This window comes from Amycolatopsis regifaucium, from assembly GCF_001613935.1.
Taxonomy (GTDB): domain Bacteria; phylum Actinomycetota; class Actinomycetes; order Mycobacteriales; family Pseudonocardiaceae; genus Amycolatopsis; species Amycolatopsis regifaucium.
Map to the genome: position 1 here is coordinate 56841 of NZ_LQCI01000001.1, position 56196 is coordinate 113036.

The window sequence follows — 56196 nt, forward strand, 5'->3', positions numbered from 1 at the left end:
CGCGGCGGGAACGGTTGTTCGCCGAGCGGGTCCGGCCGGCGCTCGTCACCTATCGCGAGACGCTGGCCCGCGACATCGCCGGAGGCGGCCGCCCTGACGAGCGGCCGGGCCTTCGACATCCGGGACTTCCACGACGTCGTGCTCGGCGGTAGCCGGATCGTCTTCCGTGCCGAGCACGCGACGCCGGGGAGCCGCCCGGCGCCGCGTGCGCTGCCTCAGTCGCGCTTGGCCAGCGTCGCGACCTCCGCGTCCGACAGCGGCCGGTCGTAGAGCCGGACGTCGTCGACCGCGCCGCGCAGGAAGTCCACCTGCTGACCGCCGTACTGGCCACGGCCGATCACCGTGTGGCCGGTGCTCCGTGCGGCGGAGCAGGCGTTCTGCGAGGCGACCTTCTTGCCGTCGACGTAGAGCGACAACGTGCCCGCTTTGGCGTCGCGGACCCCGGTCAGGTGGTACCAGCGGCCGACTTCCGGCTTCTCCGGCGAAAGGGCGCGGAGACCGACGAAGCTCATCGCCCACCGCTGGTCCTGCCCGGAGTACTGCAGGAAGAACGCGCTGTCACGGCCGGTGTCCTGGCTGACGACGGTCTGGAACGCGCCGCTGGCTTCGTCCAGCTTCGCCCACGCCGAGACCGAGTAGCTGCCTGCCGTGTCGACGAGGTTGGTCCCGGTGTCGGCCTGCCCGTTGCCCGCGAAGGCCAGTGCGCCACCCTCGACACCGCCGGCCCACTGCGCGTTGGTCAGCGTGGCGTGCGCGGTGCCGACCGAGTCCGCGGCACGGGAGCCGGTGCCTTCGTCGAACTTGTAGGCGTGCACACCGGTGAGTCCCGGGGTGCCGGGGCCCGGGTCCGGAGCGCCGGAACCACTGCCGTCGGCATTGCGGATGATCGCCTGGTTGACCGCGCGCACCTGCGCGAAGTCCATCTTCTTCACCTGCCTGTCGTAAGTGAAGAAGCCGTTGACCTCGTGTTCCACGTCGGTGATCTGCGTGTAGATCGAGCCGCTGATGCCACAGCTCTGCGCCGACGCGAGTACGTCACGCTGGTTCTGGACGTAGCGGCTGTTCAAGGTCGCCTGGTCCTTCACCATCTCGTAGGCGTGGCCTTCGCCGAACCACATGTGGTCCCTGACCTCGAGACCGTAGCCGCCGTGTTCACCGTCGATCGAGATCCGCTTGCCATCGGGCATCGGCTTCGCGGGTCCCGGGTAGGCGTGCCAGTCGATGACGTCACCCTTGCCGGAGTCGCCGAGGGAGTCGCAGCAGTTGACCCCGCTGTGCGCGTTGACCAGCCGCGTCGGGTCCTGTGCCTTGACGTCGTCGGCGATCCGCCCGGTGGTGTCGCGCGACCACTCGCCCCAGCCCTCGTTGAACGGCACGTATCCGACGATCGAGGTCCAGTTCTTCTTCTGCTCCACCAGTTCCTTCAGCTCGACCTCGAACTGCTTCTGCGCGTCGGCGGGCGGACGGCCGCCGGTGCGCATCGACGGCATGTCCTGCCAGACGAGCAGGCCGAGCTTGTCGGCGTGGTGGTACCAGCGGTCGGGTTCGGTCTTGATGTGCTTGCGGACGGTGTTGAACCCGAGCACCTTGTGCTGTTCGAGGTCGAAGCGCAGCGCCTGGTCGGTCGGTGCGGTGTAGATGCCGTCCGGCCAGTAGCCCTGGTCCAATGTGGACTGCAGGAAGAGGATCTTGCCGTTGAGGGTGAAGCGGAGTTTGCCGTCGGCGCCCTTCGTGGTGCCGAATTCGCGCATGCCGAAGTAGGACGACACCTTGTCGACGGTGCGGCGCCCGTCCTTCAGTTCGACGTCGAGGTCGTAGAGGAAGGGCGAGTCCGGCGTCCAGAGCTTCGCGTTGGGCACCGGCACCGAGATCGTCGCCGAACTGGAAGCCTTGCTGCGGCTGACCACCCGATGGCCGTCGCGGACCACGGTTTCGACGGTCAGGCCGGGGCTCCCGCCGGTGTCGACGGTGAGCTTGAGCGTGGCGGATCCGAGGTCGGGAACCATATCGAGCGTGCCGATGTGCTGGGCCGCGACCGGCTCCATCCACACCGTCTGCCAGATGCCGGAGGCACCCTCGTAGAAGATGCCACGGTCGGGGACCAGACGCTGCTTGCCGACGGGCTGCCAGGTGGCGTCGGCGCGGTCCTCGACACCGACGATGATCTCTTGCTCTCCCTTGGGTTTCAGCGCCGAGGTGACGTCCGCGGAGAACGCGCCGTAGCCGCCCTGGTGCGAGGCCACCTCCTTGCCGTTGACGTAGACCTTCGCCTTGTAGTCGACGGCGCCGAAGTTGATCCGGAGGGTGTTGTCCTTGCCCACGTTCCAGTTCCTCGGCACCGTGAACGTGCGGCGGTACCACATGTAGTCCTCATGCCGCTGGATACCGGAGAGCGCCGATTCGGTGGGGTAGGGGACCAGGATCTTCTCGGCGAGCCGTTCGCCGAACGGCGGGATCTCGCCGGGAGCTGCACCGGCGAACTCCCAGAGCCCGTTGAGGTTCTGCCAGTGCTCACGCACCAGTTGCGGCCGGGGGTATTCGGGCAGCGCGTTGGAAGGCGACACCTGGTTGGTCCACGGCGTGGTCAGGCGTGGCTTGCCCATCTTCCAGCCGCTCTCCGCGGCCGTCGCGGAGCCAGGCGCCAGCGACAGGGCCGTGATGGCGGCGACCGCGACGGTCAGGGTCTTGCGGAAACGGGCGGAACTTCGGGACTTACCTCGGGGGCGATGAGGTGACAACGTTGACAACATCTGCTCGACACCCTTCTCCGGGGACGGCCACCTCGGCGGAGGTGCGCCTCCCGCTGGACCTGTGCAGGCGTGGAATCACGGCGCCGTGGCCGAGGGGAACCGGCGTGAGGCAGGCCACGGTAAGTCGCCAGGAACTTTTTACATCGTTGATACAACGTTGTAAAGCGTCGAATGGCTCGAATCGGCCGCGGGTACCGGCCATGGCGTTGTTCCGCGCTCGGGCGGCGGGGAAAGCGGTCTAAGGCTTGACCAGGCGACTCACCCGGAAGACCGCAGCAGGTACCGCTGCAGTTTCCCGCTCGCGTTACGCGGCAACGCTTCGATGAACCGGACGCGCCGCGGGTACTTGTACGGCGCCGCGTTCGCCTTCGCGTACTCCTGCAAAGCACGGGCGACGCCGGGACCTGACGTGACCCCGGACCGGAGCACGACGAACGCGGTCACCACCGAACCCCGGTCCGGGTCCGGCGTCCCGACCACCGCGCACTCCTCAACGTCGGGATGTGTGAGGAGGACTTCCTCGACCTCGGGGGCGGCGATGTTGTATCCCGACGAGATGATCATGTCGTCACTTCGGGCGACGAACCTGAAGTAGCCGTCGGCGTCGCGGACGTAGGTGTCGCCCGTGATGTTCCAGCCGTCGCGCACGTAGTCGCGCTGGCGCGGGTCTTCCAGGTAGCGGCAGCCGGTGGGGCCGCGCACCGCGAGGAAGCCGGGCGTGCCGTCCGGAACGGGCACGCCGTCGATGTCCAGGACGGCGGCCTGGTAGCCGGGCACCACCTTCCCGGTCGCGCCGGGCAGGGCGGCCTCGTCCGCGGCGGAGATGAAGACGTGCAGCATCTCGGTGCTGCCGAGCCCGTCGATGAGCGGCCGTCCGACGATCTCCCGGAACTGCTCGGCCACCGGAGCGGGCAGCGATTCGCCCGCCGAGACCGCCCGGCGCACTCCGGCCAGCAGCCGTCCGTCGCCGGAGTTGAGGATCGCCCGGTACGCGGTCGGGGCGGTGAACAGGACCGTGACGCCTTTGTCGGCGACGATGGCGGCGAGTTCCGCCGGCGTCGCGCGTTCGACCAGAAGCGCCGCCGCTCCCGCGCGCAACGGGAAGACCAGCAGCCCGCCCAGGCCGAAAGTGAAGGCCAGCGGCGGTGTGCCGCCGAAGAGGTCGTCGGCCCTCGGGCGTACGACGTGCCGCGAGAACGTGTCGGCGACCGCGAGCAGGTCGCGATGGAAGTGCATCGTCGCCTTCGGCGATCCCGTCGTACCGGAGGTGAAGGCGAGCAACGCGACGTCGTCCGCCGCGGTCTGGACGTCGGTGAACGTCGACGGATGCCGTTCCGCCCGGGCGGCGAGGTCCGTTCCGTAGGACACGACCGGTAGTTCGGGCGGGAGTTCGCCGAGCAGGCGTTCGTCGCAGATGGCGAGCGTGGGTTCCGCGCGGCCGGCGATCTTGTCGAGCTCGTTCCGCCGGAGCATCGGCATCGTCGTGACGGCCACCGCGCCCGCCTTGAGCACGGCCAGCCAGCACGCCGCGAGCCACGGTGTGTTGGTGCCGCGCAACAGGACCCGGTTCCCCGGCACCACGCCGAAGTCGGTGACCAGGACGTGGGCGATGCCGTTGGCGCGGGCGAGAACCTCGCCGTAGGTCCAGGTATCGGTCGGCGACAGCAGGCAGGCCCTGCCCGGGCCGAAGCGTGCCACGGTGTCGTCGAGCAAGGCGGTCGCGGCGTTCAGCCGGTCGGGATAGCGCAGTTCGGGGAGGTCGAACACCAGCCGGGGCCACTGGTCGGCGGGCGGCAGCCGATCACGGCAGAACGGGTCGGCATGCGCGCTGGGAGAAAGCCTCATCGTCGCCACTCCTCGGTCCGGCCTGCCCCCTTCCGCGAAGGTAGCATTTGTTACGACCGTCGAGAAGGCGCAATGAAAGTGTCTCCCCGCGCCGGAGGTCTGAGCGGAGGCCGTCAGGCGACGACGTCGGTCACGGCGCGGCGCAGGGTGGCGCGGACGGTCTCGGCGTCGTCGAGGTTCCCGCCGTGCAGCGCCCCGTCACGAAGGAGGACGAGGGTGCGGGCGGCGTGCTCGGGGTCGGCATGGCCCGCGTCCCGCGCCAGGTCACGAAGCGCGCCGAAGAACCACTCCCGGTGGTCGTCGATGACCCGGCGGACCTGGTGTTCGGGGTCGGGGTATTCGGCGGCGGCGTTGAGGAACGGGCAGCCGCGGAAGTCGTCGTCGAGGGTCCGGTCGCCGATGATGCCCAGTGCGGCGAGCAGCGCTTCACGCGCGGGCTTCCCACGGGTCGCCGCGCCGACGCCCTCGCGGATCCGCTCGCTCGTGGTGCTCAGGTAGGCGGCGACGAGATCGTCCTTGGTGGGGTAGTGGCGGTAGAACGTCGCCCTGGTGACGGCCGCCTCGGAGACCAGGCGTTCCACTCCGACGGCGTGGATTCCTTCGGCGTAGAACAGCCGTGACGCGGTCTCGAGCAGCCGGATCTTCGGGTGTGTTCCCCGGTCGGCGGTCGGCATCCCCCGATCTTAGAGAAAGAACGGTCATTCCGCCACGTTGGCTACGTCACCTTGCGGAAGGCGGCCGGGGCGAGCATTGTTCAGGGAGAAAGACCGATCGTTCTCCCTAGCTCTGAAGGAGCACTCATGAGCACCCAGAAGCCCACCATCGTCCTGGTCCACGGTGCTTTCGCCGACTCGTCCAGCTGGAACGGCGTGGTTTCGAAGCTGCGGGAGGAGGGCTATCCGGTGCTGGCGGCGCCGAACCCGCTGCGCGGAATCGAGTCCGACGCGGACTACGTCTCCGATTTCGTCAACGGCGTGTCCGGTCCGGTGGTACTGGCCGGGCATTCCTACGGCGGCGTGGTGATCAGCCGCGCGGCGGCCACCGCGCCGAACGTGAAGGCGCTCGTCTACATCGCCGCCTTCCAGCCGGAGGCGGGGGAGAGCGTGTTCGAGCTGTCCGGCCGGTTCGAGGGAAGCAAGCTCGGCCCGGACACCACGAACGTCCTCGCGGCCCAGGGTGAGCTGTCGATCAAGCCCGAGAACTTCTCGGACGTGTTCGCGGCCGACGTCCCCGAGGAGACCGCCGACGTCATGGCGGTCACCCAGCGTCCGGTCACCGAGCGCGCGCTGGCCACGCCGTTCGACGGCGAGCCCGCGTGGAAGACCCTGCCGTCCTGGGCGCTGATCGCCGAGCGGGACCACGCGATCCCCGCCGCCGCGCAGGCGTTCATGAGCGAGCGCGCCGGTTCGGAGGTCAGCCGGGTCGACGCCTCGCACGCGGTTTCGGTTTCGCGGCCGGACGTCGTCGCCGAGGTCATCCTCGCCGCGGCCGCCAAGGTCGCCTGACCTCGGTCGCTTGACAGGTGAATCCTCCCCGGAGAGACTGCAAAAACGTTTTTGCATGCTCTCCGGGGGGGGGAACACGTGAAGGTCTTGGTGCTCGATTCGAGCCCGCGTCGTGAAGGCAATTCCTGGGCTCTCGCCCAAGCGCTCGCCAAAGGCGCGGAGGAGGCGGGTCACGCGATCGACTTCGTCCGCCTCGACGAGTTCGTCGAAGCGCCGCTGGGGGATTGCCGCGGTTGCCGGCTGAGCGACCGTTCCTGCGGTATCGCGGACGGCTACGAGCGGCTTTTGTTCGACCACGTGCTCCCGGCGGACGCGATCGTGTACGCGACCCCGCTGCACTGGTACGGGATGACGGGACGGCTCAAGTCCTTCTTCGACCGGCTTTTCTGTTACACGTCAGGCAGTTCGCCGCACACCGCGCGAGTCGTCCCAGGGCTGATGAACAAACGCGCCGCGGTGCTGATCTCCTGCGAGGAGAGCTATCGCGGCGCGACGCTCGGCCTCGAAGCCCAGTTCCAGGAACTCACCCGGTACCTGCGCCAGGACCTGGCCGGGATCGTGGTCGGCGTCGGCAACAGCCGGGGCGAGGTGGAACGCGATCCCGCCCGGCCGCTGGAGGCGGCGGCGGATCTCGGCCGTAGGCTGGGCGACGCCCATGTCACCGACTATCGGCTGGACACCGACCGGCCGAACCGCGTCTGGGGACCGCCCGTGGAGGCCTGAGTGTCGCCGACCATCCGTGACGTCGCCGCCGCCGCGGGGGTCTCGATCACGACCGTGTCGCATGTGCTCAGCGGGCAGGGACGGATCTCCGAGGACACGCGGCGGCGGGTCGAGCGGGCGGCGGCCGACCTCGGCTACCAGGCCAGCGTCCACGCGCGGCAGCTGGTCACCCGGCGCAGCCGCACCCTGGCGATCCAGCTCGCGAACTCGGTCGACGCGAGCAACGCCTGCGCGCTCGTGCCCAACTCCGACTACTTCCTCGAAGTGCTCAACGGGGCGGCCGAAGCCGCGTCGAAACGGTCGTATGGTCTGTTGCTCACTCCGTTGGACGCCGACCTCGACCGGCTGAACGCCTTCGCCGTCGACGGCGCGATCCTCGTCGACCCGCGCGGGGACGAACCGTTCTTCGCCGGCGGCTGGTGCCGTGACCGGCCACTGGTGACCATCGGACGCCCGCTGGCCGCGCCCTGCCCCGTGCCGGTCGTCGTCGACAACGACCTTGTCGTGGCGGCCCGGCTGATGCTGGACCACTTGGCGCACAACGGATACGAGCGCCCGGCGATGATCACCACCGACACGAGCCGCTCCTACGCGGCGGATCTCGTCGCGGGCTACACCGGCTGGACGGAGGGCCGGGGAGCGGAACCGGTGGTCGTCGAAATCGACGAACCGCCGACCACCGAAGGCACCGCGGAAGCCCTGGGCAGGCTGCTCGACCGGCCGGTGTGCCCGGACGCCGTCTTCACGACGTCGGAGAACCTCGCCCTCGGTGTCCTCCACGAGGCACGCCGCCGACAGCTCGCGGTGCCCGGCGAACTCGGCATCTGCAGCGCGGTCGACAGCGGGTCGCTTCGCCTGACTTCGCCGCAGGTGACCGGCATGTTCGTCCACCCCCGCGAGGCGGGCGGCCGCGCGGCCACGGCGTTGATGGACCTGGTCGAGGGCGCCGCCCCGGACGGCGAGCCGCGCCGGATCGAGGTGCCGGTGCGGTTGAACGCACGGGAATCCACCGGACGGCTCGCCTCACCGGTTCACCAGGTGACGGGCAGTTCCCGCACCGTATAGAAGACCGCGTTCTCGTCGAACGGCAGTTCCTCCCAGGGGGTGGCCGCCTTCAAGGTCGGGATACGCCGGAAGAGCGTGCCGTAGACGACCTGGAGTTCCACTCTGGCCAGTGGGGCGCCCAGGCATAAGTGCCTGCCGTGGCCGAAGGCGACATGGTGGCGGGCCTCGCGCCGGACGTCGACGGTGTCCGGATCCGGGAAAGCGGCCGGATCCCGGTTGGCCGTGTTCTTCGCCGCGATGATGCCCTCGCCCGCCCGGATGAGCCTGCCGCCGATCTCCAGGTCCTCCCGCGCCACGCGGCGCGCTTCGGTGTGGGTGATGGACAAGTAGCGCAAAAGCTCCTCCACCGCGCCGGCCGCCCGCGCGGGATCGCCGTCACGGACCAGGTCGAGCTGATCCGGATTCGCCAGAAGCGCCGCCGTGCCCAGCGCGATCATGCCCGCCGTGGTGTCGTGCCCGGCGACCAGCAGGAGCTGGCCCAGCGTGGCGATCTCACGCGGGCTCATCGCACCGGTCCGGAACTGCTCGATGGCCAGCGTGCTGAGCAGATCCTCGGCGGGCTCCGCGTTCTTTCGGAGGACCAGCTCTTCCAGATACGCGTTCAGCTCCTCGCTGGCGGCCAGTGCCCGTTCGGGATCGGGCTCGTCCATGACCAAGGTGCGGGCCACCTCCTGGAAGAAGCCGCGGTCGGTGTAGGGCACGCCGAGCAGTTCACAGATCACCAGCGAAGGGACCGGCAACGCGAACGCCGCCACCAGATCCACCGGCTTGGGACCGTCGAGCATTCCGTCGAGGAGGTCGTCGACGATTCGCTGGATCCGGGGCCGTAGAGCCGCCATCTTCCGGACCGTGAATTCCGGGGTCAGCAGCCGCCGCTGGACGGTGTGTTCCGGCGCGTCCATCTGCATCAACGTCTTCATCCCGGTGTCGCGTGCCTTGCTCACCGCGTTGGTGTGCGGGAAGCCCGGGTGTGTGGCGTCGACGCTGACCCGTGGATCGGCCAGGATCGTGCGCACGTCTTCGTACCGGGTGATCAGCCATGGCGTGCCGCCATCCCACAGCTTCACCCGGGACACCGGATCCTCCGCGGCCCGTCGCAGCAGTTCCGGTGCCGGGTCGAAAGGGCGGCCCGCGGCGCGCGCCATCGGGAACCGCCGCTTGCTCGCCTGGTCGTCGTCCACACGTTTCTCCTTGCTGTCGAATGCTTCGCGCTCGCAGCATGCCGGTGCGGAAGACCCCGGTAATCGGACAAATCGGACGTGAGTTGCGTCACATATTCCGGCTGGTGCCGGCGTCTGGAACTCCGGCACGTCGCGGTGCAGAATCCCGTCCGCATTGGGCGGCGGCCGACGCCGAGGGCCCGGCAGCAGCTGCTTGACCGCGACCGTCCGGCCGAGCCGTTCGTCCCATCGTTTCCCCGCCGCTAGGGCCGGTGAACCTCCTCGATCGGCGCACCGGCCGTCGCCAGCCAAGCCTCGGCGAGCAGCCGGTGACCGAGCGGGCTGGGGTGGACGCCGTCCGGCGCGAGCGTCGCCGCCCCGTGCTCTTCCGCCGCCTTTGGCATGAACAGGTCCGCGCGCACCGGCCGCGCGCCGAACTCGGCGGCGACCTCCAGTGCCACCTCGATGCGAGGCGCCAGATCGCCGAGCCATTCGTGCTGCTCCGGTTCGACCGGCAACAGGAACGGCGTGATGACGTACAACTCCGCCGGGAGATGTTGCCGGGCGCTGCCCAGCAGACGGCGGTAGGCGGCGCGGAACTTTCCGATCGGGCTCGGCAGGCCGCGGTCGAAGGTCCGCCACGTGTCGTTGATGCCGATCTTCACGGTCAGCACCGTGGGCCGCTCCGCGAGGACGTCGGTGGTCCAGCGGGCTTCCAGATCGTAGATGCGGTTTCCGTTGAGGCCCTTGTTGAGCACCACCGGCCCGCCTGGCAAGCGGTCCGCGATCTGCCGGACGTAACCCTTGCCGAGCGACGCCGGATCGGTGCGGTCGCGGCCGGAGTCGGTGATCGAGTCACCGGCGAACAGCAGCCGGTCGGTTCCGGTGAACCTCACGCGCCCGCCTCGATCAGCTTGCGGAGGGAGTCGGCCTCACCGGGGATCAGGGCCGGATCGTTGTCCGGGACGAACTCCAGCAACGCGTCGAGCGGCCGTCCGCTCTTCGCGAGCAAGCCGAAGGCGCGCGTCCACAATTCCGCCCGGAAGTTCAGCGGATGCCGCTCGTTGCTGGGCCACCACGAGAAGACGTGCACCGCGCGAACCCGGTCGATGACCAGCTCCAGCCCCGCCAGCGCCTGGTCGTCCGGCAGATCCTGCGGCGGTTGCCAGTAGGTGCCGAAATTGTCGCGGCCGACCTCTTCGAGCAGCTGGACGGTCGATTCGGCGGTGTCGGTCAGTGTCCCGCCGTGGAACTCCAGCGCGACCTCCAGGCCGTGTTCGTTCGCGACGTCGGCGGCCTCGCGGAGCCCGGCGACGACCTGCTGCCGCTCGTCGGGGTCGACGTCCGCCGAGCCCGCTTTGCCGGCCCACACCCGGATCCGGGTGGCACCGAGCCGGAGCGCGGTCGCGGCGATGTCGCCGAATTTCCCGGATTCCACCGGGGTGGCGCGGAAGTAGGAACCGTAGGAGTCGCAGGTCAGTTCGTGCCGCGACATGGCTTCGAGCGCGCGATCGGCGGCCCAGTCGTCGCCTGGGCGCACGTGGACGTCGGCGCCCCATTCGATCACCTGCAGCCCCGCTTCCGCGGCGCGGCGGGCGACCTCGTCGGCGTCCAGCCGCCGCAGCGTCACCGAACACAGTCCCGGGCGGATCATCGTTCCTCCAACAGTTGAGTACTTTCCCGCAGCACGACCTCGCCGGTGACCGGCCGGACGCGAGGGCTGTCCGCGCGGTCGGCGAGGACGAAGTCGAGGGCCTGTTCGCCCATGGTTTCGATCGGGACGCGCACGGTGGACAGCGAAGGCCTGATGTCGCGCAAGGTGATGATGTCGTCGAATCCGGCGACCGCGATGGGCGAAGGTACCTCCAGCCCGCGGTCGCGGCAGGCGGCCATCGCGCCGACGGCCATCACGTCGTTGACCGCGAAGACACACCCGTGCCGGAAACCGCCTTCCAGCGCTCGCACCATCGCCGCGTACCCGCCGTCGCGGGTGAACTCCGCGTGCAGGACGTGGTGCGCGGGCAGCGAGGCGCCGTGGCGGACGAGCCCGTCGCGGAAACCCTGCACGCGATCGCGGGAGGTCAGCAGTCCCGGCGGTCCGGCGAGGACGCGGAAGTCGCGGTGCCCGACTCCGGCGAGCCGCTCGCCGAGCGCCGCCGCACCCGGCCGGTTCTCCAGCATGACGGTGTCGAACGGCAGTTTCCGCTGCCCGATCACCACGACCCGGCCGTCGGCGGCCTCGAAGGCCTTGAGTTCCTTGGTCAGAGTCCGTTGCAGGGCACTGTCCTCGTTCCGCGAACCGGCCAGGATGACCGCGCGTGCCCGTTGCCCGCGCAACGTCGTGACGTATTCGAGTTCCTTCTCCGGCCGGTTTTCCGTGCTGGCGATGGTGACCGTCAGCCCGTGCCGGGCGGCCACGCGCATCACCCCGGACGCGATCGAGGAGAAATACGGGTCGACGATGTCGTGTACCAGCAGTCCCACGACGTTGCCGCGGCCGCGGGCCATCGCCTGCGCGGGCACGTTCGTGGTGTACCGCAGCCGTTCCGCGGCCCGCAGCACCGATTCCCGCAGGCCACCGCTGACCTGCCTGGTGCCACCGTTGAGCGCCCTCGACGCCGTCGCGAGCGACACACCCGCCTCACGGGCGACATCGGCCAAGGTGACCGAACCCGCGGCGCGCTGCGGCATGGTTCCTCCTCGGTGTCCGGTGGGCTCACGCCGGCGAGGACGGACGCCGGCGTGAGCCCGGTTTCGCTACGGAGCGCCGGGGCCGACGTCCGCGGGGGTGAGCGGGCGGTTGGCGATCGCGGCCGTCGAGTACTCGTCGGCACCGACGTCACGCAGGCTGCCACGGGCCTGACCGTCGATGTCCACCGTGACCGGCGCGCCTCCCAGGGTCGCCGCGTCGATCGCGGGGCTGCCCGCGGCGAGCCGCGAGATGCCGTCGCTGCCCTGCACGAGCTTCGGGTCGACCCGGCGGAAGGTGCCCGCCGGAATGTTCCCGTCCCCGCCCGCACCCCACAGGATGTTGCCGGACCAGGTGAAGTCGCCCGTGGTGCTCATCGCGACCAGGTCGCCGTTGCCGCCGACGAAGATGTTGTCGGAGATCGTGCAGTCGCGCGGTTCGATCGTCCGTTTGGTCTCGCCGGAGAGCGTGCTGTTGTTGTTCAGCAGCGTGTTGTGTGCGATGAGCACGCGGTCCGCCGCGTCGTTGCCACGCCGCGATTCCTTTGATTCACCCGGGAAGTGGTCCCGGACCGAGCCGCTGCCGACGACCAGCGCGCTGCCGGACACCCCGGCGACGTAGTTGTTGAGGATCTTGTGGTCGTTGCCGTAGATCCGGATGCCTTCCTTGCCGCCGAGGATGAAGTTCGATTCGACGACGGTCTTGTTGCCGTGGCGCAGCACGATGCCGCCCAGGCTGTTCCGGATGGTGTTGTTGCGGATGAAGTTGCCCGACGACTTGATCGAAATCGCTTCCGGGTCGCCGTTCGCGCGTTCGAACAGGTTGAACTCGACCTTGGCGCCGGCGGTGCTCAGCGCACGCGGGCTGACGCCGAGACGGATCGGCTCGCCGCCGTTGTCGCCGGGGAAGGTGTGGTCGGAGAAGTAGTTCCGGAAGACTTCGACGCCCGCCGCCATCTTGTCTTCGTCCGCGCCTTCGATGCAGAGCATGACGCCGAGCGTCGTCTTGTGGTGGAAGTGGTTGCGGTCGATCTTGCTCTTGTCGGCGCGCACCATCACCCAGTGCAGGCCTTCGATGTCGGCCAGCTGGAAGTCGTTGCGGGTCAGGCGGATCACCGAGCAGTTCGGCGGGATCTCGATCGTGGTGCTCTGCCGGAACTTGAACCCGCTGATCGTGACACCGGTGGAGTCGTCGAAGACGAAGCTCTGCTCGCCGTTGAGGGTCACCCCGCCCCGGGACTGCGCGACGATCGTGATCGGCTGGTCCTTGGTGCCGCGCCTGCCGGTGATGCTGATCGGCTTGCCCGTCGGCACGGTGTACGTCCCGTTGTTCACGGTGATGACCGCGCCGGGACCGGCCTGGTTGATCGCGTTCTGCAGTTCGGTCAGCGAACTGACGTTGAGGGCGCACCACCCCTTCGGTTTGGCCGACGCCGTGCCCGCGGTGACCCAGGGGACGGTGATCAGCGCGGCGCCGAGGGTGGCGCCGCTGAGGAACCTTCTGCGATCCATGATGCCTCCGTGCTCAATCGGTGGGGAGGGTTTCGGCGGCGGGGCTCTCTGTGCTCAGGAACAGTTCGATCACCGGAACCGGGGTGTCCGGCTTCCGGATGGGGAGCTTGAGGGTGAGCGTGCCTTCCGGCTGCCCGCCCATCTGGGTGTTCTGCGCGGTCTGCCCGGGATCGGTGTGCACCTGCCGGATTTCCGACGCGTCGTCGAGCAACTGGGCGTAGCGCACCCGCCCGGCCATCCCGGGCAGGTGGACGTGATTCATCGGCCAGCTGAAGAGATGCAGGTAGAGCCGGTCTCCGCGCTGGGTGTAGCGGCAGTCCGCGGGCGCGGTGAACTCCGACGGGCCACAGCCGCGGATGGCGCGTTCGTGCCGGTCCATCCAGCGGCCGATTTCGGCGAGCACTCCGAGCGCTCGCGGGTCGATCTCGCCCCGGCCGTTCGGCCCGACGTTGAGCAGCAGGTTGCCGTCCTTGGACACGCCGTCGACCAGCATCCGGATGAGCAGTTCCGGGCTCTTGTAGTCGAGGTTGTCGCGGTCGTAACCCCAGCTGCCGTTCAGCGTCTGGCAGGCTTCCCACACCACCGGGACGCCGTCGCGCGTCATCGGACCGGACGGCTGGTACTGCTCCGGGGTGATGAAGTCGCCGGGGATGCCGGTGCGGTCGTTGACCAGGATGCCGGGCTGCAGTTCGCGGACCAGGTCGAGGAGGGCGGGGGAGTCCCAGTCGTCCGGTCCCTTGCCGCCCCACCATTCCTTGCGGCCCCGGTACGAGAAATCGAAGAACAGGTAGTCGATCGTGCCGAAGCGGGTGAGCAGTTCGCGGACCTGGCCGTGCAGATAGAGCTGGTACTCGGCGATGTCGGCGTACTGGTGCGCGGCGATGTATTCGGCGTCGTCACGGCGGGGATGGGTGCCGTCGACGGGGAAAGCGGGGTGATGCCAGTCGATCAGCGAGTGGTAGAAGCCGACCTTGAGGCCCTCTTCGCGGCAGGCGTCGACGAACGGGCCGAGCAGATCCTTGCCGTACGGGGTGTTCGTGACCTTGAAGTCGGTGAGATCGCTGTCCCACAGGCAGAAACCGTCGTGGTGCTTGGTGGTGAGCACGACGTAGGTCATTCCCGCGGCCTTCGCGGCGCGGGCCCAGGACCGCGGATCGTACTTGTCCGGTTCGAAGTGGTCGAAGTAGACGCGATACTGCTCGTCGGTCAGTTTTTCGCGGTTCTGCACCCATTCGTGCCGGGCGGCCAGCGAGTACAGTCCCCAGTGGACGAACATCCCGAACCGGTCGTGGGTGAACCAGGCGGTGGAACTCACTTCAGGATCGCTCCTTGAGATGGTGGGTCAGCCCTTGAGCGCGCCCGAGGCGAGCCCGCGGACGAACGAACGCTGGAAGAAGAGGAACGCGGCGACCGAGGGGAGCAGCGCCAGCAGTGACGCGGCCATGATCACGCCCGGCGTGACGTTCGTGTCGATCCGCAGTGTCCGCAGGGCCAGCGGCAGGGTGTAGGTCGACGAGTCGGTGGACACCAGCAACGGCAGCAGGTACTGATCCCAGATCATCGTGAAGCCGAAGACGCCGATCACGCCGAGCGCGGGCTTGCACATCGGGAGGATGATCTGCGCGAAGATCCGCAGATCCCCGGCTCCGTCGATCCGCGCGGCCTCTTCGAGTTCGCGGGGGACGTCCTTCATGAACTCGGTCATCACCAGGATCGAGAAGGCCCACGCGCCCAGCGGCACGATCATCCCGGCGAGGCTGCCGATCAGGTTGAAGTGCACCACCGGCAGATCCGACAGGATCAGCGACAGCGGGATCGCGAGGATCTCCTCCGGCAGCATCAGCGTGGCCAGGATCGCGACCAGCACTAAGGTCATGAACCGGAACTTCTTGCGTGCCAACGCGTAGCCGGCCAGCACCGAGACGATGACCTGCAGCAGCAGGCCGAAGCCGACCACCAGGAACGAGTTGAGCAGGTACATCCCGACGCCGAGGTCGAACGCGATGCCGAAGTTGTCCAGGGTGGGGCTCGACGGCACGACGCTCAGCGCCGTCGGATCGGAGACGTGGTTGAACGCGCTGACCAGCAGGGCCAGCAGCGGCCCGGCGAAGACCAGGAGCAGCAGGGTGTACAGGACGAACTTCAGGATCCGTCCGCCCGGTGACTTGACGGCGTCGAGGCCGAGTGCCGAATCGTTGGCCGCGGTCATGCGTCTCGCCTCCGTCGGAGCACCTGGACGAACAGCGTCAGCACGAGCGTCGCGAGGAACAGCAGGACCGCTCCCGCCGCGCCGACGCCCAGCCGGTTCTGTTCCAGTCCGAGTTTGTAGATCAGGGTCATCGCCACTTCCGTCGAGCCGTTCGGCCCGCCGTTGGTCAGCAGGAACACCTCGGTGAACACCCGCAGGCCTCGGATCGCCGCGAGGACGAACAGGATCGAGAACACCGACCGCAGGCCGGGCAGTGTCACGTGAAGGATCTTGCGCCAGCGGGAGGCACCGTCCACAGTGGCCGCTTCGTAGAGCCCCCGGTCGATTCCCGCCAAGCCCGCCAGGAAGATCATCATGTCGTAGGGCGCGCCGCGCCAGATGCCGGTGACGATGACCGAGACCATCGACGTGTCGGGATCGTTGATGAAGCCCGACGGTCCCAGCCCGACCAGGCCGAGGATCGAGTTCAGCATCCCGTCCTCGGTCGGGTGGTACATGATCCGCCACAGTTCGGCGACCACCGCGATCGGCACGACCACCGGCAGGAACGCCGCCGACCGCAGGAACTTCAGCCGTTTGCTCTGGCCCTCCATCAGCAGCGCGAGCGCGAGGCCGATGACCATCGACCCGACCGTCTGCCCGACCGCGATCACCACGGTGTGCCAGATGGCGGAGTGGAACGCCTCGTCACCGAGGACGGTGCCGTAGTTCTGCCCGCCGACCCACTGGTTGCCCAAGTACGGCTGGACGTCCTGGAAGGACATCGTCACCGCGGTGATCATCGGGATGAACTTGAAGTACACGAACAGGATCAGGGCGGGGGCCAGGAACAGCCACGGCGTCCACCACTTCCCGTCGCGGTCGCTGCGCCTGCGGGCCTTCGGCGCGGGCGCCCGCCGGGTGGCGGGACGCTCCGCGCCGGCGGTCGCCGGCTTGGCGTGATCTACGGTCATGACGCGCTGATCCCCTGTTGCTGCAAGGTCGCGGTGAGCTTGGTGTCGAGTTTGGCCAGTTCCGCCTTGGTGTCGAGCTTGCAGTCGGCGATGAGCGCGCTGACGGTGTCGGCGGTGTCCTGGCGGACGGGCGTCCAGTTCGGGATGGACGGCGCGTAGTGGCCGGACTTGGCGTAGATCTCGGCGTAGGTCTTCCAGCGCGGGTCCGGGCGGACCTGGGTGATGTCGACGTTCTTGTTCACCGGGAGCTGGACGATGAAGGCGGTGTCTCCCTCCATGCCGATCTTCTGGCCGTCGACCGAGATCGCGAAGTCACCGAAGGCGTCCTGCCCGGCCTGGTTCGGCGAACCGGCCATCATGTAGATCGACAGTCCCTCGGCGAGCACGTCCGCGTTCTTGGCGCCCTTCGGCATCGGCACGACTTCGTACTTGTCCTTGCCGAGCGCCTTGTCGAACCGCGGCAGCAGGTACGGGCCGACGACGTACATTCCGGCCTTGCCCGCTTCGAACGTCTCGTTGGTCGCCGGGGTCGGCATGGTGACCGAGCCGGGCTGGATCACGTTGTCCTTGCAACCGAGGTCGCGGAACCACTGCACCGCGGCCACCGATTCGGGAGTGCTCATCGACGGCTTGTACTTGCCACCGCCCGCCTCGGTGATGAAGTCACCGCCGCCGGCCCACAGGAAGTTGGAGAAGTACCAGGAGGCGTAGCCACGCTTCGTCGACAGCGTCGCGTTCAGCCCGGCGGTGTCGTTCTTGCCGTTGCCGTCGGGGTCGCCGGTGGTGAAGGCCTTGGCGAGGTCGACCAGCTCGGGCCAGCTCTGCGGGACGCTCTTGCCGAGCTTCTCCCGCCAGTCCTTGCGGATCAGCAGCGCCGAAGCCTGCGCGCTGTAGGGCAGGCCGTACAGCTTGCCGTCCGGGGTCTGGTTGGACTTCAACGCCTGCTCGGTCAGCTCGGCGGCGTGCTTGATCTTGCCCTGTTCGATCTCCCGCACGAGACCCTGGCTCTTCAGGGTGCCGACCTGCGTGACGTCGTTCATCACGATGTCCGGCAGGTCGCGCTGGGCGGCGCGCTGGGCCAGTTTCGTTTCGAAATCGTCGAAGATCGCGGTGACCTGCACCTTGAACCCGGTGGCCTTCTCGAAGGCTTCCGCGAGCCGCTTCGTGGCCTGCTCACCGGCGCCGCCGGGGGTCGTCCGGGTCCACAGCTCCAGTGGGGCCTTGGTGTCCTGTGCGACGTTCGTGCCTGCGGGGCCTGCCGAGCAGCCCGAAAGAACCAGCGCTGAGACAGTGAGTCCCACGCCGATCCACCGCGATTTCCGCATCGCTTCTCCTGTTCACTGTGGACCACGCCGTCTACTCCGCAGGGACGGTAAGCGCTTTCCTGACCCGGGGTCAATGGTCCGATGATTACGAATTTCAATCGGCCGACTTTGCCTCGGGGTGGCACTCACCGTCCTTGGACCGGGTTAAGCATCCGATGTATGGTGCCGTCGGAGGTAGGGATGACAGAGCTGCGACACCGGCCGAAGGCGATCCTCGTGATGGAGGAACGTCGTCGTGACGATGTTTACCCCGAGGCTGTACGCGACGAGATCAGGGCGCTGGTGGACCTGCGTGAGCTGCTCACCAGAGAGCGGCTGGCGGAGTGTCCGCGGGCGCTGGACGGCGTCGAGATCCTGCTCTCGGGCTGGGGAGCGCCGGTTCTCGACGCCGCCTTGCTGGAAGCGGCGCCGGACCTGCGCGCGGTGCTCGTCGCCGCCGGTTCGGTCCGCCCGCTGACCACCCCCGAATTCTGGGCGCGCGAGATCCCGATCGTGTCCGCGGCGGCCGCGAACGCCGTCCCGGTCGCCGAGTTCACCCTGGCCCAGATCCTCTTGGGACTCAAACAGGTGCACCGGATCTCCCGCGAGATCCGGGAGCGCCGGGCCTACCCGGCCGACCCGAGGGTCGCCGGGGCGTATCGCTCCAAGGTCGGCCTGCTCGGCCTTGGCGAGATCGGTGCTCTCGTCGCGTCTCACCTGCGGAGCTTCGACGTAGAGGTGCTGGCGAGTGACCCCGTCGTCGACGCCGCGGCCGCCGCGGAACTCGGCGTGCGGCTGGTGGACCTCGACGAACTGTTCGGCACCTGTGCCGTGGTCAGCCTGCACGCGCCGCTGCTGCCGGAGACCGAGGGACTGGTGGACGGGAAGCTCGTGGCCACGATGGGCATCGGCGCGACCCTGATCAACACCGCCCGCGGTGCCGTGGTCGACGAGCCGTCGGTCGTCCCGGTGCTGAGCGAGCGCCCGGACCTCACGGCGATCCTCGACGTCACCTGGCCCGAACCGCCCGAGCCGGACTCGCCGCTGTACACGCTGCCGAATGTGGTGCTCACCCCGCATCTGGCCGGGGCGCTGGGCGCCGAACGCGCGCGGATGGGGGAACTCGTCGCGCGGGAACTCCGGCGGTTCGTCCTCGGGCAGCCGCTTCAGCACGCCGTCGCGCCGGAACGGGCACACTTGCGGGCGTGAGGCTCGCCGTCCGAGAGACCGGCCCGTGGTCCTCCTGCCTGCTCTGGGCAGTAGAGCGGGCACAGGGGACCAGCGTCAGCGGCCCCGATGGCCGACGACGTGGCGGATCTCCTCGGGGACCGGGCGGATCTGGTGGGGCACTGGACGGCCGGGTCGCGTGCTGCTCGCCCAGCGCCTGCCGGGACGAGCCCGGCGGTTGGTCGTCGAGGACACCCCGCCGCCTCCTCCCGAATTTCCGGGGCCGTTGGCTCCCGCGCAGGAGCCTTCCGAGCCGTTGGCGTTCGATTGGCGGCTGATCGATCCGATCATGTCCGAACTCCGGACACCCGACCCCGCCTGGTGGGAGCGGCTCGGCGCGATCACCGCGTCCACCTTGCTGGTCAGCGGCGGCCCTTCCAGCCACGTCACGCTCGAGTCGCTGGAGCGGATGCGCGGCCTGATCCCGGATTGCCGCCTGGTGACCATCGCGGACGCGGGGCATCGGGTGCACGGCACCAGACCGGACGAGTTCGCGGCGGTGGCGGGGGAATTCCTCGGCTCGGGGTGATCTTGAGGGTTCGGGCGGTGGCGGTGGGTTCGGGGCCTGGCCTGTTGGGCCGCTGCCGGTTGAGCTGGTGCCGGGATACGGCGGGGCGATGCCGGGCTGGCCACGTGACCGCCCGAGGCGTTGCCGAAGAACGGCAACAGATCAGCGCGGCGGGGTTGCTGTGGATCGGTGAAGGATCAGGACGGCGGTGTGTGCGGCCGATCCACGACAGCCCGGTCCATTGCCGCGAAACGGCGACGCCCCGCGACCAGTCGGCGGCGGCCGCTGCCGGAGGAGCGGCCGAGGGCGACGCGGCGCTGCAGGCGGTTGCGACGAGGGCGGCGAGGGCGAGCTTCGCCTCCGCGGACCCCGTACCCGGCACCCTCGGGCTGGACTGCATCCAGCGCTGATCAGCGGTCGTCCTCGCCGACGATCTTGCGGAGTTTGCGCAGGGCGCGGTGCTGGGCGACCCGGACCTGCCCGGCGCTCACCCGCAGGACGGCGCCCGTTTCGGGGGCCGACATGCCGACGGTGACCCGCAGCCGGATGATCTCCCGCTGCAGACCGGGCAAGGTGCCCATCAGGTGGGTCAACCGGTCGTGCCCGTCGGCGGCGAGGGCCTGCCGTTCGGGCTCGTTGGGTTCGGGCGTCGGGCGATCGGGCAAATCGGCCGTGGGTTCGGATCTGTCCCCGGCCCGCCACCGGAAGGCAGCGGCGACCTTCCGGGAGGCGATCCCGAGAACGGTGGTGAGAAACGACCGGCCGGTGGCTCTGGCGGTGGGAAGCGCGGTGAGTACGGCGAGACAGGTCTCCTGTGCGACGTCCTCCGCGCCGATCACCCGGGTATCGATCCCGTCCATCCGGCTCCGGCAATAGCTCACCACGACCGGCTGGACGATGCCCATCAGTTCTTCGGTCGCGAGGGGATCACCGCCGCGGGCGCGGGGGACGAGATATTCGAGATCGGCCGTCAGCGCACCGCCGTCCGGAAAAGGAGCCGCTCCCGGCGAGGCGCGTTCGCCGGGAGCGGTCCAGGTCAGGCGAGTTCCCAAAGCGCGGGCACGTTCGGCGGTTCCCAGCCGGGCATGGAGGTGTGCGGCTGGATCACGCGGTAGGTGCTGCCGTCGTAGGTGGCGGTCGCGCCGGAGCCGTAGTAGGTGTACGGCGCCCAGGTGCCGCCCGGCGGGTTCGACGTCGTCGGGCTGGTCGGGGTGGTGGTCGGCGTCGTGGTGGTGCTGGACGGCGGGTTGCCGGTGACCATCAGGCGCAGGTTGTAGACGCTCAGGATCTCCGTGATCGGCTGGAAGTAGATGGTGCCGCCGGAGGTGCAGTTGCCGGAGCCACCGGAGGTGACGCCCTGTGCCTGGTCACCGGTGATCCACGAACCACCGGAGTCACCGGGCTCGGCGCAGACGTTGGTCCTGGTCAGGCCGGTGATGGTGCCTTCGGGATAGGTGACCGACGTGTTCTTCTGCAGGATCGTGCCGCAGTGCCAGCCCGTGGTGGAGCCGGACCGGCAGACCGAGGAATTGACCGCGGCTTCGGTCGAACCGGCGACCGGCACGGTGCCCGGGTAGCGGTTGACCAGCGCTCGCGGGGTGTTGCCCGCGTCGGCACGGACCCAGGCGTAGTCGTTGCCGGGGAAGCTGGAGCCCGCGACGGTCCCGCTCGGGTTCGAGGTGCGGGTGCCCGTGGTGCCGCAGTGCCCGGCGGTCACGAAGCCGCCCTCGACCGGGAAGCCGATGGAGCAGCGGCCCGAACCGAAGGTGTAGGCGTTGCCGCCGATGATGTCGATCAGCGCTCGCGGCTTCTCGGTGCTGGCCTCGACGCGGACCAGGTCGGCCTGCACACCGGACTCGGCCGCCCACGACTTCGCGGCGGCCTCACCACCGGCGTTGGCCAGTACGACGATCGAGTTGGTGACGACGTCGGTGTACCAGCCGGGCACGGTCTTCGGCGCCTTGGCGGACTTGGCGTCCAGCGCCAGCTTCGCGGCGTCGAGCTGGGCGGCGCTACGGGCGACGGTCTTCGGGGTCGCACCGGCGGCCCGCACGAGGTCGGCCTGCGCCGCGTCGGTGACGGCCACGGTCAGCGCAGTGCCGGTGGTGTCCAGCCACGATCCGGCGTACGACGTGCCGAGCTGCTTCTTCAGCGTGTTGTCGGTGATCGCGGCGCGCTGCTCGCTCGCGAGCCGGAGCTTGGCCTGTTCGGGGCTGATCTTGAGGTCCCGCGACATGGCCGCGAGCATTTCCGACTGGGCCTGGTCGGCGGCCGTGGCCGGTTGCCCGGCACTCGCGCTCGGGGTGAGGGCGATGGCCGTGACCAAGCCCGCGCCGGTGATGGCCGCGGCTGTGGCGGCGAGGATCTTTCTGTTCATGTCGACGCTTTCCTCGAAACGGGCGGGGGGAGGAGAGAGAACGTTCCCGACCGTACGAGGCGCATCACGCAACTGGTACATACCATTTGGGTCATATCGACGGGCTTGAGCGCCGGGTGATATGACACTCGGGCGAGTCGTTATGCCCGGTGAATCCGTTGTCGTGCAAGGGGTTCCGGGACCTGGAGACCAGAGTGGACGCCAGTGCCACTGTCGGCTGGTCGTGCCGTTCCAGTCGTCAATACCGTACTTTTGAGGGGTAAGGCAAAGGGAACGCCGGAACTTCTCACGGAGTGAGGATCGCAAGTGCAGCTTTTCGGGCGCGAAGCCGAGCTGAAGGGGCTGGGCGAGCTTGTCGACGGTCCGGCCGCGGGCTGCGCGGGTGTCCTCATCCAGGGCGAACCGGGCGTCGGCAAATCCGCCGTCGTGGCGGAAGCGGTCGCCGCGGCGACGGTCGGCGGTCTGCGGGTACTGCGCACGACCGGCGTCGAAGCCGAACGGAACTTCGCCTACGCCGGCCTGCACCAGCTGATCTTCCCGGTTCGGGCGGGCGCGGACACCCTGCCCGCGCCGCAGCGGTCCGCGCTTTGGGCGGCGCTGGGCCTCGCCGACGCGGCGGAGCCCAACGCCTACCTCGTCGGGCTCGCCGCGCTGACGCTGCTCGCGGAGGAGGCGGCGGCCAAGCCGCTGCTGATCGTCGCCGAGGACGTCCACTGGCTGGACCGGGAGAGCGCCGACGTCCTCGCGTTCGTGGCCAGGCGGATCGAGTCGGAGCCGATCGGTGCCTACTCGTGGCCTGCGGCCTTGCCGGCGTGAAGTACATGATGGCCCCCTTCCTTGCGCCAGGCGCAAGGAAGGGGGCCATCATGTACTGGGAAGGGGCCGCTACCGGACTTACCCGCCGTAGGCTGTGCTCAGGTGCGTAACCACACCGCCGTGTCCGTCGGGAGTCCACCATCGACCGGGCCACTGGTCAGGAGCACTTCGTGATGCGGCGGGAGCGGGACCGCCGTGTCCGAGAAGTTCAGGACGAAGGTGAAGCCCGGCTCGCGCGTGAACGCGAGCACCCCGTCGCCGAGCGACAGCCACTCCAGGCCACCATCGCCGAGCGCGGGAAGCTCCTCCCGCAGCCGGAGTCCCGCCCGGTACAGCCGGAGCATCGACGCCGGATCGACCGCCTGCGCTTCCGCCGTACTGGAGCGCCATTCCGCAGGCTGGGGCAGCCAGGTTCCGCCGGTGCCGAAGCCGAACGGCGGCGTGTCGCCAGACCAGGGGAGCGGGACGCGGCAGCCGTCGCGGCCGGGGTCGGCGCCGTTCGTGCGGGTCCACACCGGATCTTGCCGGAGCTCGTCCGGGAGGTCTTCGATCTCCCACAAACCGAGTTCCTCCCCTTGGTAGACGTACAGACCACCGGGCAGCGCCAGGGTCAGCAGCGCCGCCGCGCGCGCCCGCCGGGTCCCGAGTTCGAGGTCGACCGGAGTGCCGTGCAGCCGGTCGGCGAACGCGAAACCGGTGTCACCCTCGCGTCCATACCGGGTCACGTGCCGGGTGACGTCGTGATTCGACAGCACCCAGGCGGCGGGCGCGTCGACCTCTTCGTGCGCCAGCAGCGTCCGCTCGATGACGTCCCGGAACCTGGTGGAATCCCAAGGGCACACCAAAAAGTCGAAGTTGAACGCGGCGTGCAGTTCGTCGCGCCGGAGGTACCGCGCGGCACGCGACATGTCGGGCAGCCACATCTCGCCGACCAGGACCCGGTCACCCGGATAGCTGTCGGCGATCTTGCGCCACGACCGGTAGATCTCGTGCAGGCCCTCCTGATCGGAAAACGGCGTCTCGTCACCAGGGTCGGCGTCGGGCAGCCGCGGGTCCTTGACCAGCCCGTCGGCGACGTCGATGCGGAAGCCGTCGACACCTCGGTCGAACCAGAACCGCAGCACGTCTTCGAAGTCCGCGCGGATGTCCTGGTTGTCCCAGTTGAAATCCGGCTGGCGCGAGCTGTAGAGGTGCAGGTACCACTCGCCGTCGGGCACCCGCGTCCACGCGGGCCCGCCGAAGCGCGACTTCCAGTTGTTCGGCGGTTCGGAGCCGTCCGGCCCGCGCCCCGGACGGAACCAGAACCGTTGCCGCTCAGGTGATCCGGGTGCCGCCGCGAGGGCGTCCTGGAACCAGCGGTGCTCGTCGGAGCAATGGTTCGGCACGATGTCGATGATCACGCGGATACCCTTGGCGTGTGCCGTGGCGATCAGGTCCTGCGCCTCGGCCAGGGTGCCGAAGAGCGGGTCGATCTCCCGGAAGTCGGCGACGTCGTAGCCGCCGTCGTCCATCGGCGACGGGTACCACGGAGTGAACCAGATCGCGTCGATCCCCAGTTCGGCCAGGTAGTCCAGCCGCGCGCGGATCCCGGCGAGGTCGCCGACGCCGTCGCCGTTCCCGTCGGCGAAGCTGCGGATGTAGACCTGGTAGATCGCCGCGCTCCGCCACCATCCGGCGGCGGACTGCCCCAATGCGGTCACGGAAGTGTCCTCCTCAGTAGTTGTGGATACCCCGAATGCGGCGAAAGTCAACCTTTGACGCTGCCGGCGGTGAGCCCGGCGAGAATGTGGCGCTGGAACGCCAGGAACAGCGCCACCATCGGCACACTGGCCAGCACCATGCCCGCCACCAGGACGTTGAGCGGCATGTCGATGGCCACCCGCTGCAACATCACCGACAGCGTCTGCTTTTCGGTGTCCGGGAACACCAGCAGCGGCCAGATGAAGTCCTTCCACGCGGCCACCACCGCGAGGATCGAGACGACGGCGAGAATCGGCCGCGAGATCGGCAGGATGATGCGCCACAGCGTGCGCACCGGCCCGGCGCCGTCGAGCCGCGCGGCTTCGAGCAGCTCGTCCGGGATCTGGTCGAAGAACCGTTTCAGCAGATAGATGTTGAACGCGTTGGCGGCCGCGGGCAGCCAGACCGCCGCGGGCGAGTTGATCAGGTTGAGCTGGAGCAGCGGGAGGTCGGTGATCGTCACATACGTCGGCACCAGCAGCGCCGTCGCGGGCAACATCAGCGTCGCGAGCATGAGGCCCAGCACGACATTGCCGAACTTCGGGCGCAGCTTCGACAACGCGAAGGCCGCCGGGACGTCGATCGCCAGCTGGGCCAGCCAGGCGCCTCCGGCGACGATGATCGTGTTGAGAAAGTACTTGCCGAGGCTGAGCTGGTTCCAGGCGTCGGCGAAGGTCTCCGGATGCCATTCGTCCGGGATGAACGTCGCCGGGGTCTGCGCCAGTTCCTGCGGTGATTTCAGCGCACCGGTGACAGCCCAGTACAGCGGGAACAGAAACGCGAGGACGAACAGCAGCAGTGTGCAGGTGAAGACGACGGCGTAGCCGATCTTGCCTCCGGGGCCGCGAAGCGTGCTGGGGGAGACGAGCGTTCTCATGACTGATCCGCCTTCCGGGTCAGGCGCACGTACAGCGCGGAGAACACCCCGAGCGCGACGAACAGCAACAGGCTCAGCGCGCTGGCCGAGCCGAAGTCGTTGTAGACGAAGGCGTAGCGGTACAGCAGCAGGAGTACGGTCACCGTCGAATCGTCCGGTCCACCGCCGGTCATCACGTACGGCTCGGTGAATACCTGCATGGTCGCGACGATCTGCAGCAGCAGAAGCACCAGCAGGACGAACCGGGTCTGCGGCAGGGTGACGTGGATCAGGCGCTTCCACAGCCCGGCGCCGTCGAGTTCCGCCGCTTCGTACAGCTCACCGGGGATCGTGCCGAGCGCGGCGAGGTAGATCAGCGTGGTGCTGCCCATGTTCGCCCACGTGGACACGAACACCAGCGACAGCATCGAGGTGTCGCTGGAGTCGAGCCACTGCCCGCCGGGCAGGCCGACGGCGCCGAGCGCGGAGTTGAACAGCCCGGCGCCCGGGTCGTAGAACCATTTCCACATCAGCGCGGTGACCACCGGCGGGAGCATCACCGGCAGGTAGACGGCCAGCCGGAAGAACGCCTTGGCGTGCCGAAGTTCGTTGAGCAGCACCGCGGTCAGGAACGGCACGAGGAACCCGAACACCAGGGCGAGCCCGGTGAACAGCAGGGTGTTGCGCCAGGCCACGCCGAACAGCGGGTCTTCGAACAGGCGGGTGAAGTTGTCGAAGCCGACCCACGTGGCCGGATTGACGAAGTCGACCTGCTGGAAGCTCAGCAGAACCCCGCGCACGATCGGATACCACGAGAACAGCGCGAACACCACCAGCGCGGCGGAGAGCAGGCCGTACGCGGTGAGGTTATTTGACCTGTGCGAGGACACTGTTGACCTTCGACTCGGCCGACGACAGCTGCTGATCGACGTTGGCGTTCCGATCGGTGAGCACCGCCTGCATCACACTGTCGAGAATGGCGTAGACCTGCTGCGCGTTCGGCGGTTCGATGCTACCCTTGATCCGCGCACCGGCGTCCACATAGGACTGGTAGTTCTCGGCGGGAACGTTGGCGTGCTTGGTCTTGATCGCGAGCTGCTGATCACGCACGGCGCCTTGCCAGACGTCCGGGGTCGGCTCGGCCGGCAGCCCGACCGGCTGCTTGCCGTCGACGTACTGCTGGACGTGCTTCTCGAACCGCTCCGGGTTGAGGTACTTCCAGCGGACCCATTCCAGCCCGGCCTCGACCTTCTCCGGTGAGGCCTTGGGGTTGATCATGTACCCCTCGCCGCCGAGCAACGTGCCCTGCCCGCCCGGCATCCCGGCGACGCCGTAGTCCTCGTACTTGCCGTTGAACTGCTTCACCAGTACCGGGACGTTGTCCGGGGCCGCCATGTACATGCCGAGCTGTCCGGCGCCCATCATGCGCTGGACGTCCTGGGCTTCGAGCAACTGCTTGCTGCCCATGGTGTCGTCTTCCCAGCGCATGGCGCGCAGCTGGTTCAGCGCGGCTTTGGCCTTGTCGTTGTTGAAGGCGGCGACCCATTTTTCGCCGTCCTTGTGGGCGACCTCGCTGCCCATGGAGTAGAGCCAGCCGGTCAAGTGCCAGCCGCCCTGGTTGTTCTTGCTGTAGTCGGCGTATCCGACGGTGCCGTTGCCGAGTGCGGCGATCTTCCTCGCGGCCGCGCGGACCTCGTCCCAGGTCTGCGGCGGTTTGTTCGGGTCGAGCCCGGCCTTCTGGAACAGCGGGCGACTGTAGAGCAGGCCCATGCTGTAGTTCATCGTCGGCAGGCCGTAGAGCTTCCCGCTCGAGTCGCGGAAATTGGCCAGTAGTTCCGGCTTGATGTCGTCGAAGTTCTTCAGGCCCTTGGCCGCTTCGGTGATGTCGGCGGCCTGACGGCGCGCGATGATCTGCGCGGGGTCGGTGAAGTAGACGTAATAGACGTCTTCGAGCTGGCCGCCGGCGAGTTTGGCGGAGAAGGTCTTCGGATCCATGAAGCCTTCGTGCGGCTCGATGTCGATGTCGGGGTGGCTCTCCTCGAATTCCTTGACATCGGCGTCGAACACGCCGCGCTCGAACGGCTGGCTGGTCGGCGGCTGACCGGTGACGGTGATCTTGACCTTGCCCCCGGTTCCGGTGCCTTCACCGGAACCGGAACCGCAGGCGGCCATCCCCACGGCCAGCCCGCCCGCGAGGAACAGGCAGAACATGCGGCGACGCACGGTTGGGGACCAGGTGCTGCTCATCTCAAGCCTCATCTCGCCGGTCGCGACGGCTGTCACGTGATTGCGGTCACTCTAAAGTGCAGAACCAGATTGCCGCAATAACTGGATGAGAACTTGCAACTTACCGACAATCACGTGCCCTCGAGCGCAAACCAGGCACCTTCTCGCCCGAGAAGGTGCCTGGTTCGCGAGGCGGGATCACCGGCGCGCGGTGGAGCCCCGGACGACGAGCTCGGGTGCGAACAACAGCTCCTCGGCGGCGACCTCTCCGCCGTTTATGCGCTTGACCAGCAGTTCGACCACGGCGCGGCCCATCGCCTCGATCGGCTGCCGGGTCGTGGTCAACGGCGGATCGGTGCAGTTCATCAGCGCGGAATCGTCGTAACCGACCACCGAGACGTCTTCGGGTACCGACAGTCCCTGTCGGCGGGCCGCGCGAATCGCGCCCAGCGCCAGGAGGTCGCTCGCGCACAGGACGGCGGTGGCGCCGCGGGGGTACAGGCGGGCCGCGGCGGCGTGACCGCCTTCGATGGAGAACATGCCGTGCTCGACGAGTTCGTCCAGGAGGGGAAGGCCGAGTTTCCCGGCGTAGGCGCGGAACGCCTCGAGTTTGCGCTGTGACGGCACATGGTCGCTGGGGCCGAGGACGAGGCCGATCTTCTCGTGCCCGAGCGAGCTCAGATGTCCGACGACCTGCTCGACGGCGACCGCGTCGTCGCACGAGATCTGCGGCAGCCCGAGGTGCTCGACGGCGGCGTTGATCAGCACCGTCGGCAGGCGGCGCTCGGCGAGATGGTGGTAGTGGGAGTGCACCGCGTCGGCCTGGGCGTACAGCCCCCCGGCGAACACCACGCCGGAAACCTGCTGCTGCAGCAACAGATCGACGTACTCCGCTTCGGACACCCCGCCCGCGGTGCGGGTGCACAGCACCGGGGTGAAACCCTGCTGGGCGAGGGCGTTGCCCATGATCTCTGCCAGTGCGGGGAAGATGGGGTTCTGGAGTTCGGGTAGGACCAGGCCGACCAGCCGGGCGCGGTCACCGCGCAACTGGGTCGGGCGTTCGTAGCCCATCACGTCCAGCGCGGTGAGGACGGCGGCCCTGGTGCTCGCGGAGACCCCGGACCGGCCGTTGAGCACCCGGCTGACCGTGGCTTCGCTGACCCCGACCTTGCGGGCTACTTCGGCAAGACGACGCGTCATGGCTGAAACTTTACCGCAAGCGAGCGCAAAAATTAGACATTCTTGATCGGTGTGGTGTCCGCGTCTCGCTGGACGTGGAAGTCGCGGGAAGACGGGACGAGCGCGGCGGCCGCAGGCGCGGCGAAGCAGACGACGGCGCAGGCCGCCAGCACCGGCCCGGCCCCGAGCTCGCCGATCGCGGGCGCGATGAACGCCAGCCCGGCGGGCGCCAGGCCGTAGGAGAACAGGAAGTCCAAAGAGGACACGCGGGCGAGCTTCCCCGGCTCCACCTCCCGCTGGGTCGCGGTGAACCACGGGACGTTGAACAGTTCGATGCCCAGCCCGGCGACGGCGTACGCGGCGATGACGAAGGCCGGGTGTACCGGCAACAGCAGGCTCAGCGGCGCGAAGCCGTAGCAGCCGAGTCCGATCAGCGCGGCCCAGCCTTGCCGCCGCGGCCGCCAGCGCGAGATGACGACGGCGCCCGCGAGCGCGCCGAGCGTGTACGCGGTGAGTCCGCCCGCCAGTACGGCCTCGCTGTCGTAGCGATCCCGGCTGACCAGCGGCAGTACGACGCCGGTCGCGGAGTAGCCGGTCGCGATCACGGCGGTCAGCGCGCCGAGCCCGGCCAGGAACCACGGATGACGGCGAGCTTCGCGGAGTCCGTCGGCGAAATCGCCGAAGAAGTGGGTCCTGGTGGCGGCCGGGGGCGGTGTGAAGGTGCCACGGGGCGGGGTCAGTGCGACGCCCAGCCACAGCACGCCGGTTCCGATAACGAGAACCGACGTCGAGGCGACGACGGCGAGCAGTGCGGTGAGGCCGGGCGCGACCAGCGTCGTGACCCGCACGGCCAAGGTCATCGCGGCGTTGGCCTGCTGACGCCGGTCCTCGGTGATCACTTCGGCGGTCAGCGCCTGGAACGCCGGGCGGCAGGCGCCTTGGCCGACGCCGACGATGGCGGCCGCGACGGCCATCAGCGGGACGGATCGGCCCATGCCGACCGTGATCAGGGGAGTGGCGAAACCCGCGAGGAGTCCCGCCCACAGCACGACCTGGCGGCGGGAGTGCCGGTCGGCGAGGACCCCGGCCACCGGTACGGCCACGAGGAATCCCACAGTACGGGCGGCCAGCACGATGCCGAGGTCGACGGCCGAAAGCGAGCGTTCGAGCACCGCCAAGCCGAGGATGAACGGCAGTGCCCAGGTCGCCAGCCCGGATGCGGTGTTGCCGGTCCAGAGCCGGGCGAAGGACAGGGTGCGGAGCATGCCGGAAGAATGGCCCGGACGTCTTCGAGGCGAGACAGCGGGCCGGGTCGCGCTCTACTCTGCTCCCGTGCGCATGCCGACCCCGACCCGAGGCCCGGCGCGGCGCCTCCGGGGCGGGGCCGTGGGGGTGCTGACCGGCACTCTCGCGACCGTGGCCCACCTGAGCGCCAACGGTCGCGTCCCCGACCTGGGCGTGGTCGTGCTGCTCGTCGCTCTGCTGAGCTGGGTGGCGTACGCGTTCGCGGGACGGCGGCGCGGCCCGCTCGCCATTCTCTGCCTGGTGGCCGGCGGGCAACTGGGGATGCACGCCTCCCTGACCTTCCTGGCGTGGGAATCGCACTCACGGCATGCCGAAACCCCAGACAGCGGTCTGCTCATGACGGCCGGGCACGCCGTCGCGACCCTCGTGGTGGTCGCGGTGCTGGCCGGTGCCGAGCGCGCGCTGTTCGTGCTCCTGGCGCTGATCGCTTCGGTCCTTCCGCGCCGGTTGGGACCGCGGCCCGCGACAGCGCCGTTGCGGCTCCACGTCCCGGTCGCGGTGCAGTACCCCGCGACCGGGGCGCTCCTGCGGGATGTGCTTTCGCGGCGCGGTCCGCCGGTGTCGTTCGCCTGATCCCCGAAACCCTGCCGAGACGCGTGTCCCGGCAGGGCTCAGCACGCGCGCCGTGACCACTCCGGCGCGTGGTGCGGGCGCACGCCACCCCACCGACGCCTCAGGAGTTCCCCCATGGCAACACAAACCGAACCGACCACCAGTCCACCGCGCGTATCCGACCGGCGCGGGCTGTTCCTCCGGCTCCACTTCTACGCCGGCGTCCTCGTCGGACCGTTCGTGCTCATCGCCGCGCTCACCGGTGTCCTGTACGCCGCGACTCCCCAGCTGGAATCCTGGATCTACGCCGACCAGCTGCGGGCACCCGTCGGGCTGAACCAGGCCTCGCTCGCCGACCAGGTCAAGGCGGCGCAGGCGACCCGTCCCGGCGGTGACCTGGTCGCCGTCCGTCCCGCACCCGAGCCGGGCGACACGACCAGGGTGCTGTTCGCCGAGGAGGGGCTCGGCGAGTCCGAACGGCGAGCGGTCTTCGTCGACCCCGCCACCGCTCAAGTACGCGGCGACCTCGTCGCGTACGGCTCTAGCGGTGCCCTGCCGTTCCGGACCGTCCTCGACCAGTTGCACCGCAACCTGCTGCTCGGCGAACCGGGACGGCTCTACAGCGAACTCGCCGCGTCCTGGCTGTGGGTGGTCGCCTTGGGCGGTCTCGTGCTGTGGGTGAGCCGTCGCCGCGTCCGCCGGAAGGAGAAGGCGGAGAAAGCCGCGAAGACCGAGTCCGCCCGGGGAAAGTCGGTGCGCGGGCACGGGACGATCGGCCTGTGGGTGCTGCTGGGCGCGGTGTTCCTGTCCGCGACGGGACTGACGTGGTCGGCGTACGCGGGAGAGAACGTCTCGGCCCTGCGCGAATCCCTCGGCTGGGCCACCCCCGCGTTGAAGGTGACGGGTACCGACGAGCACGCCGGGCACGCGGGGCACGGCGACGCTCCGGCCGCGCCGTCACCCGCCCGCCCCGAAAGCGTGGACGCGGTGCTGGCCTCGGCCCGGGCCGCCGGGATCGACGCGGCTTCGGTGGAGATCGGACTGCCCACCGAACCCGGATCTCCCTGGCAGGTGGCGGAAATCGAGCGCGGCTGGCCGACACAGGTCGACGCCGTCGCGGTCGACGGGACCACCGGGCAGGTCCTGGGCGAGGTCCGGTTCGACGACTACCCGCTGATGGCGAAGTTCGCCCGCTGGGGGATCGACGCGCATATGGGCGTGCTCTTCGGCTGGCCCAACCAGCTCGCGCTGCTGCTGCTCGGCGCCGGACTGGTCACGCTGGTCGTGCTCGGCTACCGGATGTGGTGGCAGCGCAGGCCGACCCGGGCCACCGGCCTGAAGTTCGGGCGGCCCATCCCACGCGGGCAGTGGCGCAAGGCGCCGCCCGCGCTCGTGGTGGGACTCGTCGTCCTCGCCGCGGCGATCGGCTGGTTCGTACCGCTGTTCGGGATCAGCCTGCTGGCGTTCCTGGTGGTCGATCTGCTGCTGGGCCTGCGATCCCGGGCGAAACCGGAGTCCGCCGACGTCACCGTGTGACCTCGGCGCCGGTGAGGCCGACGCTCGCCGCCCACAACCGGGCGGCGAGCCCGGTGTCGGCCAACCGCCCCCGAACCGGTTCCCGCCGGGGCTCACCACGCAGGCCGAACACGCGGGGCCCGAACATCTCGCCGCCGCGCGCGTCCGGGTCGAGCACGGCCCGGACGGCGGGCCAAGCGCCGGCGTCCTTGCCCTGCAGGAGAAGCCCGGCGGGGAACTTTCGGCCGCCCAGCGCCGGGTGCACCGGCCTCGGCGGCGTCAGGGAGTCGAGCGCGCCGCCCGGATGGTCGACGACGCTCAGCACCGTGCTCCCGGCCGCGCGTAGCCGCCGGTCCAGTTCGAAGGCGAACAGCATCTGCGCCTGCTTGGAGCGCGCGTAGGTGCGCTTGGGCTGGTAGTCCCGTTCGCTCTGTAGATCGTCCAGGTCGAGCTGCGCGGACTTGCCCACGAAGCTGCCCGTGGTGACGACACGGCCGGCCCGTGCCGCTTCGAGCAACGGCATCAGCTGGTCCACCAGCACGAAATGGCCGAGATGGTTGGTCGCGAACGTCAGTTCGTGACCCTCGGCCGTCTCGCGCCTCGGCTGGTTCTCCAAGAGCACGCCCGCGTTGCAGACGACGGCGTCGAGCCGGTCGAATCCTAAGGTGTCCACAGTGGACTGGATCGAGGCGAGCTCGGAAAGGTCGAGCCGCAGGTGCCCGAGCTTCGCGTCCGGGACGCGAGACCGGATCGATGCCATCGCGACGTCGGCCTTGCCGGCGTCCCGGCTGCCGAGAAGCACGGTGGCACCGGTCCCGGCCAGTTGTTCGGCGACGAAGTAGCCGATACCCGCGTTGCCGCCGGTGACCAGGAAGGTCTTGCCTTCGGCGCGAGGCGGGCGGTGGACGTCCCAGTGCTCCATGGTGGCTCCCGGTTCAAAGTCGAAGTCACTTCGAATATACACACGTTCCGACTTCGAAGTCAGTTCGACATCGGGTATCGTGTGCGCATGGGACGAACCGAGCCGGGCAGACGTGAGCGCAAGAAGGCGGCGACCCGCCAGGCCCTGTCGGACGCGGCGCGCGAGCTGTTCCTGGCGCGGGGCTTCGACAACGTCACCGTCGCGGAGATCGCGGACGCCGCGGACACGGCGGTCTCGACGTTGTTCGCGCACTTTCCGGGCGGCAAGGAAGCGCTGATCCTCGGCCACGGTCAGGAACGCGAGGAGGCGCTGGCCGCCGCGGTGCGAAACCGCGCCGAGGGCGTCTCGATCCTGCAGGCCCTGCGGGACTTTCTCGCGACTCGCGGTCCCTTCGACCCGGATCCCGATCCGCTGTCGCGCCGGGTGGCGGAGCTGGTGATCGCCACCCCGGCGTTGCGTGCCTACGCCAGAACCCTTTGGACGGGCTGCGAGGACGGGCTCGCGAACGTCATCGCCGAGCAGACCGGTGAAGACGACTTTTCGGTGCGGCTGCTGGCGCGCTATGTCCTGGAGATCCCGGATCTGGCGGGTACGGAACCCGATCCCGCCGCGGCCCTGGACGCCGCTTTCGTTTTTCTGCGCCGGGGCTGGCCGGGGTTGTGAGCGGCAAGCTTGGGGAAATGAAGGGTCTGTTGCCGATGGTGGCCGACGCGCCGCCCCGTTTTATCCGCCACGCGCCGCGGAAGCGGGTTCTTTCACCCGCCGAACGTGCGCCGCGCCGAGATCCTCCGTCGGGACGTGGTGGGTCTTGGACATGCGTACCTTCCGCGCTCTGTGCCGGGAGATCGAGACGTCCGAGCTGCGCCGGGTCGATCCTGTGCGGCGACAGCATTCCGCGTTTCGTGTTCGGCCGGTTTTGTCGGTGCTCGGTTGTAGCGTGTTTCGCATGGCTGATTCCAAAGCCGCCGTGGTCGCGGCAGTACGGGAAATGACCGATCCGAATCTTCTGAAGGAGATCAATGCCGCGATGAGTTCCTTGGACGACAAGGATTCCCTGCGCGTCGCGCAGGAAGTCGGTGTCGCGCTCGCACGGCTCGAAGCCGTTCGGTACCGGGCGCTGGCGCGATTGAGCGAGTTGCGTGGCGGGGTGCGGAGTGTCGTGCAAGAGGTGGCACTGGAGTTGTCCTTTGTGGACGCCTTCGCGGGATCGCTTGTCGCGACGGGGGTGGCGTTGACGTCACGGTTGCCGCGGACGTTGTCGTTGATGGACCGCGGAAAAGTGAGCGGCTTCAACGCACAGAAGGTCGCCGAGGCGACGGCCTGGTTGTCCGATGAGGACTCTTTGACGGCGGACGCGGCGCTGGAGAAGCGTATACCGGACAAGGACAGTACGCAGGTGCGCAAAGCCGCGAGCTACGCGGCGACGAAGGCCGATCAATCCGGCGCCGACAGGCATGCGGCCGAACGCCGCAAAGGACGCCGACTGTCCGTGGCGCACGGTGAGGCCGGGGTCGCCTCGATCGAGGTGGTGGACGGCCCGGTGGAGAAGGTCACCGCTGCCTATCAGCGGATCAACCAGGAAGCCCGGACGCTGCGGAACCAGGGCGACACGAGGACGTTGGACCAGCTCCGCGCGGATATCGCGCTGGACCTGCTTCTCGGCGGGAAAGGCGTAGCCTCCGAGCGGACGGAGGTGTTCCTGTACATGGACCTCAACACCTACTTGGGGTTGAACCACGATCCCGTGAAGATGGCCGGGCACGGCTACCTTCCGGCCGAGCTGGGCCGTCACATCGCCACCGGACCGAACACCGTGCTGCGGCGTATCATCACCGACCCTTTGAGCGGCCAGGTCAAGGACCTCGGCAGAACCCGGTATCGCCCGGACGCGGCAACGGCGGAGTTCGTCCGCGTGCGAGACCGCGAGTGCCGAAGACCCGGCTGTGACCGGGCCGCCCACGCCTGCGAACTCGACCACTCGGTCCCGTGGCAGTTCCAAGGCGAAACGAACGTGGCTGATCTGGTCACGTACTGCCGTCGCGATCACCGGCTCAAGGACGAACCCGGCTGGATCCATCACCTCGAACCCGACGGGACCTTGAAGATCACCACCCCGACCGGACGGGTCCACGTCAGCGAACCGCCGCCGTTGCACGATCCGCGGCCGGAACCGCCGCCGCTTTGAGGTGCTGCTCGGTATTGCCGAGGTGTTGCCGCGAAACGGCGACGAATGTGGACGGCTGCTGAGCCTCCTGTGCGGCTCGCGGTTGTCTTGGTTGCCGTGAATCGGCGACGGCTTTGTGCTTTTGCTCAGTGCTTCCCGCGCGCCATTGCCCCATGTTGGTACGAGCTGCGGCTCACGGGTGTCGCCACGGAATGGCGACGGTGGAGGGGTGTGATGTGGTAGGGCCGTGGGGGGTTGGCCGGAAGGCTTCGATGGTTTTCTACAGCCTGGCCCGGTTGCCGTAAAACGGCGATGGCGTGTGCTCAGCGCCCGCCCCTTGCCCGTGGCCCATGCCGGTACGACCCGCGGCTCCCGTCCGTAGCCGCAGAACGGCAACCAGTCCGGCCACTCACATCGCCCGCCCGGCCGACATCGAAGACCCCCAACCGCCCCGGTTGCCGTAAAACGGCGACGGACCGCCCAAAGGCCCGCTAGCCGGACCTGCTCAGAAACCGATGGGCAGCCCCGCGTAGTTCTCCGCCAGCCCCGCCCGGCCCGCCTCGCTTCGCGCGAGCCATCGCAGCTGCGAAAGCTGCAACTGCCGGTCGAACGGATCCTCCGACTGGTGCAGCATCGTCGTCATCCACCACGAGAAGTGCGTACACCGCCAAACCCGGCGCAGTGCGGTGTCGGAGTAGGCGTCGGCGAGTGCGCAATTCTTGTCCCGTGAGAAAGCCGCCAGGGCGGGGGCGAGGAGGGCGACGTCGGCGACGGCGAGGTTCAGGCCCTTGGCGCCGGTGGGCGGCACGATATGGGCGGCATCCCCGGCGAGGAAGAGGCGGCCGTGGCGCATCGGTTGCTGCACGAAGCTGCGCATGGGCAGCACGCTCTTGTCGGTGATCGGCCCGGAGGTGAGCGTCCAGCCGTGCTGACCGTGGCCGAGCCGGGTCGCGAGGGCGTCCCAGATCCGGTCGTCGGACCAGGTGCCGATGTCGGTGCCGTTGGGCACCTGCAGGTACAGCCGGCTGACGGTGGCCGAGCGCATCGAATGCATCGCGAAACCGTCGGGATGCCAGGCGTAGATCAACTCGTCGGTCGAGGGGGCGACATCGGCGAGGACACCGAGCCACGAGTACGGGTAGGTGCGCTCCCAGGTCTGCTTCGCGGCTTCGGGGATCGCGGCGCGGCAGGGGCCGAAGGAGCCGTCGCAGCCGACGACGACATCGGCGTCCAGCCTCTGCGGAGTGCCGTCCGGGTCGGTGAAGGTGACGTAGGGGCTGTCGGTTTCGATGTCGTGCACGGCGGTGTCGCTGACCTCGTAGTGGATCCGCTGTCCGGCCGCCGCACGCGCCTTGCCGAGGTCCTTGGTCACCTCGGTCTGCCCGTACACCGTCACGCTGCGCCCGACCAGGTCCACGAAGTCGAGGTGATGCCGCTCTTCCGGCCATTGCAGGTAGATGCCGCGATGCTCGTCGCCCTCGCGGTCGAGCCGTTCGGCGAGCCCGGCCTCGCGGAGAAGATCCACTGTGGACTGTTCGAGGATGCCCGCCCGGATCCGCGCCTCGACGTACTCGCGCGAGCGCGCCTCCACGATCACCGATTCGACTCCCGCCAGGTCGAGCAGATGCGACAGGAGGAGTCCGGCGGGGCCGGCGCCGACGATGGCGACTGGGGTTCGCATGACAGGAGTCTGGGCGTGCCGCGGGCGAACTTCTAGCGATCGCTTCCACTCAGTGAAAGTCGCAGGCTTCGGCCGATGCCGGCGGCCGCCACCTGGAGCGCGGAGATCAGCCGCGCGCGGCCTCGGCGCAGATCGGGGACGACCAGGCCGAGCGCGGCGACGACGTCGTCAGCCGCGGAGGGCCGGATCGGGACGGCGACCGAACACGCTCCCTGGCTCATCTCCTCGACGGTTTGGGCGTAGCCCTCCCGGCGGACGCGCCGCAGCTGTTCGCGCAACCGGCCGGGCTGCGTGACGGTGTACGGCGTGACGCGGGTCAGTGATTCGAGCACCTGACGCTGGACGTCTTCCGGGGCCCAGGCCAGCAGTACTTTCCCGACACCGGTGGCGTGCAGCGGCAAGCGCCCGCCGATCCGGCTGACCACGGGCACGGACGCGTTCCCGGAAAGCCGGTCGAGGTAGAGCACCTGGCCGCCGTCGCGTTCGGCGAGGTGCACGGTGGCCCCGGTCGCGCCGTAGAGATCCTGCAGGAACGGGGCGGCGACCTGCCGGAGCTCGAAGTGGACGGGGGCGAGCAGACCGAGATCCCAGATCCGCCTGCCGACGGTGTAGCGGTCTTCGCGTCGCTCCAACGCGCCCAGGCCCACGAGTTCGCGGGCGAGGCGGTGCGCCGTGGGCAGCGGCAGGGTGGCGCGCCCCGCGAGTTCGGTCAGCGACAGCTCGCGATGGTCGACGTCGAAGGCGCCGAGCAGGGCGAACACCCGCGACGTGACGCTCGCTCCCGGCGAGGAAAGGTTCCCGGACACCCCGCCATCTTCTCACTGAGTGGAATCACGGCACCAGGATCAGCCCGGCCCACAGTCCGGCGACGGCGAGCACGATCGACGCCGGAACGGTGAGGAGCCCGAGCCGGGTGAACTCGCCCAGTCGGGGCCGGGCGTCGTGCCGGTGCAGGATCCGTCGCCACAGCAACGTGGCGAGCGAGCCGACGTAGGTGAGGTTCGGCCCGAGGTTGACCCCGATCAGCACGGCCAGCACCACCGGCGTCCCGCCCGCGGTGGCGAGCGGAAGCAGCACGAGCACGGCGGGCAGGTTGTTGATCAGGTTGGCGAGTACGGCCGCCACCGCGGCGGCGCCGAGCAGGGCCGGGAACGTGCCGGAGGTCGGCACCACGTGACCGAGCGCCTCGGCCAGCCCGTTGTCGACGACGGCGCGGACCACGATCGCCAAAGCGAGCACGAAGGCCAGGAACGGGATGTTCGCCGATCGCACGATCGCGGCGGGCGAGGTCCGCCGCTGCGCGAGAGCACGGCAGGCCAGCACGGCGGCACCGGCGAACGCGGCCCACGCGGGACTGACGTCCAGCAGCGACGTGACGACGAACCCGGCCAGTGTCAGGCCGAGGACGACCAGGACGAAGGCCGGGACCTTGCGGGCCGGGACCGCGTTCCCGCCACGCGGCCGGGCCGCCAGGTCGGCGGCGAAGAACCGGCGGAACACCAGATACTCCGTGAGCACCGCCGCGAGCCAGGGCAAGGTCATCAGCGCGGTGAACCGGAGGAACGAGATCCCGGTGGCGGCGACGGCGAGCAGATTGGTCAGATTGGACACCGGCAGCAGCAACGAAGCCGAATTCGCCAGATGTGCGCAGGCGTAGGCGTGCGGTTTGGCCCGCGCGCCCATGCGCGCGGCGGTGGCGAACACGACGGGGGTCAGCAGCACGACGGTGGCGTCCAGGCTGAGCACCACGGTGACCGCCGCGGCGACGGCGAACACCGCGACCAGCAACCGCCGCGGCTGTCCGCGGCCGAACCGGGCCATCACCGTCCCGGCCGCCTGGAACAGACCTTCGTCGTCACACAGCTTGGCCAGCACGAGCACCGCGGCGAGGAACCCGACCACGGGGGCCAACCTGGCGAACTCGTCGACGGCGACGGGGAACGAGATCACCCCGGCCAGCAGGACGATCCCCGCCGCGGGGACGGCGGCGACGGCCTCGGGCAGGCCACGAGGCCGGATCACCGCGAAGGCCAGGACGACCAGCAAGAGCGCGATGGACACCAGCTCGCCGGTGATGCCGGTCAGGGCGAACCTCCTCGATGCGGAGCGATACCCCGGCAATCTAGCCTGGGTAGGCTGGCCGTCCGGACGCCGCCGTAAGGAAAAGGGGCTTGGTGCGCGAGACGAACTGGGCGGGAAATCAGACCTTCACCGCGGAACGGATTCTTCGCCCTCGGACCGTCGAACAGGTCCAGGAAGCCGTCGCCGCGGCGACGGCGGTCAAGGCCCTGGGCAGCAGGCATTGCTTCAACGACATCGCGGACTGCCCGGGCGGCGTCCAGATCGACCTCGCCGGGCTCGATCCGGTGACCGAATTGGACAGCGACGCGGCGACCATCACGGTTCCGGCGGCGGCGCGCTACGGCGACATCGCGGAGCGGGTGCACGCGGCCGGATTCGCGCTGGCCAACCTCGCCTCGCTCCCGCACTGCACGGTGGCCGGCACCGTCGCGACGGCGACGCACGGTTCGGGGCGGCGGAACCAGGGCCTCGCGTCGGCCGTGTCCGGTTTGGAGCTGGTCACCGCCGATGGCGAGGTGAAGACCTACACCCACCACGACGGCGTGGTCGTCGGCCTCGGCGCGCTGGGCGTGGTGACCCGGCTGACCCTCGACCTGGTGCCGGCCTTCGATCTGCGGCAGGACGTCTTCGACGGCTTGCCGTGGGCATCCGCGTACGAGCACTTCGAGGAGATCCAGGCCGCGGGCTACAGCGTCAGCCTGTTCACGAACTGGGCCCGCGACACGATCGACCAGGTCTGGGTCAAGGGGCCGGGGCGGCCGGGCGCGGACTTCTTCGGCGCGAAGGCCGCGGACGGGCCGCGTCATCCGGCACACGCCGCCGGGATCCCGGCGGACAACTGCACGCGGCAGCTCGGCGTGCCGGGGCCGTGGCACGAACGGATCCCGCATTTCCGGCTGGACTTCACGCCCAGTGTCGGCAACGAACTGCAGACCGAGTACTTCGTCCCGATCCGGCACGCCGAAGCCGCGATGGAGACGATGCGCGGCCTCGGACACCGGCTCGCGCCCCTGCTGCTCACCTCCGAGATCCGCATGATCGCCGCGGACGAGCTGTGGCTCAGCCCGTTCCACGGCGGCGACAGGCTGGCGCTGCACTTCACCTGGCAGCCGGAGCCGGACGCGGTCCGCGCGCTGCTTCCCGTCATGGAGGAACGCTTGGCGCCCTTCGACGTCCGGCCGCACTGGGGGAAGCTCTTCGACCAGGCCGCGGACTACCCGAGGCTGGGCGATTTCCGGGAGCTGGCCGACGAACTGGACCCCGGCGGCAAGTTCCGAAGCCCGTTCGTCCGACGGCACGTCTTCGGCGAGCGTTAATCCGATTGCGACCAAGCGGCGACGGGCAGGGAAAGATACACGCCGACGTCGTCGAGCCCGGTCGCCGATTCGATGCTCGTGCGCAGCAGGTCCACCCGTTCTTGACGGTTGTCCGCCCGGCTCGGGAACCACTTGGACCGGACCTCGACCAGGAGATCCAACCCGAAGCGGTCGAACGGGCCAGGCCGCCGGAAGCGCAGCTCGACGTCGCCGGGTTGGAGATCGCCGTCGTAGGGCTCCTCGGGGCACTCCACCGCGACGGAAACGAGATGCGGCAGAACCGAGCCCAGCTCACGCAACTTGGCTTCGGGAAGATGAGGCGCGTAGGTGATTTCCACGAGTGGCACGAAGTCGAGCCTAGCCCCATGGGGCTGATATCCTCACGGGAGTTGCTTGCTCGCGCGGGAAGATCCCCGGCCGCTGCACTGGAGCCGCACGTTTCTCCCGAGGAGCCTTCATGTCTCTTCCTCTCGCCCGTCGTATGGACGGCGTCACCAGTTCCCCCGTGCGCGATCTGCTCGCGCTCACCACCCGTCCCGGCGTGATCTCCTTCGCCGGTGGCATTCCCGCCCCCGAACTGTTCGATGTGGACGGCCTCCGCGCGGCCTTCGATCGGGCGTTGACCGACGGGTCCGTGTTGCAGTACTCGCCGACCGAGGGAAACGCGCGCCTGCGCGAACTTCTGGCCGGACGGCTGGCCGAACGCGGGCTCGCGACCACTGTGGACGATCTGCTGGTGACCACCGGTTCGCAGCAGGGCCTGCAGTTGCTGAGCACCGCGTTGCTCGACCCCGGCGCCGTCGTGCTGGTGGAAGAGCCGGTGTACCTGTCGGCCCTGCAGTGCTTCCAGCTCGCCGAGGCCCGGATCGTGCCCGTTCCCGGCGACGGGGAGGGGATCGACCCGGCGGCACTGGACGAGATCGCGGCCAGGGAACGGCCTTCGCTGCTGTACCTCGTCCCGACCTTCTCCAATCCGTCCGGCCGCACGGTCAGCCCGGCGCGCCGCCGCGCGCTCGCGGCCGTGATCGCGCGTCACGGCTGCTGGCTCGTCGAGGACGATCCGTACCACGAACTGCGCTACCGCGGTGAACGCGAAGAACCGCTGTCGGTGCGGCCGGAACTCGCCGGACGCTCGATCTACCTCGGCAGCTTCTCGAAGGTGATCGCGCCCGGCATGCGGCTGGGCTGGCTTCGCGCGCCGCGGGAACTCCTGCGCCGGATCGCGATCCTCAAACAGGCGAGCGACCTGCACACCTCCACCATCGACCAGGCGGCCGCGGCCGAATACCTGGCGGCCGCGGATCTCGACGCGCACGTGCGGCGGTTGTGCGCCACCTACCGCGTCCGCCGGGACGCCATGCTGGCCGAACTGCCCGGGATCACCCCGCCGGGGACCACCTGGACCGACCCCGACGGCGGGATGTTCGTGTGGGTCACCTTGCCCGACGGCAAGGACACCGACCTGCTGCTTCCCGAGGCGCTGCGGCACGACGTCGCCTTCGTGCCCGGCTCGGCGTTCCAGGTGGGGGAGCCGGATCGGTCGGCGCTGCGGCTCTCGTTCGCCGCGCACGCCCCGGAGACGATCGCGGAAGGGCTGCGGAGGCTGGCCAAGGCGCTGTCGGCGGACGCGGCCTGAGCGCTTTGCGGATCCCGGCTCAGCAGACTGTCGTCCGAGCCCGGAAGGTGCGGCGGTAGCTGTCCGGCGGCACACCGACGGCCTGGTTGAAATGCCGTCGCAAGGTCGCGGCCGTGCCCATGCCGGTGGCTTCCGCGATCATGTCGACGCTGTCGTCGGTCCGCTCCAGTAGTTCCTGCGCGCGGCGGATGCGCTGGGTCAGCAGCCAGCGCAGCGGTGTCGTCCCGGTCGCCGACCGGAAGTGCCGCGCCAGATTGCGCGAACTCATGTTGGCGCGGCGGGCGAGGTCTTCGACGGTCAGCGGCCGGTCCAGCCGTTCGGTCACCCAGGGGAGCAGATCTCCGAGCGGATGATCGTCCTGGTCCGGCACCGGCGCGGTGACGAACTGGGCCTGTCCGCCCGCGCGATGCGGTGGGACGACCAGGCGGCGGGCGATGGTGTTGGCGATCGCCGAACCGTGGTCGGAGCGGACCAGGTGCAGGCACAGGTCCATCGCCGCGGCCTTGCCCGCCGAGGTGAGCACGCTGCCGTTGTCGACGTAGAGGACGTCCGGATCGACCTCCACCAGGGGATGGCGGGTGGCGAGTACGTCGGTGTGCGCCCAGTGCGTCGTCGCGCGGCGGCCGTCGAGAAGACCCGCGGCGGCCAGCACGAACGCGCCCGTGCACAGGGAAGCCACCCGCGCGCCTGCTTCGTGGGCGGCGCGGACCGCGTCGACGAGATCGGCGGGCGGGTCGACGTCGATGTCGGCCCAGCCGGGGACGATGACGGTGTCGGCGCGCGCGAGCTGATCGAGCCCGTGGTCCGGTTCGAGGAGGAACCGGCCGACCTTGACCGCGGCCGAACCGCAGACGGTGAGTTCGTACCAGGAGCCGGTGAAGCCCGGCAGGCCCGTGCCGAAGACCTCGTTGGCGATGGACAGCTCGAACTGCAGCATCCCGTCCGTGGCGGCGAGGGCGACCGTGCTCATGTCCGAAAGTGTACGCATGATGGCGTTCCGGACACTGTCGACCGGCGTTCACCGTCGACAGGATGGTCCACAGTGGATCAACCGAGGGCAGGAGAACCTTATGGGTACGGGATACGACGTCGCGGTGTTCGGGGCTTACGGGCACACCGGGCGGTTCGTGGTGGCGGAGTTGCGCGAGCGGGGAATCGGCGTGCTGGCGGTGGGCCGGGACGAAGCCAAACTGCGGGACCTGCCTTGGCCCGGCCTCGAGATCCGGCAGGCCTCGGTCCACGACCCGGTCTCACTCGACCGCGCGCTCGAAGGCGCGGACGCGGTGATCAACGCCGCCGGTCCGTTCGCCGACACCGCCGCTCCGGTGATCGAAGCGGCGCTGCGGGCGGGGCTGCCGTATCTGGACGTGGCCGCGGAACTCGAAGCGAACATCGACACGTTCGCCCGGTTCGGCGATCGTGCCGAGGGGGCGACGGTGATCCCCGCGATGGCGTTCTTCGGCGGCCTCGGCGATCTGATGGTCACCGCCGCGATGGGCGACTGGACGTCGGCCGACGAAGCGCATATCGCCTACGCGCTCAGCAGCTGGCACCCGACGGCCGGAACCCGCGCGGCGAGCAAGGTCTCCCGGGAGCGGCGGAACGGGCAGCGGCTCCGGTTCTCCGGCGGACGGATCGAGCGCCGGGACGACGCGCCGCCGACCTTGGACTGGGATTTCCCCGCGCCGCTCGGTACCCGGGCGGTACTCGGCGAGTTCACCATGGCCGACGTCGTCACCGTGCCGAGTCACCTGTCGGTTCCCGAGGTGTGCACGTACATGACGGTGAACGCGGCAAGGGACGTGCTGGCACCCGAAACCCCGGCGCCGCCCGCGGACGGCCCGTCTTCGCAGACCTTCGTGGTCGACGTCGTCGTGCGGTCCGGTGGCGAGGAACGGCGGATCGTCGCTCGCGGCCAGGACATCTACGCGATCACGGCGCCGTTGGTGGTGGAGGCGGCCCAGCGGGTGCTCGACGGCCGGGCCAAGGCGACCGGCGTCGTGTCGGCCGGCGAGGTCTTCGACGCGGCCGATTTCCTGGCGGCGCTGGCGCCGCGGGTCACGGTGGAAACCGTGAAGTGACCTACCGGTCCGTGGCTACATGAGGGCGGGGACCAGAGCGGCATAGGCACCACCGCCGACCATGAGCCCGACGAGCGTCCCGACCGAGACCTCGGCCGTGGTGTGGTCCTCGAGTTCGACGCGGGACCAGCAGACCCAGCCCACGCCGATGAGCAGAAAGGCGAACCACGGGTCGTAGACCTGGACGAGGATGGCGACGGCGCCGGCGGCGACGGCCGCGTGCATGCTCACCTTGAACTTGAGCCCGAAGGTGATGGCCACCGCGACGATCAGGGAGACGAGTTCGGCGGCCGCGAGGGCGACCAGTTCGCGGGGCGCGTCGCCGACGAGGAGGATGGTGAAGCCGACGGCGAGGAAACCGATGCAGGCGGCGAACGGGATCACGCGTCCGGCCCGGTCGGTGACGTGGTGGCTGTCCCAGCGGCCCTTCCTGGCGCCGCGGACGATGACCGCCATGGGCAGGATCGAGCCGAAGACGCCGGTGATCAGCCCCCACAGCAGCGTTTCGCCGACGTGGTGCGACGTGACTCGCCAGGCGACGGCGAGCGGGAGGAGGAGTACCCACACCCAGGGGGCGAGCACTTCGGTGGCGACGCGGGCTGATCGCTGCCGGGTGCTCGCGGAGGTGGTTTCGGCAGGCGACGACATGGGGGCGGCTGCTCCTTCGTGACGGTCCGGCTAATCGCGGGCAGGCGAGTGTGTCATCCGCCGGCCGGGATGCGGCAAGCGCACCGGCGGAACCGGCCCTGGCCGGTACTCGAAATGCCACCACTCGTTGTCGTAGATCCGGTAGAGCGCGAAGCGGGCACCGTGGTCCTCCAGCCACTGCGCGCCTTCGCGCGGCCGGATGTCCAGCGCCGTGCCCCGGACGTGCGCCGAATCCTTCACCGGCAGGACCTGCCGCGGGGTCGTCCGTTGCGCCGTGAGCTCGGCGACGAACAGGCGATGCTGCTCGGCGGCGTCGCGGTGTCCCGAGGTGAGGCCGATCAGCGTGCGGTGCCGCCAGAACGCCTCGGTCCTGGCGGCGGTGAACGCGGCCAGGGTGCCGCCGGTGAGCCCGGCGAGGTTCTCGGTCGGGAAGCGCAACGACAGCGCCCATCCGCAGGCGAGACGGCGGGCGTGGCCGGGGGAGCGCAACCACGCCGGGATCAGCAGCAGTACCGCGAGGACACGGGTGATCGCCGCGAGAACGAATTCCTTCATGCCGTCCACGGTCGCCGCCGCTTGTCCGGCGCCGATCGCGACCACGTGCGCGGACGCCGACGAATATGTCACCGTTCCGCACGGTTCACGCCGTGACGAAACGATGACATCGCGCGGACGTTCCGCGGAAACCGGGCGGGCATGATGGTCCGTCATGGACGAGCTGATTCCGTCCGGCGCTGGAATAGTCGTCGGCATGCCCAGGGTGCTGCTCATCGAAGACGACGAGGCCGTGCGAAACGGGCTGAGCATGGCGTTGGGCGGCCGCGGTCTCACGGTCGAGGCGGTGGCCACCGGCGAGGAGGGCCTGGCCATGCTCGCGTCGCGGACGACGGACGTCGTCGTGCTCGACCTGATGCTGCCCGGACTCGACGGGTTCGAGGTCTGCCGCCGTATCCGGGCCGCGGGCGATCTGCCGATCATCATGCTCACCGCGCGCAACGACGACATCGACGTGGTGGCCGGGCTCGCCGCCGGTGCGGACGACTACGTGGTCAAACCCGCCAGGGCGCAGGTGATCGAGGCGCGGATCCGCGCGGTGCTGCGCCGCAGCGGGCAGCCCTCCCGCCCGGTGGGGCCCGGGATCGAGCAGCACGGCGACCTCGGCATCGACCGCGCCGGGCTGAGCGTGACCAAGGGCGGTGAGCCCGTCGGCCTCGCGCCGACCGAACTGAGGCTGCTGCTGGAACTGTCCCAGGTCACCGGCCGGGTGCTCAGCCGCCAATACCTGCTGGAAAGCGTGTGGGAGCACGGCTATTTCGGCGACTCCCGCGTCGTCGACGCCTGTGTGCAGCGATTGCGGGCGAAGATCGAGGACGACTCGTCCGCGCCGGTGTACGTCCAGACGGTCCGAGGGTTCGGCTACCGGTTCGGTCCCCTGTGAAGCTCTGGGGTCTGCGTACCCGGCTGCTGCTGGCGTTCAGCCTGCTGGTCGTGATCACCGCCGCGACGGTCGCCGGCGTCGTCTATGCCCTGTCCCGCACCACGATCCTCCAGCAGACGCAGGATTCCACCGCCCGCGTCCTGGTCGACAAGGCGGCCGCGCTGTACCCGCTCGGGCCGCTGCCGCCGAGTGACGGGACGCTGAGCCGGATCAGCGGTGAACTGTCCGACCGGAACCTCAGTTCCCTGGTCTTCTACGCGGACAAGGCGAGCGGGAACGAACAGCTTCGATCCTTGATCACGCCCGAACTTCGCGAACACGTCCAGGCGGGACATGTGGCCTGGCAACGAGTCGTCGCGGAGGGCGCGCCGATGCTGGTGGTGGGGACCAGGTTCACCATCGCCCTCCCGAACGGGCAGCGACAGACGTCGGGGATCGAGGCCTATATCGCGCGGAGCATGATCCCCGAGGAACAGAGTATCGGGGAACTCGCCACCCGGGCTTGGCTGATCGGCGGGTTGGCGCTCGTTTTCGCCATCGGACTCGCGCTGTTGGCCGCGCGCGGCGTGCTGCGACCGGTGCGGGAACTGGGAGACGCGGCGCACCGGTTGGGCGAGGGCGATCTGCGCACGCGGATCAGTGTCCGTGGCTCCGACGAACTGGCCGGGGTCGCGCGAACGTTCAACGAGATGGCCGAGGCGTTGCAAAGTCACGTCGGCGAGCTGAAACGGATGGAAGCCGACGCGCGGCGGTTCGTCGCCGACGTCTCCCACGAACTGCGCACCCCGCTGGCCGCGCTGACCGCCGTCGCGGACGTGCTGGAGCAGGAGGCGCCGCGGCTCTCCGGGGACGCCGGCCGCGCGGTGCGGCTGAGCATCGACGAGACGCACCATCTGACCCGGCTGGTGAACGACCTCATCGAGGTTTCCCGGTTCGACGCCGGGGCGGCCTCACTCGCGCTGGAGGAAACCGATGTGGCCGAGGTGATCACGGCGAGCCTGCGTGTCCGCGGCTGGGCGGGCGAGGTGGATGCGGAGTTGCCCACCGGGATCTTCGCCAGGCTGGATCCACGGCGGCTCGACGTCATCGTGGCGAATCTGGTCGGAAACGCGTTGCGGCACGGGGAAAAGCCCGTCTCGCTCCGCCTCGCCGAAGCAGGGGAGTGGTGCACGCTGGAGGTGGCGGATCGCGGACCCGGTCTGGCGCCCGAAGTGCTGCCCCACGTGTTCGACCGGTTCTACAAGGCGGATTCGGCCAGGAAGCGGTCCGGCGGCAGTGGCCTCGGTCTCGCGATCGCCTGGGAGAACGCCCGCCTGCACGGTGGAACCCTGAGCGCCGCGAACGGCACGGACGGCGGCGCGGTGTTCACGGTGCGCCTGCCCCGTCAGGTGGTGACGGCGTGAAGAGGACTTGGCTCACCCTGCCGATCGCCCTGTCCTTCCTCGCCTGGGCGCTTACCGGCTGCGGCGTCCGGCCCAGTGGCGTGATCCTCGGAGGACCCGCCCCGGAGGGCCAGGCCACTTTGATCCCCGGGGCCCCCGTTCCGTCCCGTCCCGCCACGGAGCTGGTGCTCTACTTCGTCTTCGGTGGGGAACCGGTGCGGGTGGTGCGCCCACACGCCGAAGACGACGGCCCGGGGCACGCGATCGAGCTGCTCGCCGCCGGACCGGACGACAACGAACGTGGACGGGGCTACGCCACCGAGGTCCCGCCTGGCACCGCGGTTCTCGGCCAGGCCGTGGAGCCGGGCGGGATCACGGTGAACCTCTCGGTCGGGGTCGCCGGGCTGTCGGCTCGCGCCGTCGACCAGATCGTGTGCACCGCCAGGGATTCGCTCGGCGGCAACGCGCGGATCACCTTGCGCGGCGGCGGAACCGCCCGTGGTCCGCTGTCCTGCCCGTTGCCCGGCTAGAAGTGGTCCGAATCACCGGTGTCGGTCCCTCGCATTGTCTGGACCGTCCGGCTAGCTTAGGCAAGGCTAAGCAAATCGGATGGGTGGTGGTGGCGTGGAAGGCATCGAGGGCAAGGTCGCGCTCGTCACCGGAGGCGCGCGCGGGATCGGGGCCGCCGTCGTGGACGGGCTCGCCGAAGCGGGCGCGATCGTGGCGGCGGTGGACCTGGTGGAAGGCCCTTCCCGGGACAGGGTGACCTCGTACGTCGCGGACGTCGGGGAGCCGGCGGCCGTCGCGCGCGTGGTCGACGAGGTCGAACGCGAACTAGGGCCGATCGGGATCGGAGCGTCGGTCGCGGGAGTGCTGAAGCCGGGTTCGGTGTGCGAGACCAGTGACGAAGACTGGGCGGCGACCTTCGCGGTCAACTCCACCGGCGTGTTCACCGTGCTCCGTGAGATTTCCCGCCGTATGCTGCCCCGCCGGAGTGGTGTGCTGGTGACGGTGGGGTCGAACGCCGCGGGTGTCCCGAGGACCGGGATGGCCGCCTACGCCGCTTCGAAGGCCGCGGCGACGATGCTGACCCGCTGTCTGGGACTGGAACTCGCCGGTTCGGGCATCCGGTGCAACATCGTCTCGCCCGGCTCGACCGACACCGACATGCAACGTCTACTGTGGACGGACGAGAGCGGCCGGGACCATGTCATAGCGGGAAATCCGGAGCAATACCGGGTGGGCATACCGCTGGGCCGGATAGCCGATCCCGCCGATATCGCCGACGCCGTCCTGTTTCTGGCCTCCGATCGCGCGCGGCACATCACGATGCAGAACCTTTACGTCGACGGTGGTGCCACGCTTAGAGGGTGATCTCGATGAGGCAACAAGGACTTCTCGGTTCCCTGCGATTAGGTTAGGCTAACCGAAGCGCGTCTGGGGAGTGGCGGTCCGTGCCCACTCAAGGCACTGAAGCACGTCGAGTGTGCCGACCTGGTCAGTGGTATTCGCGAAAGGGAATTCAGTCGTGTCCTCACCCGCACCGGCCCGGCCGAGGCCGGTCCACCAGGCGGCCGATCTGCTGGCGGCATACCTGCCCGGATCGTTCTATTACTCGTCCGCCCGGGGATCGATGCTCGCCGACGGGGTGTACTCCCCGGTCCAGGCGGCGCCGGGCAGGCGTGCCCGCGCCGCCGCCGAGGTCCTCGACGCCGCGCTCGTGGCGGGAGTGACCGAGCCCGTGGTGGCCGGGGCGATCGGGTTCCGGCCCGACGCCCCGAGCAGCCTGGTGGTTCCCGCCGTGGTGCGCCGGGCCGGACCACCGACGCGGAGTGGTCCGGTGGCACCGCTCGGCGGAAGCTGGTCGGTGTCACCGCGGCCCGCGCCTGCGGTCTACACCACTGCCGTCACCAGGGCGCTGGACGAGATTCGCGACGGTGACCTGCGCAAGATCGTGCTTGCCCGCTGCCTCGACGTCACCGGCGGCGACCCCGTGGCCGTACCGCGGCTGCTGGCCCGCCTCGTGCACGCCGACCCGGCGGCCCATGCCTTCGCCGTCGACGTCAGCGCCCCCGGCGATCCCGCGCCGCGCACCCTGATCGGCGCGAGCCCGGAACTGCTGGTCTCGCGCCGCGGCCGGATCGTCACGGCCAACCCGCTGGCCGGGTCGCGACCCCGCGTCGCCGACGAAGCCGAAAACGCCAGCCGGGTCAGCGAGCTGCTGGCGTCCGGAAAGGACCGTGCCGAACACGCCCACGTCGCCGCGCAGGTGGCCGAAGTGCTGGGCCGGTTCTGCGTCGACCTCGAGGTCCCCGCCGAACCCGAAGTGATCGGCACACCCACGATGTGGCACCTCTCGACCCGGATCAGCGGACGGCTCGCCGACCCGGGCGACGCCGGTTCGTCCGCGCTCGCACTGGCCGAGGCCCTGCATCCCACTCCCGCCGTGTGCGGTGTCCCCACCGGGCTCGCCCGTGACACCATCGCCGCGCTCGAACCGGAAGACCGCGGCTACTACGCGGGTCTGGTCGGCTGGACCGATCCGACCGGGGACGGCGAATGGGTGGTCACCATCCGCTGCGCCGAGGTCCGCGACCGGACCGTGCGGCTGTTCGCCGGTGCCGGGGTGGTGGCCGGGTCGGACCCGGAAGCAGAACTCGCCGAGACCGGCGCGAAGTTCGGCACCATGCTGCGCGCGCTCGGGCTGGAGGGCGTGGCGTGACCACCGATCACGTGCCCTGGCCGCCCGAAACCGCCGCGCGCTACCGGGCTGCGGGCTATTGGCGCGGCCAGACCTTCGGCAAGCTGCTGACCAGTCTCGCCGAGGCCTACGCCGAACGTCCCGCCGTGCTCGGCGGAACCGCTCGTTGGACCTTCGCCGAACTCGACGAACGGGCGCACCGGCTCGCCGCGGGGTTCGCCGGAGCCGGGATCCGAGCAGGCGACCGGATCGTCGTGCAACTGCCGAACGTGCCGGAGTTCGCGTCCGTCGTTTTCGGACTGTGGCGCGCCGGTGCGCTGTCGGTGTTCGCCCTGCCCGCGCACCGGGCCAGCGAGCTGCGGCACTTCGCCGAACAGAGCGAGGCCGCGGCGATCCTCACCGTCGGCGAGCACGAACGGTTCGGCCACGCGGCCATGGCCCACGCGGTCGCGGCCGAAGTCCCGTCGGTCCGGGAGGTCTTCGTCGTCGGTACGGAGGAATTCGCCGCACTCGAGGCGACCACTCCGCGCGCCCTGCCGGATCCGGACCCCGCCGGTGTCGCGTTCCTCCAGCTCTCCGGGGGCAGCACTGGTCTCCCCAAGCTGATCCCGCGCACGCACGACGACTACCTCTACAGCGTCCGGGAAAGCGCCAGGATCTGCGGTCTGCGCCCGGAAAGCGTGTACCTCGCCGCGTTGCCGGTCGCGCACAACTTCCCGCTCAGCTCGCCCGGTCTGCTCGGAGCACTGCACGCGGGCGCGGCCACCGTGTTCGCGCCACGTCCGGACGCCGACACCGCGTTCCGGCTGATCGAGGCCGAAGGCGTGACGATCACCGGGCTCGTGCCGCCACTGGCCGCCGCGTGGACGCAAGCCGCCGCGCGGACCACCCGCGATCTGTCCTCTTTGGACGTACTGCTGGTCGGCGGCGCCAAATGCGCCCGTGAGCTGGCGGAGAAGATCGGGCCCGCGCTGGGCTGCCGCCTGCAACAGGTCTTCGGCATGGCCGAGGGGCTGGTGTGCTACACCCGGCTCGACGATCCGGACGAGTACGTCCTCGCCACGCAGGGACGGCCGATCTCGCCGGACGACGAGATCCGCGTCGTGCAGCCGGACGACCCCTTGTCCACTTCGGACGACGTCGTCGCCCCGGGTGAGATCGGCGCACTGCTCACCCGCGGCCCGTACACGATCCGCGGCTACTACCGCGCCACCGAGCACAACAAGACCGCGTTCACCGAGGACGGCTTCTACCGCACCGGGGACCTCGTGCGGCAGCACCCGTCCGGGCACCTGGAAGTGGTCGGCCGGGCCAAGGAACAGATCAACCGCGGCGGTGAAAAGGTGGCCGCGGAAGAGGTCGAGAACCATCTGATGGCGCATCCCGGCGTGCTCGACGCCGCCGTCGTCGCCGTGCCGGATCCGTACCTGGGCGAGCGCACCTGCGCCTACGTCGTCGCGGTGCCCGATCCGGAAATCGCCGAGCCCACGGCGGCGGAACTGCGCCGGTTCGTGCGCGAACGCGGGGTGGCGGCGTTCAAGGTACCCGATCTGGTGCAGGTGGTGCCGGAGTTCCCGGTGACCGGCGTCGGAAAGACCAGCAAACGCGAGCTGCGGGCGGCACTGGCCGCCCTGGCGAAGGAGAAGTGAACGTGTCACTGCCGAAGATCCAGCCGTACCCCCTGCCGACGGAGGCCGAGCTGCCCGCCGGACGGGTCGGCTGGAAACCCGACCCCGCCCGCGCCGCGCTGCTGGTGCACGACGCGCAGCGGTACTTCCTCGCACCGTACGAGGGATCCCCGATCCCGGAGATGGTCGCGAACATCGCCGCGCTCGCCGACGCCGCCCGCGCCGTGGGAGTGCCGGTGTTCTACACCGCGCAGCCCGGCCACCAGGCCGCTGAGGACCGCGGCCTGCTCACCGAATTCTGGGGCGACGGCATCGGCGCGGTCATCGACGACGATCCGGCCGCCGCCGACGTCGTCGACGAACTCGCCCCGGAACCGGGTGACACCGTGCTGACGAAGTGGCGCTACAGCGCGTTCCAGCGCAGCACTTTCACCGAACAGCTCGCCGAAGCGGGCCGGGACCAGCTGCTGATCACCGGCGTCTACGCGCACATCGGCTGCCAGGCCACCGCGGTCGAGGCGTTCATGCGCGACGTCCAGCCGTTCCTGGTCGGCGACGCGGTCGCGGACTTCTCCCGCGAACGGCACGACCAGGCGTGCGAATACGTCGCCCAGCGCTGCGGCGCGCTCACCACCACGGCCGCCGCGCTCGCCGCGCTGGCCCCGATCCACGCCGGAGCGCGGTCATGAGCCTCACTACCGAGAAGATCCACGCCGACGTCGCCGAACTGCTCGGCTGCGACCCGGCCGAGCTGACCCCGGAAACCGATCTGACCGACCTCGGCCTCGACTCGATGCGGATCATGGGACTGGTCGAGCAGTGGCGTTCCGAAGGCGCGGACACCCTCGAATTCGCCGACCTCGCCGAACAGCCGACGCTGGGTCACTGGACAGAGATCCTCGCCGGGAAAACCGCGTGAGCCGCGCCGACCACCGCCACCGGCATCTGGAGCGCATCGCCGAGGTCCGCGCGGGTCAGCACGCGGAGAAGGTCCCATACCCGATCCGCGTCCGGCAGGCCGAAGTCGTGCGCACCGAGATGATCGGCTCCGGACTGCTCCGTGTCACCCTCGGCGGGCCGGGAACGGCGGGGTTCGAGGCGCATTCACCCGACGAACACGTGAAAGTGCTGTTCCCGGAAGTCGACCCGGAACCGCGGCTGCCGGTTCAGGACGGCGACATGCTGCGCTGGCCGAAGCCGTCGCCGACGTCCCGGGAGTACACGGTCCGCCGCTACGACCCGGTTTCCGGGGAACTCGATCTGGATGTCGCGCTGCACCAAGGCGGACTCGGGTCCGGATGGGCGGAGAAGGTGACTCCGGGAACCGCGGTGCACGTCGCCGGACCGCCGGGCGGGCTGATCGTGCCGCACACCTACGACCGCTACCTCCTCGCCGGTGATCTCACCGCGCTGCCCGCGATCGCGCGCTGGCTCGAAGAACTGCCCCGGACCGCCGCGGGCTGGGCGTTCATCGAGGTCGCCGACGCGAGCGAGGAGATCGAGCTGTCCGCGCCCGAAGACGTCGAAGTGCGCTGGCTGCACCGAGACGGCGCCGCGCCGGAGGACACCGAGCTGCTGGCCCGTGCCGTCCGCGCGATCGAGGTCGCCGCCGGTGAACGGCTCTACGCCTGGGTCGCCGGGGAAGCCGGGCAGATCAAGCCGCTGCGCCGCTGGCTGAAAAACGACCTCGGGCTCGGCAAGGACGACCACGACGTGACCGGCTACTGGAAACGCGGCGTCGCGGACTTCGACGACGAGCACGACCACTGATCCCCACCAAGAAAACCGAGGAAAACCCATGCGCACCACAAGAACCCGCCGCCTCGCCGGAGCGCTCGCGCTCGCTTTGACGGTCGTGACCGCGGCCACCGCCTGCGGTTCCGGCGATGCCGGGCAGGCGGGCGACGGCGGGCAGACCCGGGTGTTCGCCGCCGACAACGGCCAGATCACCATCCCGGTCTCGCCGAAGCGGGTCATCGCCACCGGCTACGCCGTGCCCGCCCTGCTCGAAGCGGGCGCGCCGCTGGTCGGGGTGTCCAGCTGGAAGCGCGGCATCCCGCTGTTCAACGAGCAGGAGCGCAAGAAGTACGACGAGCTGGCGAAGGTCGCGGGCGAGTCGGCGGCGGAGACGAACTACGAGGCGATCGCGCAGGCGGATCCGGACCTCATCGTGATCGGTGTGCCGAAGCCGGTGCTCGCCGACATCGACCTCAAGCGGCTCGAAGCGATCGCGCCGGTCGTGGCGATCGGCCCGTCGGTGCCGTCGATGTGGCGTGAGCTTTCCCGCAAGCAGGCCGACGCCGCCGGCGCGACCGCGGGGTTCGACGCGCTCAAGACCGCGTACGACACCAAGGCCAAGGGACTGGCCGAGAAGTACAAGGCGGTGCTGCCGCAGCTGAAGCTGGGCCACGTCGGGGCCTACGGCGAGGTCGCCAAGGGCAACTTCCAGCGTGAGTTCAACGGTTCCTGGGGCACCAACATCGCGCAGGACCTCGGCGCCACCTACTACGGCCAGGTCAAGGTCAAGGGCGGCGGCTCCAAGGACGTCAGTGAGTACCCGTCGATCGAAGAGCTGTCGACCGCGTTCGCCGAGGCCGACGCGATCACCTACTCGGTCAGTGCCGACGGTTCCGTGCCCGCGCCGGTCAAATACGTCCTCGATTCGCCGCTGTGGAAGGAACTTCCCGCGGTGAAGGCGGGCAAGGTCTACCCGTTCCGCTACACCGAGGCCGCCACCTACCGGGCCGCGACGTCTACTTTGGACGCCGTCGACCAGGCGTTCGCGCCGCTGCTCAAGCAGTGACCACCGCCGGGCGGTCCGCGCTGCTGGGCGCCGCGCTGCTCGGGCTCGTCGTGGTCGCCGTGCTGAGCGTCGGGATCGGCGCGCACGCCATCGCCCCCGGTGAGGTCGTGCGCGCCCTGCTGGGCGAAGGGAACCCGAGTGACCGGGCGGTGGTCCTGGACATCCGGATGCCGAGGGCGGTGCTCGCGGTCGGCGTCGGCGCGGCGTTGGCGGTCGGGGGAGTGCTCGTGCAGGCGTTGTCGCGCAACGCCTTGGCCGAACCCGGGGTGCTCGGCGTGACCGCCGGGGCCGGATTCGCCATCGCGGTGGGTTCGGCGCTCGGCCTCGCCGCCTCGGCACCCGCCGAACTGGGCCTGGCGGTGCTGGGCGCGGCCGGGGCCGCGGTGCTGGTGTACGCGGTCGGCCGCCGGGCACCGCTGCGGCTGGTACTGGCCGGCACCGCGTTGAGCGCCGTGCTGCTGGGGCTCACTCTCGGCCTCCGGCTGCTGTTCCCCGACACCTTCGACGTCTACCGGTTCTGGTCGGTGGGGTCGCTGGCCGGTCGCGAGCAGGCCCCGACCACGGTGCCGCTGGTCGTCATCGGTCTGTCGCTGCTGGGCGCGTTCGCGGTGAGCCGTCAGCTGAACGCGATCGCCCTCGGCGAGACGGTCGCGCACACCCTCGGCGCGAACGTCGCGCGCGTCCGGGCGATGACCCTTGTGTTGATCACCTTGATGGCGGGGGCAGCCACCGCCCTGGCCGGGCCGATCCTGTTCGTGGGGCTGATCGTGCCGCATCTGGCCCGGCGGGTGGCGGGCGCGTCGATCCCGTGGCTCGTCGCGTTCGCCGCGCTGCTCGGCCCGGTCCTGATGCTGGCCGCGGACGTCGGCTCCCGGGTCCTGCTGCCGACCGGCGAAGTCCCGGTCGCGATCGTGACCGCGTTCCTCGGCGGCCCGGTGCTGATCTGGGCCGTCCGCAAATACGGGGCGGCGCCGCTGTGAGCGCGCTGGTCCTGCGGCGCGGGCGGTTCTCCGCCCGGCTGGAACGCCGCACCCTCCTCTTCCTCGTGGCGATGGCCGTGGTCATCGCCGGTTTGATGCTGCTCGGACTCTGCTATGGCGCGGCGTGGGCGAGCCCCGCCCGCGTGTTCGCCGCGCTCACCGGATCCGGTGGCGGCCCGGGGGTGGTCATCCGGGAATGGCGGCTGCCGCGGGTGCTGGCCGGGCTGGTGTTCGGTGCCGCGCTCGGGCTGGCGGGCGCGATCTTCCAGAACGTCACCCGCAATCCACTCGGCAGCCCGGACGTCATCGGCCTCGACGCCGGCGCCTACACCGGCGCGCTGTTCGCGATCACCGTGCTGTCGGGGACGTCGACGCAGCTCACGATCGGTTCGGTGCTCGGCGGCGTGCTCACGGCGGCGATCGTGTACGTGTTGTCGCTCGGTGGTGGGCTGTCCGGGCTGCGGCTGATCGTCATCGGGATCGCGATCAACGCGATGCTGACGGCGGTGAACTCGTGGATCGTGCTGCGCGCCGAACTCGAGATCGCGATCGCGGCCGTCGGCTGGAACGCCGGTTCGCTCAACGGGGTCGGCTGGGACGACGTCGCCATCCCGTTCGGGGTGCTGGCGGTGCTTTTCGCCGTACTGGTCACGCGGGCGCCGTCACTGCACCAGGCCGCGCTCGGCGGCGCGCTGGCGGTCACCACCGGCGTCCGCTGG

Annotated in this window: 56 protein-coding genes (2 of these 56 running past the window's edge); 27 read left to right on the top strand and 29 right to left on the bottom strand. The window is 69.6% G+C overall.

Going from position 1 to position 56196, the window contains the following annotated elements; genetic code table 11:
- On the top strand, positions 1–152 hold the 3' portion of the coding sequence (locus tag AVL48_RS00255) for a hypothetical protein (protein WP_244162439.1). 88 nt of this gene lie to the left of the window's left edge; 152 of the gene's 240 nt are visible here — the last part of the coding sequence; the start codon falls outside the window, past its left edge; its stop codon occupies positions 150–152.
- A gap of 63 nt (positions 153–215) precedes the next feature.
- On the opposite strand, the gene AVL48_RS00260 is transcribed toward AVL48_RS00255, so the two are convergent.
- The 3 genes from AVL48_RS00260 to AVL48_RS00270 all read right to left on the bottom strand — a co-directional run bounded on the left by AVL48_RS00260 (position 216) and on the right by AVL48_RS00270 (position 5269).
- The gene (locus AVL48_RS00260) at positions 216–2750 is read right to left on the bottom strand and encodes a LamG-like jellyroll fold domain-containing protein (RefSeq protein WP_425266098.1); all 2535 of its coding nucleotides are present in this window, start codon (positions 2748–2750) and stop codon (positions 216–218) included.
- 258 nt (positions 2751–3008) lie between these two features.
- Entirely contained in the window at positions 3009–4595 is a 1587-nt protein-coding gene (locus AVL48_RS00265; protein WP_061983107.1) for an AMP-binding protein, read from the bottom strand.
- Between the two features lie 113 nt (positions 4596–4708).
- Entirely contained in the window at positions 4709–5269 is a 561-nt protein-coding gene (locus AVL48_RS00270; RefSeq protein ID WP_061983047.1) for a TetR/AcrR family transcriptional regulator, read from the bottom strand.
- 126 nt (positions 5270–5395) lie between these two features.
- Between AVL48_RS00270 and AVL48_RS00275 the strand changes: the two genes are divergently transcribed.
- The 3 genes from AVL48_RS00275 (at position 5396) to AVL48_RS00285 (ending at position 7888) form a co-directional block, all read left to right on the top strand.
- Positions 5396–6100 (top strand): alpha/beta fold hydrolase, encoded by a 705-nt coding sequence (locus AVL48_RS00275; protein ID WP_061983046.1) that lies wholly within the window; start codon positions 5396–5398, stop codon positions 6098–6100.
- 78 nt (positions 6101–6178) lie between these two features.
- Complete coding sequence (locus AVL48_RS00280) at positions 6179–6823, top strand: flavodoxin family protein (RefSeq protein WP_061983045.1); 645 nt, start codon at positions 6179–6181, stop codon at positions 6821–6823.
- Complete coding sequence (locus tag AVL48_RS00285; protein WP_061983044.1) at positions 6824–7888, top strand: LacI family DNA-binding transcriptional regulator; 1065 nt, start codon at positions 6824–6826, stop codon at positions 7886–7888. It abuts the gene before it with no gap.
- On the opposite strand, the gene AVL48_RS00290 is transcribed toward AVL48_RS00285, so the two are convergent.
- From AVL48_RS00290 to AVL48_RS00330, 9 genes are all read right to left on the bottom strand, one after another.
- On the bottom strand, positions 7855–9033 hold the full coding sequence (locus tag AVL48_RS00290) for a cytochrome P450 (protein ID WP_425266103.1): 1179 nt from the start codon (positions 9031–9033) through the stop codon (positions 7855–7857). The two genes, AVL48_RS00285 and AVL48_RS00290, sit on opposite strands and share 34 nt — an antisense overlap.
- A 278-nt stretch (positions 9034–9311) precedes the next feature.
- Positions 9312–9944: an SGNH/GDSL hydrolase family protein gene (locus AVL48_RS00295; protein WP_061983042.1), complete on the bottom strand. Its 633-nt coding sequence runs from the start codon at positions 9942–9944 to the stop codon at positions 9312–9314.
- Complete coding sequence (locus AVL48_RS00300; protein ID WP_177242351.1) at positions 9941–10702, bottom strand: sugar phosphate isomerase/epimerase family protein; 762 nt, start codon at positions 10700–10702, stop codon at positions 9941–9943. The genes AVL48_RS00295 and AVL48_RS00300 overlap by 4 nt, the downstream gene beginning before the upstream one ends.
- Positions 10699–11739 carry a LacI family DNA-binding transcriptional regulator gene (locus AVL48_RS00305; protein WP_061983041.1) on the bottom strand — a complete coding sequence of 347 codons (1041 nt, stop codon included), beginning with the start codon at positions 11737–11739 and terminating at the stop codon, positions 10699–10701. The genes AVL48_RS00300 and AVL48_RS00305 overlap by 4 nt, the downstream gene beginning before the upstream one ends.
- 66 nt (positions 11740–11805) lie before the next feature.
- Positions 11806–13248, bottom strand: coding sequence for a polysaccharide lyase 6 family protein (locus AVL48_RS00310; RefSeq protein ID WP_061983040.1), 1443 nt, complete (start codon positions 13246–13248; stop codon positions 11806–11808).
- 13 nt (positions 13249–13261) lie between these two features.
- Positions 13262–14563, bottom strand: a complete 1302-nt coding sequence (locus tag AVL48_RS00315) for an alpha-L-fucosidase (protein WP_061983039.1) — start codon at positions 14561–14563, stop codon at positions 13262–13264.
- A gap of 27 nt (positions 14564–14590) precedes the next feature.
- A complete protein-coding gene (locus tag AVL48_RS00320; RefSeq protein WP_061983038.1) occupies positions 14591–15457 on the bottom strand; it encodes a carbohydrate ABC transporter permease in 867 nt (288 codons plus the stop codon).
- Positions 15454–16410: a carbohydrate ABC transporter permease gene (locus tag AVL48_RS00325; protein WP_061983037.1), complete on the bottom strand. Its 957-nt coding sequence runs from the start codon at positions 16408–16410 to the stop codon at positions 15454–15456. The genes AVL48_RS00320 and AVL48_RS00325 overlap by 4 nt, the downstream gene beginning before the upstream one ends.
- A complete protein-coding gene (locus tag AVL48_RS00330) occupies positions 16407–17735 on the bottom strand; it encodes a sugar ABC transporter substrate-binding protein (protein ID WP_061983036.1) in 1329 nt (442 codons plus the stop codon). Before AVL48_RS00330 ends, AVL48_RS00325 begins: the two co-directional genes overlap by 4 nt.
- Before the next feature lie 180 nt (positions 17736–17915).
- On the opposite strand from AVL48_RS00330, the gene AVL48_RS00335 reads away from it, so the two are divergent.
- Positions 17916–18923 (top strand): hydroxyacid dehydrogenase, encoded by a 1008-nt coding sequence (locus AVL48_RS00335; protein ID WP_061983035.1) that lies wholly within the window; start codon positions 17916–17918, stop codon positions 18921–18923.
- 75 nt (positions 18924–18998) lie between these two features.
- Here AVL48_RS00335 and AVL48_RS39905 read toward each other — a convergent pair whose 3' ends face one another.
- Entirely contained in the window at positions 18999–19136 is a 138-nt protein-coding gene (locus tag AVL48_RS39905) for a hypothetical protein (RefSeq protein ID WP_244162438.1), read from the bottom strand.
- Between the two features lie 61 nt (positions 19137–19197).
- Between AVL48_RS39905 and AVL48_RS39910 the strand changes: the two genes are divergently transcribed.
- Both AVL48_RS39910 and AVL48_RS00345 read left to right on the top strand, forming a co-directional pair.
- Positions 19198–19470 carry an alpha/beta fold hydrolase gene (locus tag AVL48_RS39910; RefSeq protein ID WP_244162437.1) on the top strand — a complete coding sequence of 91 codons (273 nt, stop codon included), beginning with the start codon at positions 19198–19200 and terminating at the stop codon, positions 19468–19470.
- A gap of 104 nt (positions 19471–19574) precedes the next feature.
- Positions 19575–19859 (top strand): hypothetical protein, encoded by a 285-nt coding sequence (locus tag AVL48_RS00345; RefSeq protein WP_143104910.1) that lies wholly within the window; start codon positions 19575–19577, stop codon positions 19857–19859.
- Here the strand turns inward: AVL48_RS00345 and AVL48_RS00350 are convergent, their stop codons facing one another.
- Together AVL48_RS00350 and AVL48_RS00355 are read right to left on the bottom strand one after the other, a co-directional pair.
- Positions 19860–20501 (bottom strand): sigma-70 family RNA polymerase sigma factor, encoded by a 642-nt coding sequence (locus AVL48_RS00350; RefSeq protein ID WP_244162436.1) that lies wholly within the window; start codon positions 20499–20501, stop codon positions 19860–19862.
- Positions 20486–21826, bottom strand: coding sequence for an alpha-lytic protease prodomain-containing protein (locus tag AVL48_RS00355; RefSeq protein WP_061983033.1), 1341 nt, complete (start codon positions 21824–21826; stop codon positions 20486–20488). The genes AVL48_RS00350 and AVL48_RS00355 overlap by 16 nt, the downstream gene beginning before the upstream one ends.
- A 306-nt stretch (positions 21827–22132) precedes the next feature.
- On the opposite strand from AVL48_RS00355, the gene AVL48_RS00360 reads away from it, so the two are divergent.
- Entirely contained in the window at positions 22133–22642 is a 510-nt protein-coding gene (locus AVL48_RS00360) for an ATP-binding protein (RefSeq protein ID WP_061983032.1), read from the top strand.
- A 98-nt stretch (positions 22643–22740) separates the two neighbouring features.
- Here AVL48_RS00360 and AVL48_RS00365 read toward each other — a convergent pair whose 3' ends face one another.
- The 6 genes from AVL48_RS00365 to AVL48_RS00390 all read right to left on the bottom strand — a co-directional run bounded on the left by AVL48_RS00365 (position 22741) and on the right by AVL48_RS00390 (position 29908).
- A complete protein-coding gene (locus AVL48_RS00365; protein ID WP_061983031.1) occupies positions 22741–24342 on the bottom strand; it encodes a glycoside hydrolase family 13 protein in 1602 nt (533 codons plus the stop codon).
- Positions 24343–24389: 47 nt separating this feature from the next.
- Positions 24390–25259: a carbohydrate ABC transporter permease gene (locus AVL48_RS00370; RefSeq protein WP_061983030.1), complete on the bottom strand. Its 870-nt coding sequence runs from the start codon at positions 25257–25259 to the stop codon at positions 24390–24392.
- The gene (locus tag AVL48_RS00375) at positions 25256–26128 is read right to left on the bottom strand and encodes a carbohydrate ABC transporter permease (RefSeq protein ID WP_167386352.1); all 873 of its coding nucleotides are present in this window, start codon (positions 26126–26128) and stop codon (positions 25256–25258) included. Before AVL48_RS00375 ends, AVL48_RS00370 begins: the two co-directional genes overlap by 4 nt.
- Positions 26106–27485: an ABC transporter substrate-binding protein gene (locus AVL48_RS00380; protein WP_061983028.1), complete on the bottom strand. Its 1380-nt coding sequence runs from the start codon at positions 27483–27485 to the stop codon at positions 26106–26108. Before AVL48_RS00380 ends, AVL48_RS00375 begins: the two co-directional genes overlap by 23 nt.
- Before the next feature lie 177 nt (positions 27486–27662).
- Entirely contained in the window at positions 27663–28664 is a 1002-nt protein-coding gene (locus tag AVL48_RS00385; RefSeq protein ID WP_061983027.1) for a LacI family DNA-binding transcriptional regulator, read from the bottom strand.
- A gap of 32 nt (positions 28665–28696) precedes the next feature.
- Positions 28697–29908 (bottom strand): MFS transporter, encoded by a 1212-nt coding sequence (locus AVL48_RS00390; protein ID WP_061983026.1) that lies wholly within the window; start codon positions 29906–29908, stop codon positions 28697–28699.
- Between the two features lie 73 nt (positions 29909–29981).
- Between AVL48_RS00390 and AVL48_RS00395 the strand changes: the two genes are divergently transcribed.
- Both AVL48_RS00395 and AVL48_RS00400 read left to right on the top strand, forming a co-directional pair.
- Complete coding sequence (locus AVL48_RS00395; RefSeq protein WP_244162466.1) at positions 29982–30521, top strand: hypothetical protein; 540 nt, start codon at positions 29982–29984, stop codon at positions 30519–30521.
- Positions 30522–30635: 114 nt separating this feature from the next.
- Complete coding sequence (locus tag AVL48_RS00400; RefSeq protein ID WP_061983024.1) at positions 30636–32036, top strand: PepSY-associated TM helix domain-containing protein; 1401 nt, start codon at positions 30636–30638, stop codon at positions 32034–32036.
- On the opposite strand, the gene AVL48_RS00405 is transcribed toward AVL48_RS00400, so the two are convergent.
- Positions 32026–32937, bottom strand: a complete 912-nt coding sequence (locus AVL48_RS00405) for an SDR family NAD(P)-dependent oxidoreductase (RefSeq protein ID WP_061983023.1) — start codon at positions 32935–32937, stop codon at positions 32026–32028. The genes AVL48_RS00400 and AVL48_RS00405 overlap by 11 nt on opposite strands.
- Positions 32938–33024: 87 nt before the next feature.
- Between AVL48_RS00405 and AVL48_RS00410 the strand changes: the two genes are divergently transcribed.
- The gene (locus tag AVL48_RS00410; protein ID WP_061983022.1) at positions 33025–33600 is read left to right on the top strand and encodes a TetR/AcrR family transcriptional regulator; all 576 of its coding nucleotides are present in this window, start codon (positions 33025–33027) and stop codon (positions 33598–33600) included.
- A 364-nt stretch (positions 33601–33964) separates the two neighbouring features.
- Positions 33965–35122 carry an HNH endonuclease signature motif containing protein gene (locus AVL48_RS00415; RefSeq protein ID WP_061983104.1) on the top strand — a complete coding sequence of 386 codons (1158 nt, stop codon included), beginning with the start codon at positions 33965–33967 and terminating at the stop codon, positions 35120–35122.
- 484 nt (positions 35123–35606) lie between these two features.
- Here AVL48_RS00415 and AVL48_RS00420 read toward each other — a convergent pair whose 3' ends face one another.
- From AVL48_RS00420 to AVL48_RS00430, 3 genes are read right to left on the bottom strand one after another with little or no spacing between them, the layout of a single operon-like run.
- On the bottom strand, positions 35607–36782 hold the full coding sequence (locus tag AVL48_RS00420; RefSeq protein ID WP_061983021.1) for a 4-hydroxybenzoate 3-monooxygenase: 1176 nt from the start codon (positions 36780–36782) through the stop codon (positions 35607–35609).
- Between the two features lie 32 nt (positions 36783–36814).
- The gene (locus AVL48_RS00425; protein ID WP_061983020.1) at positions 36815–37588 is read right to left on the bottom strand and encodes an IclR family transcriptional regulator; all 774 of its coding nucleotides are present in this window, start codon (positions 37586–37588) and stop codon (positions 36815–36817) included.
- A 25-nt stretch (positions 37589–37613) separates the two neighbouring features.
- Positions 37614–38846, bottom strand: coding sequence for an SLC13 family permease (locus tag AVL48_RS00430; RefSeq protein ID WP_177242355.1), 1233 nt, complete (start codon positions 38844–38846; stop codon positions 37614–37616).
- A gap of 110 nt (positions 38847–38956) precedes the next feature.
- On the opposite strand from AVL48_RS00430, the gene AVL48_RS00435 reads away from it, so the two are divergent.
- Positions 38957–40180: an FAD-binding protein gene (locus AVL48_RS00435; protein ID WP_061983019.1), complete on the top strand. Its 1224-nt coding sequence runs from the start codon at positions 38957–38959 to the stop codon at positions 40178–40180.
- Here AVL48_RS00435 and AVL48_RS00440 read toward each other — a convergent pair.
- Positions 40177–40527 (bottom strand): hypothetical protein, encoded by a 351-nt coding sequence (locus AVL48_RS00440; RefSeq protein ID WP_061983018.1) that lies wholly within the window; start codon positions 40525–40527, stop codon positions 40177–40179. The genes AVL48_RS00435 and AVL48_RS00440 overlap by 4 nt on opposite strands.
- Positions 40528–40637: 110 nt before the next feature.
- Here AVL48_RS00440 and AVL48_RS00445 point away from each other — a divergent pair, with 110 nt between their 5' ends.
- Complete coding sequence (locus AVL48_RS00445) at positions 40638–41816, top strand: aminotransferase-like domain-containing protein (protein ID WP_061983017.1); 1179 nt, start codon at positions 40638–40640, stop codon at positions 41814–41816.
- Positions 41817–41835: 19 nt separating this feature from the next.
- Here the strand turns inward: AVL48_RS00445 and AVL48_RS00450 are convergent, their stop codons facing one another.
- Positions 41836–42786 (bottom strand): helix-turn-helix domain-containing protein, encoded by a 951-nt coding sequence (locus tag AVL48_RS00450; RefSeq protein ID WP_061983016.1) that lies wholly within the window; start codon positions 42784–42786, stop codon positions 41836–41838.
- A 100-nt stretch (positions 42787–42886) separates the two neighbouring features.
- On the opposite strand from AVL48_RS00450, the gene AVL48_RS00455 reads away from it, so the two are divergent.
- Positions 42887–43897 carry a saccharopine dehydrogenase family protein gene (locus tag AVL48_RS00455; protein WP_061983015.1) on the top strand — a complete coding sequence of 337 codons (1011 nt, stop codon included), beginning with the start codon at positions 42887–42889 and terminating at the stop codon, positions 43895–43897.
- A gap of 15 nt (positions 43898–43912) precedes the next feature.
- Here AVL48_RS00455 and AVL48_RS00460 read toward each other — a convergent pair whose 3' ends face one another.
- Positions 43913–44545, bottom strand: coding sequence for a phosphatase PAP2 family protein (locus tag AVL48_RS00460; protein ID WP_061983014.1), 633 nt, complete (start codon positions 44543–44545; stop codon positions 43913–43915).
- A gap of 30 nt (positions 44546–44575) precedes the next feature.
- On the bottom strand, positions 44576–45100 hold the full coding sequence (locus AVL48_RS00465) for a M15 family metallopeptidase domain-containing protein (protein WP_061983102.1): 525 nt from the start codon (positions 45098–45100) through the stop codon (positions 44576–44578).
- Positions 45101–45254: 154 nt separating this feature from the next.
- Between AVL48_RS00465 and AVL48_RS00470 the strand changes: the two genes are divergently transcribed.
- The 12 genes from AVL48_RS00470 to AVL48_RS00525 form a co-directional block, all read left to right on the top strand.
- A complete protein-coding gene (locus AVL48_RS00470) occupies positions 45255–45983 on the top strand; it encodes a response regulator transcription factor (protein ID WP_061983013.1) in 729 nt (242 codons plus the stop codon).
- Positions 45980–47386, top strand: coding sequence for an ATP-binding protein (locus AVL48_RS00475; RefSeq protein WP_061983012.1), 1407 nt, complete (start codon positions 45980–45982; stop codon positions 47384–47386). The genes AVL48_RS00470 and AVL48_RS00475 overlap by 4 nt, the downstream gene beginning before the upstream one ends.
- Positions 47383–47895 (top strand): GerMN domain-containing protein, encoded by a 513-nt coding sequence (locus AVL48_RS00480; protein ID WP_061983011.1) that lies wholly within the window; start codon positions 47383–47385, stop codon positions 47893–47895. Before AVL48_RS00475 ends, AVL48_RS00480 begins: the two co-directional genes overlap by 4 nt.
- 94 nt (positions 47896–47989) lie before the next feature.
- Positions 47990–48739 carry a 2,3-dihydro-2,3-dihydroxybenzoate dehydrogenase gene (dhbA, locus tag AVL48_RS00485; protein WP_082857497.1) on the top strand — a complete coding sequence of 250 codons (750 nt, stop codon included), beginning with the start codon at positions 47990–47992 and terminating at the stop codon, positions 48737–48739.
- Positions 48740–48893: 154 nt separating this feature from the next.
- Complete coding sequence (locus AVL48_RS00490; RefSeq protein WP_061983009.1) at positions 48894–50087, top strand: isochorismate synthase; 1194 nt, start codon at positions 48894–48896, stop codon at positions 50085–50087.
- A complete protein-coding gene (locus tag AVL48_RS00495; RefSeq protein ID WP_061983008.1) occupies positions 50084–51715 on the top strand; it encodes a (2,3-dihydroxybenzoyl)adenylate synthase in 1632 nt (543 codons plus the stop codon). Before AVL48_RS00490 ends, AVL48_RS00495 begins: the two co-directional genes overlap by 4 nt.
- Positions 51712–52383 (top strand): isochorismatase family protein, encoded by a 672-nt coding sequence (locus AVL48_RS00500; protein WP_061983007.1) that lies wholly within the window; start codon positions 51712–51714, stop codon positions 52381–52383. Before AVL48_RS00495 ends, AVL48_RS00500 begins: the two co-directional genes overlap by 4 nt.
- Positions 52380–52613 carry a phosphopantetheine-binding protein gene (locus tag AVL48_RS00505; RefSeq protein ID WP_061983006.1) on the top strand — a complete coding sequence of 78 codons (234 nt, stop codon included), beginning with the start codon at positions 52380–52382 and terminating at the stop codon, positions 52611–52613. The genes AVL48_RS00500 and AVL48_RS00505 overlap by 4 nt, the downstream gene beginning before the upstream one ends.
- Positions 52610–53464 (top strand): siderophore-interacting protein, encoded by an 855-nt coding sequence (locus AVL48_RS00510; RefSeq protein ID WP_061983005.1) that lies wholly within the window; start codon positions 52610–52612, stop codon positions 53462–53464. Before AVL48_RS00505 ends, AVL48_RS00510 begins: the two co-directional genes overlap by 4 nt.
- 28 nt (positions 53465–53492) lie before the next feature.
- Entirely contained in the window at positions 53493–54497 is a 1005-nt protein-coding gene (locus tag AVL48_RS00515; RefSeq protein WP_061983004.1) for an ABC transporter substrate-binding protein, read from the top strand.
- The gene (locus AVL48_RS00520) at positions 54494–55477 is read left to right on the top strand and encodes a FecCD family ABC transporter permease (RefSeq protein ID WP_061983003.1); all 984 of its coding nucleotides are present in this window, start codon (positions 54494–54496) and stop codon (positions 55475–55477) included. The genes AVL48_RS00515 and AVL48_RS00520 overlap by 4 nt, the downstream gene beginning before the upstream one ends.
- Positions 55474–56196, top strand: partial view of a FecCD family ABC transporter permease gene (locus tag AVL48_RS00525; RefSeq protein ID WP_177242353.1) — the 5' portion only. The gene runs 300 nt beyond the window's last position; 723 of the gene's 1023 nt are visible here — the first part of the coding sequence; the start codon lies at positions 55474–55476; its stop codon lies beyond the right edge, outside the window. Before AVL48_RS00520 ends, AVL48_RS00525 begins: the two co-directional genes overlap by 4 nt.

Bases quoted from the DNA above. Each gene is read 5' to 3' on its own strand.
- AVL48_RS00260 (WP_425266098.1), bottom strand. From the start codon at position 2,750: ATGTTGTCAACGTTGTCACCTCATCGCCCCCGAGGTAAGTCCCGAAGT.
- AVL48_RS00265 (WP_061983107.1), bottom strand. From the start codon at position 4,595: ATGAGGCTTTCTCCCAGCGCGCATGCCGACCCGTTCTGCCGTGATCGG.
- AVL48_RS00270 (WP_061983047.1), bottom strand. From the start codon at position 5,269: ATGCCGACCGCCGACCGGGGAACACACCCGAAGATCCGGCTGCTCGAG.
- AVL48_RS00275 (WP_061983046.1), top strand. From the start codon at position 5,396: ATGAGCACCCAGAAGCCCACCATCGTCCTGGTCCACGGTGCTTTCGCC.
- AVL48_RS00290 (WP_425266103.1), bottom strand. From the start codon at position 9,033: ATGGCGCGCGCCGCGGGCCGCCCTTTCGACCCGGCACCGGAACTGCTG.
- AVL48_RS00300 (WP_177242351.1), bottom strand. From the start codon at position 10,702: ATGATCCGCCCGGGACTGTGTTCGGTGACGCTGCGGCGGCTGGACGCC.
- AVL48_RS00305 (WP_061983041.1), bottom strand. From the start codon at position 11,739: ATGCCGCAGCGCGCCGCGGGTTCGGTCACCTTGGCCGATGTCGCCCGT.
- AVL48_RS00310 (WP_061983040.1), bottom strand. From the start codon at position 13,248: ATGGATCGCAGAAGGTTCCTCAGCGGCGCCACCCTCGGCGCCGCGCTG.
- AVL48_RS00320 (WP_061983038.1), bottom strand. From the start codon at position 15,457: ATGACCGCGGCCAACGATTCGGCACTCGGCCTCGACGCCGTCAAGTCA.
- AVL48_RS00325 (WP_061983037.1), bottom strand. From the start codon at position 16,410: ATGACCGTAGATCACGCCAAGCCGGCGACCGCCGGCGCGGAGCGTCCC.
- AVL48_RS00330 (WP_061983036.1), bottom strand. From the start codon at position 17,735: ATGCGGAAATCGCGGTGGATCGGCGTGGGACTCACTGTCTCAGCGCTG.
- AVL48_RS00335 (WP_061983035.1), top strand. From the start codon at position 17,916: ATGACAGAGCTGCGACACCGGCCGAAGGCGATCCTCGTGATGGAGGAA.
- AVL48_RS00355 (WP_061983033.1), bottom strand. From the start codon at position 21,826: ATGAACAGAAAGATCCTCGCCGCCACAGCCGCGGCCATCACCGGCGCG.
- AVL48_RS00370 (WP_061983030.1), bottom strand. From the start codon at position 25,259: ATGAGAACGCTCGTCTCCCCCAGCACGCTTCGCGGCCCCGGAGGCAAG.
- AVL48_RS00380 (WP_061983028.1), bottom strand. From the start codon at position 27,485: ATGAGCAGCACCTGGTCCCCAACCGTGCGTCGCCGCATGTTCTGCCTG.
- AVL48_RS00385 (WP_061983027.1), bottom strand. From the start codon at position 28,664: ATGACGCGTCGTCTTGCCGAAGTAGCCCGCAAGGTCGGGGTCAGCGAA.
- AVL48_RS00390 (WP_061983026.1), bottom strand. From the start codon at position 29,908: ATGCTCCGCACCCTGTCCTTCGCCCGGCTCTGGACCGGCAACACCGCA.
- AVL48_RS00395 (WP_244162466.1), top strand. From the start codon at position 29,982: ATGCCGACCCCGACCCGAGGCCCGGCGCGGCGCCTCCGGGGCGGGGCC.
- AVL48_RS00400 (WP_061983024.1), top strand. From the start codon at position 30,636: ATGGCAACACAAACCGAACCGACCACCAGTCCACCGCGCGTATCCGAC.
- AVL48_RS00405 (WP_061983023.1), bottom strand. From the start codon at position 32,937: ATGGAGCACTGGGACGTCCACCGCCCGCCTCGCGCCGAAGGCAAGACC.
- AVL48_RS00410 (WP_061983022.1), top strand. From the start codon at position 33,025: ATGGGACGAACCGAGCCGGGCAGACGTGAGCGCAAGAAGGCGGCGACC.
- AVL48_RS00415 (WP_061983104.1), top strand. From the start codon at position 33,965: ATGAGTTCCTTGGACGACAAGGATTCCCTGCGCGTCGCGCAGGAAGTC.
- AVL48_RS00420 (WP_061983021.1), bottom strand. From the start codon at position 36,782: ATGCGAACCCCAGTCGCCATCGTCGGCGCCGGCCCCGCCGGACTCCTC.
- AVL48_RS00445 (WP_061983017.1), top strand. From the start codon at position 40,638: ATGTCTCTTCCTCTCGCCCGTCGTATGGACGGCGTCACCAGTTCCCCC.
- AVL48_RS00450 (WP_061983016.1), bottom strand. From the start codon at position 42,786: ATGAGCACGGTCGCCCTCGCCGCCACGGACGGGATGCTGCAGTTCGAG.
- AVL48_RS00455 (WP_061983015.1), top strand. From the start codon at position 42,887: ATGGGTACGGGATACGACGTCGCGGTGTTCGGGGCTTACGGGCACACC.
- AVL48_RS00460 (WP_061983014.1), bottom strand. From the start codon at position 44,545: ATGTCGTCGCCTGCCGAAACCACCTCCGCGAGCACCCGGCAGCGATCA.
- AVL48_RS00465 (WP_061983102.1), bottom strand. From the start codon at position 45,100: ATGAAGGAATTCGTTCTCGCGGCGATCACCCGTGTCCTCGCGGTACTG.
- AVL48_RS00470 (WP_061983013.1), top strand. From the start codon at position 45,255: ATGGACGAGCTGATTCCGTCCGGCGCTGGAATAGTCGTCGGCATGCCC.
- AVL48_RS00505 (WP_061983006.1), top strand. From the start codon at position 52,380: ATGAGCCTCACTACCGAGAAGATCCACGCCGACGTCGCCGAACTGCTC.
- AVL48_RS00515 (WP_061983004.1), top strand. From the start codon at position 53,493: ATGCGCACCACAAGAACCCGCCGCCTCGCCGGAGCGCTCGCGCTCGCT.